General features: G+C 68.1%; 52 protein-coding genes, 1 tRNA gene and 3 pseudogenes (1 of these 56 only partly in view). 41 read left to right on the forward strand and 15 right to left on the reverse strand.

Going from position 1 to position 57671, the window contains the following annotated elements:
* Positions 1 to 753 carry the 3' portion of an anthranilate phosphoribosyltransferase gene (gene trpD / locus LMQ14_RS10970; protein ID WP_267734762.1) on the forward strand. Its footprint begins 351 nt before the window's first position, so the window shows 753 of its 1104 coding nt (coding positions 352-1104); its start codon lies beyond the left edge, outside the window; it ends in the stop codon at positions 751 to 753.
* On the opposite strand, the pseudogene LMQ14_RS10975 reads toward trpD, so the two are convergent.
* A pseudogene (locus LMQ14_RS10975) lies at positions 691 to 2556 on the reverse strand (DEDD exonuclease domain-containing protein); the annotation flags it as partial. The gene trpD and the pseudogene LMQ14_RS10975 sit on opposite strands and share 63 nt — an antisense overlap.
* Before the next feature lie 132 nt (positions 2557 to 2688).
* Between LMQ14_RS10975 and LMQ14_RS10980 the strand changes: the two are divergent.
* From LMQ14_RS10980 to pimB, 4 genes are all read left to right on the forward strand, one after another.
* Positions 2689 to 2943, forward strand: a complete 255-nt coding sequence (locus LMQ14_RS10980; RefSeq protein WP_267734763.1) for a hypothetical protein — start codon at positions 2689 to 2691, stop codon at positions 2941 to 2943.
* Between the two features lie 184 nt (positions 2944 to 3127).
* Positions 3128 to 4306 carry a peptidoglycan hydrolase RipC gene (gene ripC, locus LMQ14_RS10985; protein ID WP_267734764.1) on the forward strand — a complete coding sequence of 393 codons (1179 nt, stop codon included), beginning with the start codon at positions 3128 to 3130 and terminating at the stop codon, positions 4304 to 4306.
* Positions 4307 to 4355: 49 nt separating this feature from the next.
* Entirely contained in the window at positions 4356 to 5198 is an 843-nt protein-coding gene (locus tag LMQ14_RS10990) for a hypothetical protein (RefSeq protein ID WP_267735446.1), read from the forward strand.
* Positions 5199 to 5208: 10 nt separating this feature from the next.
* Entirely contained in the window at positions 5209 to 6369 is a 1161-nt protein-coding gene (pimB, locus tag LMQ14_RS10995; RefSeq protein ID WP_267734765.1) for a GDP-mannose-dependent alpha-(1-6)-phosphatidylinositol monomannoside mannosyltransferase, read from the forward strand.
* Positions 6370 to 6379: 10 nt separating this feature from the next.
* On the opposite strand, the gene LMQ14_RS11000 is transcribed toward pimB, so the two are convergent.
* The gene (locus LMQ14_RS11000) at positions 6380 to 8179 is read right to left on the reverse strand and encodes an AMP-dependent synthetase/ligase (protein ID WP_267734766.1); all 1800 of its coding nucleotides are present in this window, start codon (positions 8177 to 8179) and stop codon (positions 6380 to 6382) included.
* 180 nt (positions 8180 to 8359) lie between these two features.
* On the opposite strand from LMQ14_RS11000, the gene LMQ14_RS11005 reads away from it, so the two are divergent.
* From LMQ14_RS11005 to LMQ14_RS11025, 5 genes are all read left to right on the forward strand, one after another.
* Positions 8360 to 8758 carry a polyketide cyclase / dehydrase and lipid transport gene (locus LMQ14_RS11005; protein ID WP_267734767.1) on the forward strand — a complete coding sequence of 133 codons (399 nt, stop codon included), beginning with the start codon at positions 8360 to 8362 and terminating at the stop codon, positions 8756 to 8758.
* Positions 8759 to 8863: 105 nt separating this feature from the next.
* Positions 8864 to 9301 (forward strand): SRPBCC family protein, encoded by a 438-nt coding sequence (locus LMQ14_RS11010; protein ID WP_267734768.1) that lies wholly within the window; start codon positions 8864 to 8866, stop codon positions 9299 to 9301.
* Complete coding sequence (locus LMQ14_RS11015; protein WP_267735447.1) at positions 9294 to 10571, forward strand: ArsA family ATPase; 1278 nt, start codon at positions 9294 to 9296, stop codon at positions 10569 to 10571. Before LMQ14_RS11010 ends, LMQ14_RS11015 begins: the two co-directional genes overlap by 8 nt.
* A complete protein-coding gene (locus tag LMQ14_RS11020) occupies positions 10568 to 10954 on the forward strand; it encodes a hypothetical protein (RefSeq protein WP_267734769.1) in 387 nt (128 codons plus the stop codon). The genes LMQ14_RS11015 and LMQ14_RS11020 overlap by 4 nt, the downstream gene beginning before the upstream one ends.
* Before the next feature lie 87 nt (positions 10955 to 11041).
* Entirely contained in the window at positions 11042 to 11779 is a 738-nt protein-coding gene (locus LMQ14_RS11025) for a lysophospholipid acyltransferase family protein (RefSeq protein WP_267734770.1), read from the forward strand.
* Positions 11780 to 11789: 10 nt separating this feature from the next.
* Here LMQ14_RS11025 and LMQ14_RS11030 read toward each other — a convergent pair whose 3' ends face one another.
* Entirely contained in the window at positions 11790 to 13091 is a 1302-nt protein-coding gene (locus LMQ14_RS11030; RefSeq protein ID WP_267734771.1) for a glycosyltransferase 87 family protein, read from the reverse strand.
* Between the two features lie 114 nt (positions 13092 to 13205).
* On the opposite strand from LMQ14_RS11030, the gene LMQ14_RS11035 reads away from it, so the two are divergent.
* The 3 genes from LMQ14_RS11035 (at position 13206) to LMQ14_RS11045 (ending at position 16075) form a co-directional block, all read left to right on the forward strand.
* Positions 13206 to 14072, forward strand: coding sequence for a hypothetical protein (locus tag LMQ14_RS11035; RefSeq protein WP_267735448.1), 867 nt, complete (start codon positions 13206 to 13208; stop codon positions 14070 to 14072).
* A gap of 14 nt (positions 14073 to 14086) precedes the next feature.
* A complete protein-coding gene (locus LMQ14_RS11040) occupies positions 14087 to 14602 on the forward strand; it encodes a polyadenylate-specific 3'-exoribonuclease AS (RefSeq protein ID WP_267734772.1) in 516 nt (171 codons plus the stop codon).
* A gap of 84 nt (positions 14603 to 14686) precedes the next feature.
* On the forward strand, positions 14687 to 16075 hold the full coding sequence (locus LMQ14_RS11045; RefSeq protein WP_267734773.1) for a class II 3-deoxy-7-phosphoheptulonate synthase: 1389 nt from the start codon (positions 14687 to 14689) through the stop codon (positions 16073 to 16075).
* Here the strand turns inward: LMQ14_RS11045 and LMQ14_RS11050 are convergent.
* Positions 16072 to 17514, reverse strand: coding sequence for an FAD-dependent oxidoreductase (locus LMQ14_RS11050; RefSeq protein WP_267734774.1), 1443 nt, complete (start codon positions 17512 to 17514; stop codon positions 16072 to 16074). The two genes, LMQ14_RS11045 and LMQ14_RS11050, sit on opposite strands and share 4 nt — an antisense overlap.
* A gap of 307 nt (positions 17515 to 17821) precedes the next feature.
* Between LMQ14_RS11050 and LMQ14_RS28160 the strand changes: the two genes are divergently transcribed.
* Positions 17822 to 19039 carry a PPE family protein gene (locus LMQ14_RS28160; protein ID WP_324291115.1) on the forward strand — a complete coding sequence of 406 codons (1218 nt, stop codon included), beginning with the start codon at positions 17822 to 17824 and terminating at the stop codon, positions 19037 to 19039.
* Positions 19040 to 19432: 393 nt separating this feature from the next.
* Positions 19433 to 20548 (forward strand): methyltransferase, encoded by a 1116-nt coding sequence (locus tag LMQ14_RS11060; protein ID WP_420714634.1) that lies wholly within the window; start codon positions 19433 to 19435, stop codon positions 20546 to 20548.
* A gap of 27 nt (positions 20549 to 20575) precedes the next feature.
* Here LMQ14_RS11060 and LMQ14_RS11065 read toward each other — a convergent pair whose 3' ends face one another.
* Together LMQ14_RS11065 and LMQ14_RS11070 are read right to left on the reverse strand one after the other, a co-directional pair.
* Entirely contained in the window at positions 20576 to 21211 is a 636-nt protein-coding gene (locus tag LMQ14_RS11065) for a TetR family transcriptional regulator (protein ID WP_267734776.1), read from the reverse strand.
* A 66-nt stretch (positions 21212 to 21277) separates the two neighbouring features.
* Entirely contained in the window at positions 21278 to 22516 is a 1239-nt protein-coding gene (locus LMQ14_RS11070) for a protein kinase domain-containing protein (RefSeq protein WP_267734777.1), read from the reverse strand.
* A gap of 91 nt (positions 22517 to 22607) precedes the next feature.
* Between LMQ14_RS11070 and LMQ14_RS11075 the strand changes: the two genes are divergently transcribed.
* The gene (locus tag LMQ14_RS11075; protein WP_267734778.1) at positions 22608 to 23012 is read left to right on the forward strand and encodes an Rv2175c family DNA-binding protein; all 405 of its coding nucleotides are present in this window, start codon (positions 22608 to 22610) and stop codon (positions 23010 to 23012) included.
* On the opposite strand, the gene LMQ14_RS11080 is transcribed toward LMQ14_RS11075, so the two are convergent.
* On the reverse strand, positions 23009 to 24544 hold the full coding sequence (locus LMQ14_RS11080) for an alpha-(1->6)-mannopyranosyltransferase A (RefSeq protein WP_267734779.1): 1536 nt from the start codon (positions 24542 to 24544) through the stop codon (positions 23009 to 23011). The two genes, LMQ14_RS11075 and LMQ14_RS11080, sit on opposite strands and share 4 nt — an antisense overlap.
* Positions 24545 to 24548: 4 nt before the next feature.
* Positions 24549 to 25598: a bifunctional (2E,6E)-farnesyl/geranyl diphosphate synthase gene (gene idsA2, locus LMQ14_RS11085; protein ID WP_267735449.1), complete on the reverse strand. Its 1050-nt coding sequence runs from the start codon at positions 25596 to 25598 to the stop codon at positions 24549 to 24551.
* A 193-nt stretch (positions 25599 to 25791) separates the two neighbouring features.
* Here idsA2 and LMQ14_RS11090 point away from each other — a divergent pair, with 193 nt between their 5' ends.
* Positions 25792 to 26688, forward strand: a complete 897-nt coding sequence (locus tag LMQ14_RS11090) for a mycobacterial-type methylenetetrahydrofolate reductase (protein WP_267734780.1) — start codon at positions 25792 to 25794, stop codon at positions 26686 to 26688.
* On the opposite strand, the gene LMQ14_RS11095 is transcribed toward LMQ14_RS11090, so the two are convergent.
* Entirely contained in the window at positions 26685 to 27332 is a 648-nt protein-coding gene (locus tag LMQ14_RS11095) for an LppM family (lipo)protein (protein WP_267735450.1), read from the reverse strand. The two genes, LMQ14_RS11090 and LMQ14_RS11095, sit on opposite strands and share 4 nt — an antisense overlap.
* A 141-nt stretch (positions 27333 to 27473) precedes the next feature.
* Positions 27474 to 28076 (reverse strand): GNAT family N-acetyltransferase, encoded by a 603-nt coding sequence (locus LMQ14_RS11100; protein ID WP_267734781.1) that lies wholly within the window; start codon positions 28074 to 28076, stop codon positions 27474 to 27476.
* 338 nt (positions 28077 to 28414) lie between these two features.
* On the opposite strand from LMQ14_RS11100, the gene LMQ14_RS11105 reads away from it, so the two are divergent.
* The 5 genes from LMQ14_RS11105 to LMQ14_RS11125 all read left to right on the forward strand — a co-directional run bounded on the left by LMQ14_RS11105 (position 28415) and on the right by LMQ14_RS11125 (position 34148).
* A complete protein-coding gene (locus LMQ14_RS11105) occupies positions 28415 to 28816 on the forward strand; it encodes a DUF3040 domain-containing protein (protein ID WP_267734782.1) in 402 nt (133 codons plus the stop codon).
* Between the two features lie 353 nt (positions 28817 to 29169).
* Positions 29170 to 29601, forward strand: coding sequence for a division/cell wall cluster transcriptional repressor MraZ (gene mraZ, locus LMQ14_RS11110; RefSeq protein ID WP_267734783.1), 432 nt, complete (start codon positions 29170 to 29172; stop codon positions 29599 to 29601).
* Positions 29576 to 30802, forward strand: coding sequence for a 16S rRNA (cytosine(1402)-N(4))-methyltransferase RsmH (gene rsmH, locus LMQ14_RS11115; protein ID WP_267734784.1), 1227 nt, complete (start codon positions 29576 to 29578; stop codon positions 30800 to 30802). Before mraZ ends, rsmH begins: the two co-directional genes overlap by 26 nt.
* Positions 30799 to 32112 (forward strand): hypothetical protein, encoded by a 1314-nt coding sequence (locus LMQ14_RS11120; protein ID WP_267734785.1) that lies wholly within the window; start codon positions 30799 to 30801, stop codon positions 32110 to 32112. Before rsmH ends, LMQ14_RS11120 begins: the two co-directional genes overlap by 4 nt.
* Entirely contained in the window at positions 32109 to 34148 is a 2040-nt protein-coding gene (locus LMQ14_RS11125; protein WP_267734786.1) for a peptidoglycan D,D-transpeptidase FtsI family protein, read from the forward strand. Before LMQ14_RS11120 ends, LMQ14_RS11125 begins: the two co-directional genes overlap by 4 nt.
* 32 nt (positions 34149 to 34180) lie before the next feature.
* On the opposite strand, the gene LMQ14_RS11130 is transcribed toward LMQ14_RS11125, so the two are convergent.
* The 3 genes from LMQ14_RS11130 to LMQ14_RS11140 form a co-directional block, all read right to left on the reverse strand.
* Entirely contained in the window at positions 34181 to 35014 is an 834-nt protein-coding gene (locus LMQ14_RS11130) for a MerR family transcriptional regulator (protein ID WP_267734787.1), read from the reverse strand.
* A gap of 4 nt (positions 35015 to 35018) precedes the next feature.
* Positions 35019 to 35384 carry a nuclear transport factor 2 family protein gene (locus LMQ14_RS11135; protein ID WP_267734788.1) on the reverse strand — a complete coding sequence of 122 codons (366 nt, stop codon included), beginning with the start codon at positions 35382 to 35384 and terminating at the stop codon, positions 35019 to 35021.
* Positions 35385 to 35457: 73 nt separating this feature from the next.
* Positions 35458 to 36555, reverse strand: a complete 1098-nt coding sequence (locus tag LMQ14_RS11140; protein ID WP_267734789.1) for an FAD-dependent monooxygenase — start codon at positions 36553 to 36555, stop codon at positions 35458 to 35460.
* Positions 36556 to 36627: 72 nt separating this feature from the next.
* On the opposite strand from LMQ14_RS11140, the gene LMQ14_RS11145 reads away from it, so the two are divergent.
* From LMQ14_RS11145 to LMQ14_RS11220, 16 genes are all read left to right on the forward strand, one after another.
* Positions 36628 to 37242: a TetR/AcrR family transcriptional regulator gene (locus tag LMQ14_RS11145; protein WP_267734790.1), complete on the forward strand. Its 615-nt coding sequence runs from the start codon at positions 36628 to 36630 to the stop codon at positions 37240 to 37242.
* A gap of 109 nt (positions 37243 to 37351) precedes the next feature.
* Positions 37352 to 38896 carry a UDP-N-acetylmuramoyl-L-alanyl-D-glutamate--2,6-diaminopimelate ligase gene (locus LMQ14_RS11150; protein WP_267734791.1) on the forward strand — a complete coding sequence of 515 codons (1545 nt, stop codon included), beginning with the start codon at positions 37352 to 37354 and terminating at the stop codon, positions 38894 to 38896.
* Positions 38893 to 40428, forward strand: coding sequence for a UDP-N-acetylmuramoyl-tripeptide--D-alanyl-D-alanine ligase (locus LMQ14_RS11155; protein ID WP_267734792.1), 1536 nt, complete (start codon positions 38893 to 38895; stop codon positions 40426 to 40428). Before LMQ14_RS11150 ends, LMQ14_RS11155 begins: the two co-directional genes overlap by 4 nt.
* A complete protein-coding gene (gene mraY / locus LMQ14_RS11160; protein ID WP_267734793.1) occupies positions 40425 to 41504 on the forward strand; it encodes a phospho-N-acetylmuramoyl-pentapeptide-transferase in 1080 nt (359 codons plus the stop codon). Before LMQ14_RS11155 ends, mraY begins: the two co-directional genes overlap by 4 nt.
* 1 nt (position 41505) lies before the next feature.
* Complete coding sequence (murD, locus tag LMQ14_RS11165) at positions 41506 to 42954, forward strand: UDP-N-acetylmuramoyl-L-alanine--D-glutamate ligase (RefSeq protein WP_267734794.1); 1449 nt, start codon at positions 41506 to 41508, stop codon at positions 42952 to 42954.
* A gap of 6 nt (positions 42955 to 42960) precedes the next feature.
* On the forward strand, positions 42961 to 44673 hold the full coding sequence (gene ftsW / locus LMQ14_RS11170) for a putative lipid II flippase FtsW (RefSeq protein WP_420714635.1): 1713 nt from the start codon (positions 42961 to 42963) through the stop codon (positions 44671 to 44673).
* A complete protein-coding gene (gene murG / locus LMQ14_RS11175; protein ID WP_267734795.1) occupies positions 44670 to 45899 on the forward strand; it encodes an undecaprenyldiphospho-muramoylpentapeptide beta-N-acetylglucosaminyltransferase in 1230 nt (409 codons plus the stop codon). The genes ftsW and murG overlap by 4 nt, the downstream gene beginning before the upstream one ends.
* Positions 45896 to 47365, forward strand: coding sequence for a UDP-N-acetylmuramate--L-alanine ligase (gene murC / locus LMQ14_RS11180; protein WP_267734796.1), 1470 nt, complete (start codon positions 45896 to 45898; stop codon positions 47363 to 47365). The genes murG and murC overlap by 4 nt, the downstream gene beginning before the upstream one ends.
* Positions 47362 to 48366: a cell division protein FtsQ/DivIB gene (locus LMQ14_RS11185; RefSeq protein ID WP_267734797.1), complete on the forward strand. Its 1005-nt coding sequence runs from the start codon at positions 47362 to 47364 to the stop codon at positions 48364 to 48366. Before murC ends, LMQ14_RS11185 begins: the two co-directional genes overlap by 4 nt.
* A 221-nt stretch (positions 48367 to 48587) precedes the next feature.
* Complete coding sequence (gene ftsZ, locus LMQ14_RS11190) at positions 48588 to 49748, forward strand: cell division protein FtsZ (RefSeq protein WP_267735451.1); 1161 nt, start codon at positions 48588 to 48590, stop codon at positions 49746 to 49748.
* 71 nt (positions 49749 to 49819) lie between these two features.
* Positions 49820 to 50527 carry a peptidoglycan editing factor PgeF gene (gene pgeF, locus LMQ14_RS11195; RefSeq protein WP_267734798.1) on the forward strand — a complete coding sequence of 236 codons (708 nt, stop codon included), beginning with the start codon at positions 49820 to 49822 and terminating at the stop codon, positions 50525 to 50527.
* A gap of 17 nt (positions 50528 to 50544) precedes the next feature.
* The gene (locus LMQ14_RS11200) at positions 50545 to 51321 is read left to right on the forward strand and encodes a YggS family pyridoxal phosphate-dependent enzyme (protein ID WP_267735452.1); all 777 of its coding nucleotides are present in this window, start codon (positions 50545 to 50547) and stop codon (positions 51319 to 51321) included.
* A gap of 68 nt (positions 51322 to 51389) precedes the next feature.
* The gene (locus tag LMQ14_RS11205) at positions 51390 to 52031 is read left to right on the forward strand and encodes a cell division protein SepF (RefSeq protein WP_267734799.1); all 642 of its coding nucleotides are present in this window, start codon (positions 51390 to 51392) and stop codon (positions 52029 to 52031) included.
* 155 nt (positions 52032 to 52186) lie between these two features.
* Entirely contained in the window at positions 52187 to 52477 is a 291-nt protein-coding gene (locus LMQ14_RS11210) for a YggT family protein (RefSeq protein ID WP_007170773.1), read from the forward strand.
* 248 nt (positions 52478 to 52725) lie between these two features.
* Positions 52726 to 53529, forward strand: a complete 804-nt coding sequence (locus LMQ14_RS11215; RefSeq protein ID WP_267734800.1) for a DivIVA domain-containing protein — start codon at positions 52726 to 52728, stop codon at positions 53527 to 53529.
* Positions 53530 to 53612: 83 nt separating this feature from the next.
* Positions 53613 to 53918, forward strand: a complete 306-nt coding sequence (locus tag LMQ14_RS11220) for a hypothetical protein (protein ID WP_267734801.1) — start codon at positions 53613 to 53615, stop codon at positions 53916 to 53918.
* Between the two features lie 2 nt (positions 53919 to 53920).
* Here LMQ14_RS11220 and LMQ14_RS11225 read toward each other — a convergent pair.
* Positions 53921 to 54601, reverse strand: a pseudogene (locus LMQ14_RS11225) (phosphoribosyltransferase); the annotation flags it as partial.
* An 81-nt stretch (positions 54602 to 54682) separates the two neighbouring features.
* On the opposite strand from LMQ14_RS11225, the pseudogene LMQ14_RS11230 reads away from it, so the two are divergent.
* Positions 54683 to 55600 (forward strand): annotated as a pseudogene (locus tag LMQ14_RS11230) (FAD-dependent oxidoreductase); the annotation flags it as partial.
* Between the two features lie 289 nt (positions 55601 to 55889).
* On the forward strand, positions 55890 to 56081 hold the full coding sequence (locus tag LMQ14_RS11235; RefSeq protein WP_267735453.1) for a hypothetical protein: 192 nt from the start codon (positions 55890 to 55892) through the stop codon (positions 56079 to 56081).
* Positions 56082 to 56088: 7 nt separating this feature from the next.
* On the opposite strand, the gene LMQ14_RS11240 is transcribed toward LMQ14_RS11235, so the two are convergent.
* A tRNA-Leu gene (locus LMQ14_RS11240) sits at positions 56089 to 56174 on the reverse strand.
* 130 nt (positions 56175 to 56304) lie between these two features.
* On the opposite strand from LMQ14_RS11240, the gene LMQ14_RS11245 reads away from it, so the two are divergent.
* Positions 56305 to 57651 carry a M20/M25/M40 family metallo-hydrolase gene (locus tag LMQ14_RS11245; protein ID WP_267734802.1) on the forward strand — a complete coding sequence of 449 codons (1347 nt, stop codon included), beginning with the start codon at positions 56305 to 56307 and terminating at the stop codon, positions 57649 to 57651.
* The last annotated feature ends 20 nt before the right edge of the window (positions 57652 to 57671 follow it).

The following is a 57671-nucleotide window of genomic DNA, read 5'->3' on the forward strand; positions in this document are numbered from 1 at the left end:
ATGGCCGCGATCGTGGTCGCGGCCGCGGGGATCCCGGTGGTCAAACACGGCAACCGCGCGGCGTCCTCGCTGTCCGGCGGCGCCGACACGCTCGAGGCCCTCGGCGTGCGCATCGATCTGGGACCCGACCAGGTCGCGCGCAGCCTCGCCGAGGTCGGGATCGGGTTCTGCTTCGCGCCGGCGTTCCATCCGTCCTACCGGCACGCGTCGGCGGTGCGCCGCGAGATCGGAATACCGACGGTCTTCAATCTCCTTGGGCCGCTGACTAATCCGGCGTTGCCGCGAGCCGGGCTGATCGGTTGCGCGTTCGCCAACCTCGCCGAGGTGATGGCCGGGGTGTTCGCCGCACGGCGCGCCAGCGTGCTAGTGGTGCACGGCGACGACGGCCTGGACGAATTGACCACGACCACCACCAGCACGATCTGGCGCGTGCAGGCGGGCACGGTGGACAAGCTGACGTTCGATCCCGCGGGGTTCGGATTCGCCCGCGCCGACCTGGACCAGCTGCTGGGCGGCGACGCGTACGCCAACGCCGAGGAGGTGCGTGCGGTGCTGGGCGGTGTCAAGGGCGCGGTCCGCGACGCCGTCGTGCTCAACGCCGCCGGCGCGATCGTCGCGCATGCGGGCCTATCCAGCCGCGCTGAATGGTTGCCGGCGTGGGAGGACGGGCTGGCGCGCGCCAGCGCGGCCATCGACTCCGGGGCCGCCGAACAGCTGCTCGCGCGTTGGGTGCGGTTCAGCCAGGAGCTCTGACTCTCCGCCCCGCACCGGCTCTTGCTGCGAGGCCAGCCGCGCTGAGCGCGCCGCCGCCGCCCACCCTGCCCAGGCGCCGGCCGAGCGCAGCGGCGAGGCCCACCCGATGTCGCCGGCGACCCGCACGATGCGCACGCCGGGGGCGACCAGCCAGCGCGCGATCAGCGCGGTCTCTTCGACCAGCGCACCGCCGAGCGGGGCCGAGGCCGTCAAGATCGCTTGTGCGCCAGCGTGAATGGCGTCAATGACCGGCATCGGCGGCACCCCGCGCCGGGCGGATCCGGCCGCGGCGAGCCGGCCGTAGCGGATGACACAGAGGTGATAACCCCCGCTGCCGTCTGGGGCCGCGGCGATCAACTCGGGCAGCGCGGCCAGCGCCCGCAGCCGCTGACCCCGCCACAGCACCTCGACGGCGGTGGCGGTGCGGTCGCGCAGCCGCGCCGCACTCTCGAAGTGGCGATGCTCGGCCAGCGCGGTGAGCTGACCAACGGCCGCGTCCAACGCGCTGTTGTCGGCGCCGTCGATCAGGGCCGCGGCGCGGTGTGTGGCCTCGGCGTACTGCGCGGCGGTCAGGTCGCGAGCCGCGGGGCAGGGCGACACTTCGACTTCGGAACAGGACGGACCGTGGCGGGCCGAACGGCCGAGTCGCGTTGTGCAGGTGCGGATTCCGGTGAATCGAGCCAGCAGCCGCGCGGTGTCGGCGGCATCGGCGCGGGACCGAAACGGCCCGATGGCACGGTCGTGTCGCGGGGCCCGCACCACCGACAGCCGCGGGAACGCCTCGTCGCTCAGTGCCACCCACCACCAACGCTGCGGGAACCTCGAGCGGCGATTGTACGGCGGAGCGTGTGCGGCCAGCAGCCGCAGCTCCCGCACACCGGCCTCCAGCGCGTGGGCGCACTCGACGTGGTCGACCGCGCCGGCCAGTGTGACCATCTCCTTCATCCGGCCGCGCGGGTCGGCGCCGGTGAAGTACTGGCTCACCCGGCGGCGCAGGTCGACGGCGGTGCCGACATAGAGCACCTCGCCGGAGGGCCCGCGGAACAGGTACACCCCGGGCCGGTGCGGCAGGTGTTCGGCGAGCACGCGCTTGCGACGTTGGGTCGGTGTCACGTTGGGCAGATATGAGCGCAGGTCGGCGTAGGTGTGCACGCCCTGGTTGCCCACCCGCTCGATCAGCGCGTGCAGCACGTCGACGGTGGCACGGGCGTCGTCGAGGGCGCGGTGGGTGGGTTGGGCGGCCCCCCCAATCTGGTGGGCGAACAGCCGTGCCAGGGCGGCCAGCCGCACGCTGGGTGCCTCCTCGCGGCTCAGCACGCGGCGCGCCAGCCGGACCGTACAAAGCACTTGCGCTCGGGGCCAACGGATTTCGCAGTGCTCGGCGGCGGCCCGCAAAAACCCGACGTCGAATCCGGCATTGTGGGCGACGAGCACGGCTCCGTGCTCTAAGCCGGCGAACTCCAAGAACGTCGGCAAGACGGCGTCGATGGTCGGGGCGTCACACACCATCGCCGTCGTGATGCCGGTGAGTTGCACGATCTGGGGCGGAATGCTGCGCTGCGGGTCCACCAGGGTGCCGAACTCACCGAGCACGACGCCGCCGCGGACCTTGACCGCCCCGATCTCGGTGATGGCGTCGGCGGGTGCACCGTCTTTTGCGCGGTTGCGTCCGCCGGTCGTCTCCAGGTCCACCACGACGAAGGTGAGCTCACGCAGCAGGATTTCGTCGATGGGCGCCCAGTTCGATTCCCCGCTCGAATCCAAGTCGGCGAAACTCAGTTGAGTCCCACCAGTCACACCCATGGGCGTGACGTTAAGCAACGGGACCGACACCCACGGCGTTCCCACGCCGGGCGCGCGGTCGGCAAAACGTGTCGGTGCCCGCGGTTAGCGTTCGGGTCAGCACGACCAAACCGGATGAGAGGACCGATTCCGATGGCCTACCGCAGCGGACCCGACAGCAAAGGCGTCTCGGCGTCAGAACCGGGCGCACCGGTGGTGATCGACTGCGACGACTGCGCGGCGCGCGGCCCGGGATGCCGGGATTGCGTGATCAGCGTGCTACTCGGGGTACCGGAAACTTTGTTGCAGGACGAGCGGGCCGCACTCGAGGTGCTCGCGGAGGTCGGGTTGGCGCCGCGGTTGCGCTTAGTGCCGATTCATCGAAATCGCGGGTACGGTGTCGCTTAATGACCCTGAGTGCCAAAACGCCTGGCTGCCCCGCTTACCTGTCTCGTTCACATACTTATGACAGAAATCTATCCATTTTCTTAACGATCTTGTTTGGACAAACGCCTTTATCGTTTCGTAACCTGTTTGAGACCTAAACCCAGCTCGACCTCGAACGTCGATGGCAGTTTAAGGAAGCAATACTTTGAGTTTCGGCTCCGTGCATTCGATCTCGCGTGTCATCACGCGGTCAGTCATCGGGACGCTGGCAGGCCTAACGGTCTTCTCGGGGGTCTGTGCTGCCAATGTGGCGGCCGATCCGGCCGACGACGCCCTGGCAAAGCTCAGCGAGCTATCCCGGCAGGCCGAGCAGACCACCGAGGCCATGCACAGTGCGCAGCTCGACCTCAACGAGAAGCTCGCCGCCCAGCAGGCCGCCGACAAGAAGCACTCTGATGACCAGGCCGCGGTGGATGGGGCGAGGGCCCGGCTGGCCACCTTCCAGACCGCCGTCAACAGGCTTGCCGCCGCGACCTACATGGGCGGCCGCATCGACGGCATGGAAGCCATGCTGACCGCGCAATCGCCGCAGGGGCTGATCGACAAGATGGCCGTCCAGCGCGTGATGGCCACGCAAATGTCTACACAGATGGCGAGTTTCCGGGTTGCCGGTGACCAGGCCGCCAAGGCAGAGCAGGCATCGGCCAAGTCCGCCGCCGACGCCAAGAGCGCGGCCGAGCAGGCCGCCGCGGTGCGGGCCAGCCTGCAGTCCAAGCAGAGCCAGCTGCAGGTTCAGATCGCCGTCGTGAAATCGCAGTACGTTTCCCTGACACCACAGCAGCGCACCGCGCTGGCCGACCCCGGGCAGCTGCCCGCCGCGGCCCCTGCTCCTGGCGCGCCGGCACCGGACGCGATGCTGCCCGGTGCCCCGCCGGCGCCCGGCGCCCTACCGCCGGGTGAGGCTCCGCCGCCGGGCGGAATGCCCGGGATCCCCGGATTTCCCGGAATGCCCGAAATGATTCCCGGTGGCCCCGGTGGTGACCGCGCCAACGTCGTGCAGGCCGCGCTGACCCAGGTCGGAACGCCGTACTCGTGGGGCGGTGCCGCGCCAGGCGGGTTCGACTGCTCCGGATTGGTGATGTGGGCGTTCCAGCAGGCCGGCATCTCGCTGCCGCACTCCAGCCAGGCGCAGGCCCACGGCGGTCAGCCGGTGGCGCTGTCGGACCTGCAGCCCGGCGACGTGCTGACCTTCTATTCGGACGCGTCACACAGCGGCATCTACGTCGGTGACGGCATGATGATTCACTCGTCGACCTATGGCGTGCCGGTGCGGGTGGTGCCGATGAACTCGTCCGGCCCGATCTACGACGCCCGCCGTTACTGATCGCTCCGCGCAGGAGCACTACCGTCGGCCGCGCCGGTGGCTTCCGATTCTGCTGGCCTGGGTCTTCATCGTTGAGTTCGTTGTGGCGGCGGCAGTGCCGCTCGACGCACGCGATGCCCGGATAAGACCCGCGCAGCTCGTCACGCCCGCTCTCAGCCACCCGATCGCCGCCCGGGCACCCCTGACCGTCGGCGACCGTGAGGTCCGCTTGATCGGCTTCGGCAGCCCGGCCGCCGACCGCCTGCTGGCCCGTATCGCAGCGGAGATGCGCACCGCGATCGACAAAGTGGCGGCCTTCTGGGGGGTCGACTGGTCGCGCGACATCTCGGTGGTGGTCGCCGGCTCCGACGATGAGTTCCGCGCCGCCGCCGGTGGCGGGCCGCCGCAACAGTGGGCCGACATCGCCGCGGTCACCGTCGCCGATCGCATCGATCCCGCGCACCGGGTGGCGGCCGGCCAGCGCATCGTGTTCGCGCCGGGCGCTGCTGCGATGAGCGACTCGGCGTTGCGAATTGTGTTGACCCACGAGCTTTTTCACTATGCGTCGCGCGCGGACACCGCTCTCGACGCGCCGAGGTGGCTGGCCGAAGGCGTCGCCGATTTCATCGCCCGGCCCAATACCCTGATCCCGGCCGAGGCGGCCTCGTCGCACATGTCGCTGCCGTCCGACTTCGACCTGGACGCCCCCGGGCCGCAGCGCTCGCTGGCCTACGACCGCGCCTGGTGGTTCGCCCGCTTCGTCGCCGATACCTTCGGAGCGCCGAAGTTGCGCGCCTACTATCTCGCCGTCTGCGGCGTCGCGCACGCCGACCCGTTCAACGCCGCCCGTGACGTACTGGGCATCGACTCGACAGGCCTGCTCGCGCGCTGGCAGCAATGGATGGTCGGATAGCCTGACCCAAGTGAGCCGGGTCCTGCTGGTAACCAACGACTTTCCGCCGCGGCGCGGCGGCATCCAGTCCTACCTGGGCGAGTTCGTCGGGCGGCTGGTGAACACCGGGTCGCATGCGGTGCTGGTGTACGCGCCGCAATGGAAGGGCGCCGACGCCTTCGACGCGGACGCGGCCGGCTACCGGGTGGTGCGCCATCCGGGCACGCTGATGCTGCCCGGCCCGGTGGTCGATGCCCGGATGCGCCGGCTGATCGGTGACCACGGCATCGACACCGTATGGTTCGGCGCGGCCGCACCGCTGGCGCTGCTGGCGGCCCGGGCCCGGCAGGCCGGGGCGACCCGGGTGCTGGCCAGCACGCACGGCCATGAGGTGGGTTGGTCGATGCTTCCGGTGGCGCGCTCGGTGCTGCGGCGCATCGGCAACGACACCGACGTCGTGACGTTCGTCAGCCGCTACACCCGGTCCCGGTTCGCGACGGCGTTCGGGCCCGCGGCGTCGCTGGAATACCTGCCGTCGGGGGTCGACACCGACCGGTTCCGGCCCGACCCGGCCGGCCGCGCGGAGTTGCGCAACCGCTATGGGCTGGGGGAGCGGCCCACGGTCGTGTGCCTATCCCGGCTGGTGCCGCGCAAGGGCCAGGACATGCTGATCAAGGCGCTGCCGTCGATCCGCCAACGCGTCGACGGCGCCGCCCTGGTGATCGTCGGCAGCGGCCCGTACCTCGACACGCTGCGCAAGCTGGCCCAGGACTGCGGCGTGGTCGACCACGTGACGTTCACCGGTCCGGTGCCGTCGGCCGAGCTGCCCGCCCACTACGCGCTGGCCGACGTGTTCGCGATGCCGTGCCGCACCCGCGGCGCGGGCATGGACGTCGAGGGCTTGGGCATCGTCTTCCTGGAGGCCTCGGCGACCGGCGTGCCGGTAGTCGCCGGCGATTCGGGCGGTGCTCCGGAAGCCGTGCAGCACAACAAGACCGGGCTCGTCGTCGACGGGAACTCGGTGCAAGAGGTCGGCGACGCCGTCACCGAGTTGCTGGCCGACCCGGATCGGGCCGCCGCGATGGGCGCGGCCGGACGCGACTGGGTGACGTCGCAGTGGCGCTGGGACATGCTGGCCGCCCGGCTGGCCGACCTGCTGCGCGGTCAGCCCTCGCCGGCCACGCTGGCGTGACGCCCGGTTATTACTTCTCGTAGAGCGCTTCGATGTCGGAGGCGAACTTCTCGGCCACCACGTTGCGCTTGAGCTTCATCGTCGGGGTCAGCTCGCCGGTGTCCTCGGTGAAGTCGACCGGAAGGATGCGGAACTTGCGGATCGACTCGGCATGCGACACCGACAGGTTGGCCTGCTTGACCGCGGAGTCGACCTCGGCGACCAGATCCGGATCGGTGGCCAGATCGCCCACGGAGGAGCCCTCGGCCTTGCTGTTGCGTTGTTTCCAGCTGCCGAAGGCCTCCGGGTCGATCGTGATCAGCGCGCCGACAAACGGTTTGGCGTCCCCGACCACCATCGCCTGACTGATCAGCGGGTGTGCCCGCAGCTGGTCTTCCAGCAAGGCGGGGGCGACGTTCTTGCCGCCGGCGGTGACGATGATCTCCTTCTTACGGCCGGTGATCTTCAGGAAGCCGTCCTCGTCGAGTGCGCCGAGGTCACCGGTCTTGAACCAGCCGTCGGCGAACGCATCGGCGGAGGCCTGCTCGTTGCGCCAGTAGCCGCTGAACACCACGCCGCCGCGCACCAACAGCTCACCGTCGTCGGCGATGCGCATGCTGTTGCCCGGCAACAACGTTCCGACCGTTCCGATCTTGACCCTGCCGACCTGGTTGACGGTGATGGCCGAGCTGGTCTCGGTCAGGCCGTAGCCCTCGTGGATGGTCAGGCCCACGCCCCGGTAGAAGTGGCCGAGCCGGGCGCCCAGCGGTGCGCCGCCGGACACCGACGCGTGGCAGTCGCCGCCCAGCGCCGCGCGCAGCTTGTGGTAGACCAGCCGGTCGAACAACGCGTGCTTGGCGCGCAGCAGCAGCCCCGGACCACCGTTGTCGTGGGCCTCGCTCCAGTCGACCGCGGTCTGCACGGCCCGCGCGAAGATCGGCCCCTTGCCGTCGCTGGCGGCGTTTTGCTCGGCGGTGTTGTAAACCTTCTCGAACACCCGCGGCACCGACACCACGACCGTCGGCTTGAATACCGCAAGCATCGGCAGCAGGTTCTTGATGTCGCTGGTGAAGCCGCAGGTCACCTTGTTGGCGAACGCGGACAGCGTCAGCGACCGGGCCAGCACATGCGCCAGCGGCAGGAAGATCAGCAGCCGCTGCCCCTCGTCGAGCAGAGTCGGGAGGCACTCCTTGGCGCCCCGGGTTTCGTACAGCAGGTTGGAATGCGTGAGCTGGCAGCCCTTGGGACGGCCGGTGGTCCCCGACGTGTAGATCAGCGTCGCGGGATCGTCGGGGCGCAGCGCCGCGAGGCGGGCCTCCAACTCCGACGGATCGACCGATGCGCCGGCCTCGACGAGCTGGTCGAGCGCCTTGGGGCCCGCGCCGTCGATATGCAGCACCCGGCGCAGGGCCGGAAGCTCGCCGGTGAGCTCGGTGACCGTCGCGGCGTGGGCGTCGGTTTCGGCGAACGCCACGACGGCTTCCGAATCCTGCAGCACCCAGCGCACCTGCTCGGCCGACGAGGTCTCGTAGATCGGGACGGTGACGGCGCCGATGGACAGGATGGCCAGGTCGAGGATCGCCCACTCGTAGCGGGTGGCCGAGAAAATCGACACCCGGTCGCCGGCTTGCACGCCCAGCGAGATCAGGCCCAACGCCGACGATCGGATCTGCTGGGCGGCCTCGGCGCAGGTGACGTCGGTCCACACCCCGTCGACCTGACGTTGATAGATGACAAAGCTGGGGTCGTCGCGCTCGTGCTCGAAGACCATGGCCGCGATGTTGTCGTGCTCGCCGAGAGTGAAGCGGGCAGGAACGCTGTACTCACGCACTGTTGACCTCAATTGATCTGGTGGTCGGTTGCTGCAACCCAGACTAATCGCGGCATTCGCGCAGCAACCAAGCAGTCGGTTGGGAAGTGTCGCGATTGCGGCTACGGGCGCGCGGCGCCGAGTTCGCGTCCGGCGCGGCCTCGGCGGCGTGCGGCGGAATTGATATGTGAAGCTGACACGATGCACAGCATCCAGATCGCGGACCAGACGTATGTCGCCGCTGACGGCGCACTCGTCGGCGCCGCGGTCGGCGATCAGTTGAGTTGGCAACGGTGGTGGCCAGACCTGCGGCTACAGGTCGTGGAGGACCGCGCCGAAAAGGGAATCCGCTGGGCGGTCACCGGCGCGCTGACCGGCACCATGGAGATCTGGCTGGAGCCTCAGACGGGCGGGGTGGACGGCGTGGTGCTGCACTACTTCCTGCACGCCGAACCGAGTGGTGTGGCTGCCTGGGAGCTGGCCAAACTGAACCTGGCGAAAATGACACACCGCCGCCGGGTGGCGGGCAAGAAAATGGCTTTCGAGGTCAAGACGACACTGGAACGGTCACGTCCGGTCGGTGTTTCTCCGGTAGTTTAACTCCGGTCAAGGTTCGCCCGGAGAGTACCGTTTCGGTCCGAAGGCGGGGGTACTACCGGAGATGACCGGGGGTGGACCCCTTGCGGGAGAGAAGGTAGCGGCCAGGTGGCGGATAAGACGACGCAGACCATTCACATCGAGGCAGATCCCGGCACGGTGCTGGAGGTGATCGCCGACATCGATTCGTACCCGGACTGGATCTCGGAGTACAAGGAAGCCGAAGTGCAGGAGCGCGGCGCCGACGGCTACCCGAAGACCGTGCGATTCGTGATGGACGCCGGCATCATCAAGGACACCATGGTGATGGCCTACCAATGGCCGGCCGACCACAAGTCCCTGAGCTGGACCCTGGTTTCCAGTTCGTTGCTGCGTTCCCTTGAAGGGTCATACCGGTTGGCGGCCAAGGATTCTGGGACCGATGTCACCTACGAACTCTCGGTCGACCTGGCCCTCCCGATGATCGGGTTGCTCAAGCGCAAGGCCGAGCGCAGGCTGACCGATACCGCACTAAAGGATCTGAAGAAACGAGTCGAGGCTGAGTGAGTCCGCTTCACCCGCTTCTTCCTTTTCGAAGGCCCGGATCAGTCTCTTCGTTGGTAAGGGCGGGGTAGGAAAGTCCACCCTCGCTTCTGCCACCGCGGTCTGTGACGCGATCGAGGGGCAGCGCGTGCTGGTGGTGTCAACCGACCAGGCGCACTCGCTGGGCGACGTGCTCGGCATCCCCGTGCCGCCGAGCGGCCGGGGCGAACCGGTGCGGGTGCTCGCCGGTGAGGCCGCCGAGACGGGCAGTGGCTGGCTCGACGCGATGGCGCTGGACACCCTGGCCCTGCTCGAGGCCCGCTGGCACGAGGTGGTCACGGCACTGGATCGGCGGTTTCCCGATTCCGAGCTGAGCAGCATTGCCCCGGAAGAACTTTCGGCGTTGCCGGGCATTCAGGAAGTGCTCGGCCTGCACGCGGTCGGTGAGCTCGCGGCGTCCGGACGATGGGATCGCGTCGTCGTCGACTGCGCCTCGACCGCGGACGCGCTGCGCATGCTCACCCTGCCCGCCACGTTCGGGCTCTACGTCGAGCGCGCGTGGCCGCGCCATCGCCGGCTGTCCATCACTTCCGACGACGCCCGCTCGGCCGCGGTGGTGGAGCTGATCGAACGCATCAGCTCCAGCGTCGAGCGGCTCAGCGCACTGCTCACCGACGGGGAGCTGGTCAGCGCGCACCTGGTGCTGACGCCCGAGCGAGTGGTGGCCGCCGAGGCGGTCCGCACGCTGGGCTCGCTGTCGCTGATGGGGGTGCGCGTCGAGGAGCTGATCATGAATCAGGTTCTGGTGGAAGACGAGTCGTACGAGTACCGGAACCTGCCCGAGCACCCGGCGTTCTACTGGTATGGCGAGCGCATCTCCGAACAGCGCGCGGTGCTCGAGGAGCTCGATGCCACGATCGGTGACGTGGCGCTCGTCATGACCCCGCACTTGGCGGGCGAGCCGATCGGCCCCAAGGCGCTGGGCGGATTGCTCGACAGCGCACGTCTTCGGCGTGGAGCGGCGCCACCAGGACCGCTGCGTCCTATTGTGGATCTCGAATCGGGGTCGGGACTTGGGTCGATATACCGTATGCGGCTAACGTTGCCCCAGCTCGACCCCGGATCGCTGTCGCTGGGCCGGGTGGACGACGACCTGATCATCAGCGCCGGCGGGTTGCGGCGCAGGGTTCGGTTGGCGTCCGTACTTCGACGGTGCTCGGTGCTCGACGCGCATCTGCGAGGCGGTGAGCTGACAGTTCGTTTTCGACCAGATCCGGAGGTGTGGCCTAAGTGAGTAAGGCACACCCCGACATCGGTCCGGAACTGCGCAAGCTTGCCGAGGCGATTCTGAACGGGATCGACCCCGCGGTGCGCATGGCGGCCGCGATGACGGCGGGCAACGGCGTCGGGACCGGCAAGTGTCAGCAGATCTGGTGTCCGGTGTGCGCGCTGGCCGCGCTGGCGACCGGCGATCAGCACCCGCTGCTGACCGTGATCGCGGATCACAGCATCGCGCTGCTGGAGGTGATTCGCGCGATCGTCGACGACATCGACCGATCGGCGCAACCGCCTCCCGACGGTCCGCCCGGCGGCGGGGCGCAGGCCGACGACGCCCCCGCGGGCGATGCCGACGTGCGCACTCGGTACCAGCCGATCGCGGTCACGATCGAAGATTGACCCGCGCGGTTTGAAAGTGGTCCCCTCCGTCGCGGATGGGTACAGTTGTCGCAGAACATCGGCGGGTTTCGGGCGAGAGGGAGGGCCATGGCGTACTGGCTATTCAAGTACATCCTCCTCGGCCCGCTGCTGCAATTGCTGGGACGGCCGAAAGTCGAAGGCCTGCACTATGTTCCGAGTTCGGGGCCGGCGATCCTGGCCAGTAACCACCTGGCGGTGATGGACAGCTTCTTTCTGCCGCTGGTGGTGCGGCGGCGCATCACCTTCCTGGCGAAGTCCGAATATTTCACCGGCACCGGAATCAAGGGCTGGTGGAGTCGGTGGTTCTTCACCGCCGTCGGCCAGGTCCCGATCGACCGCAGTAACGCCGACTCCGCGCAGGCCGCACTGGACACCGCACAGCGAGTGCTGACCGCCGGCAAGTTACTCGGCATGTACCCCGAGGGCACCCGTTCGCCCGACGGCCGGCTGTACAAGGGCAAGACCGGCCTGGCCCGGCTGGCGCTGGAGACCGGGGTGCCGGTGATTCCGGTCGCAATGATCGGTACCGACGTCGTCAACCCGCCGGGGACCACGATGCTGCGCTTCGGCAAAGTGACCATCCGGTTCGGCAAGCCGATGGACTTCTCCCGATTCGAGGGCCTGGCCGGCAACCGGTTCATCGAGCGGGCCGTCGCCGACGAGGTCATCTACGAGCTGATGGGCCTGTCCGGTCAGGAGTACGTCGACGTCTACGCCGCGACCCTCAAGAATCGCGGCAACAGCTCGAATGGCGAGGGGCCCGACGACGAGGCGACGCGTATCCCCGAGACCGCTGCCGGCTAGGCCGCGACGTTCAGGTCGCTGACGAGCTGACGGCCGGCGCCGGAAGCAGTGCACGCCCCTGCGCATCCCGCGTCGCGACCCGCGCGGTGACGGTAAGTCCGGCCGTGACGATCACGGCCAGCGCCCACCACACGTAAGACATCCCGAGAAGTTGATGCCACCAGTTGGCGGTCTCCTCGTGGTGCTGGGGCATCAGCTCGAGCGGTGTCCAGTCGATCTCCAGCAGCGCCACCCCGGCGACGGTGAGCACGGCCAGCGCTATGTTGCGGCGCCGCCAGCCCAGGATCGCCGTCACCAGCAGCGTCGGCAGCACCCACACCCAATGGTGTGACCACGACACCGGCGACACCATCAATCCGAACAAGGCCACACAGATGATGGCCAGCGTCGGCTCGCCGGCCTGCAACACCCGCCGCATCGCCCAGACGGTCAGGGCGAGCACCGCCAGGCACAGGCCGACCCAGAGCAGGAAACGCAGCTGCTCGGAAAGCCCGATCCGGGCCAGCGCACCCGCGATGTTCTGGTCGGTGTTCAGCGCCGCGGAGCCGATCCGATCGGTGTGGTGCACGGTGTGCGTCCAGTACTCCCACGAGTCGCTCCAGGCCAGGATGAACCCGACCAGCGTCGCCGAGGCAAACGACGTCAGGGCCGTCAGCGTGGAACGGAAGTCGCGACGCACCAGGAAATACAGCAGGAACACCGCGGGGGTGAGCTTGAGCGCGATGCCCAGCCCCAGCAGCAGCCCGCGCGGCCAGGGCGTGCGGCGCGGGACGCAGTCGGCGATCACCAACGTCATCAGCACGACGTTGATCTGGCCGAAGGCGAAGTTCGAGGCGATCGGTTCCAGCCAGATCGAGGCGGGCGCCACGACGACCACCGCCAACCACCACCGGCGCAGCCAGGCCGGTCCGGGCACCAGCGCCGAGCTGTTCCACACGTCGAGGCGGGTCAGCACGATCACCGTCGAGACGATCAGCAATCCCAGGGTCAACACCGTGATCGCGACACTGGCCGCCGGCATGTGCAGCCAGGCGAACGGGCAGAACAGGATCGCGGCCAACGGGGGATAGGTGAACGGCAGATTCAGCCCGATGGGTGTGTGGAACAACACGTCACCGCGGTACAGCGGACGTCCGTCCAGCCAGGTCTGCCCGCCCATTTGATAGATGTCGATATCGATGCGGTACGGCGTGTGCGCGAACAAGCCCCAGGCCGTGTAGCCCAGCGCCGCCGCGGCCACCAGCCACAACAAACACCACAACAACGCCCGCCCCGGTCGGCTGCCCACGAGGGGCGCCTGCGAAATAGTCATGTCGCAGAACAGCGTAATCGGTGTTCATGGCCGCATCTCCCAGCAGCGCGGCTCCCGCGTCGCGGGGAGGTGCGGGCGTAGGTTGCAAGCGTGTTGCACTGGTTTGCGCCCAGAGTGGCCCACTGGTTCTCGCATGACATCGTCCACGGCGGCCGGCTTCCCCTGCTGTGCTGCCTGGTCGCCTTCATCCTGACCTTTTTCGTTACCCGAACCTGCGTGCGCTTCATCCGGCACCGCGTCGCCTCCGGACGCCCGGCCAGGTGGTGGCAACCGCGCAACGTCCACGTCGGAGGAGTGCACATCCACCACGTGACGTTCGGAGTGGTGCTGGTGATGGTTTCCGGGCTGACGCTGGTGACGCTGTCGGTCAACGGCGAAGAGCCCGAAAATACAGTTGCTGCAATACTTTTCGGCATCGGTGCGGCGTTGGTGCTCGACGAGTACGCGCTGATCCTGCACCTGTCCGACGTCTACTGGGAAGAGGACGGCCGCACCTCGGTGGACGCGGTCTTCGCCGCCGTGGCGGTCGCCGGCTTGCTGATCATGGGGCTGCACCCGTTGACGTTCTTCTTCCCGTTCGCCCACGGCACGGATTCCTTCGCCTGGCACACCGCGGTCCTCGGCACGATGGTGATGACGCTGCCGCTGGCGGTGGTGGTGGTGCTCAAGGGCAAGGTGTGGACCGGCCTGCTCGGCATGTTCCTCGTCGTCTTGCTGGTCATCGGGGCGATCCGGCTGTCCCGCCCGCATGCCCCGTGGGCGCGCTGGCGATACACCGGCCAGCCGGACAAGATGCGGCGCGCCCTGGAGCGGGAACGCAAATGGCGCCGGCCCGTCGTGCAGGCCAAGCTGTGGCTGCAGTGCGCGATCGCCGGCACGCCGCGGGTCCCCGACGAACGCCTGGTCGACGCCCAGCTTGACCACGACGTCCATCCCGCACCGCCGCCCGAGGGAACCGAGCCCATCCTGATCGGCAGCTAGCCTAGGCTTTCTCAGTGCGGTACTTCTACGACACCGAATTCATCGAGGACGGCCGCACCATCGAGCTGGTCTCGATCGGGGTGGTCGCCGAGGACGGTCGCGAGTACTACGCCGTATCCACCGAATTCGATCCCGAGCGCGCCGGGGCCTGGGTGCGCGCCAACGTGCTGCCCAAGCTGCCGCCGCCCGCCTCCCAGCTGTGGCGCTCGCGCAAGCAGATTCGCCACGACCTGGAGGAGTTTTTCGGCATCGCCGGCGGCCAGGCCGCCGAACCGATCGAGCTCTGGGCCTGGGTGGCGGCCTACGACCATGTCGCCTTGTGCCAACTGTGGGGCACGATGCCGGGACTGCCCAAGGCGATACCGCGCTTCACCCGTGAGCTGCGCCAACTGTGGGAGGACCGGGGCTCGCCGCGGTTGCCACCGCGGCACCGCGACGTCCACGATGCGCTGGTCGATGCCCGCGATCAGATGCGCCGATACAGGCTGATAGTGTCCGGCGACGATGCGGGCGCGCAAGCGACCCGCTAAGCAGCCCCAGCCCGAGCTGGGGGTACCGGTCTGGGCGTGCGAAGAATGGCGTTAGCCCAGGCTGGCCACGGATATCATGGACCGATGAACTGGACCGTCGACATACCGATCGACCAGCTGCCGGCGCTGCCGCCGCTGCCCGCCGACCTGCGGACCCGGCTGGACGCTGCGCTGGCTAAGCCGGCCGCTCAGCAACCGTCCTGGCCCGAGGAACAGGCCGCGGCGATGCGCACGGTCCTGGAAAGCGTCCCGCCGGTGACGGTGCCGTCCGAAATCGCCCGGCTGCAGGACCAACTCGCTCAGGTCGCCAAGGGCGAGGCATTCCTGCTGCAGGGCGGCGACTGCGCCGAGACGTTCGTCGACAACACCGAACCGCACATCCGCGGCAACGTCCGCACCCTGCTGCAGATGGCCGTGGTGCTGACCTACGGCGCCAGCCTGCCGGTGGTCAAGGTGGCCCGCATCGCCGGCCAGTACGCCAAGCCCCGATCGGCCGACATCGACGCGCTGGGCCTGAAGTCCTACCGCGGCGACATGATCAACGGCTTCGCCCCGGATGGTGCCGCGCGCGAGCACGACCCGTCGCGGCTGGTGCGCGCCTACGCGAACGCCAGCGCGGCGATGAACCTGATGCGGGCGCTGACCTCGTCGGGCCTGGCGTCGCTGCACGGGGTGCACGACTGGAACCGGGAGTTCGTCCGGACTTCGCCCGCCGGCGCCCGTTACGAGGCATTGGCGGCCGAGATCGATCGCGCGCTGAGCTTCATGAGCGCATGTGGGGTGGCCGACCGCAATCTGCAAACCGCCGAGATCTACGCCAGCCATGAGGCGCTGGTGCTCGACTACGAGCGCGCGATGCTGCGGTTGTCGGAGAGCGAAGACGGCCAGCCGCAGCTGTACGACCTGTCGGCGCACACCGTGTGGATCGGGGAGCGGACCCGCCAGCTCGACGGCGCGCACGTTGCGTTCGCCGAGGTGATCGCGAACCCGATCGGCGTCAAGCTCGGCCCGACGATGACGCCCGAGCTGGCGATGGAGTACGTCGAGCGCCTCGACCCGCACAACAAGCCGGGCCGGCTCACGCTGGTCAGCCGGATGGGCAACAACAAGGTCCGCGACCTGCTGCCGCCGATCATCGAGAAGGTGCAGGCCACCGGTCACCAGGTGATCTGGCAGTGCGACCCGATGCACGGCAACACCCACGAGTCGTCCACCGGCTACAAGACCCGCCACTTCGACCGCATCGTCGACGAGGTGCAGGGCTTCTTCGAGGTGCACCGCGCGCTGGGCACGCATCCGGGCGGCATCCACGTCGAGATCACCGGCGAGGACGTCACCGAGTGTTTGGGTGGTGCACAAGACATTTCGGACCACGACCTGGGTGGCCGTTACGAGACGGCGTGCGACCCGCGGCTGAACACCCAGCAGTCGCTGGAGCTGGCGTTCCTGGTCGCCGAGATGTTGCGCGACTAGCTCCGCACGGTAAGCCGCTCGCATTGCGGGGTGGCCGCAGCTGCGGCTGCGCGCTGTGGCGACCGCGTGAACAGCGCCCGCAGATTGGCCAGCACGATGCGCGGTATCAGGGCGGGATCCCGCAGCCGCGAGGGCGGGTCGACGAAGTTGGAGACCCGAAAGAAGCGCTCGGTCAGCACAACGTCATGGGCGGCGGCATTGAGGGCTGCCCGCGACATCGAGCGGGATAGCCGCTGCCGCATGGAATTCCGGTCGTGAGTCGGGGAAGTGACCCGCGACCTGGCTTGATTGGCGGCCCATGTCTGGCCGATGTAGTGCGACGTCGCGCGGAAATAGCGTTGCGCCAGGCCGGTTCGGCCCGCGCTGAGGCAATCGCGCAGGATAAGTGCTTCCAGCGCGGCGATCGTCATGCCCTGGCCGTAGGTCGGGTCGAGGCTGCACAGCGCGTCGCCGATCACCAGCAGCCCCGCGGGGAATCGGGGCATCTGGTCATAGCGCCGCCAGATCGCCGCGGTGTGCCGATAGGTGACGGCCTCACCGAGGGGCTGGGCATTGCGCAGCCCCTCGGTGATCGCCGGGGGAAGACACTGCTCGGCTATCGCGAGCATCGAGGCGAAATCGGTTGGCGGATCACCGGCTTCGCAGGGCTGGCCGATCGCCAGCATCCACATGTCGTGCTCGCAGGCGAGCAACAGGCCACCGGGCCCGCCGCCACCCGGGTTGAACAGCACCAGCCGCTGGGCGATGGATCCGTCGGGGATGCTCAACTGTTGGGTCGAGTAGCCCAACCTGGCCTCCGCCCGGTCCTCGGCCGGCCGTTCGAAACCCAGCCGCTCCAGTAACGCCGGGGTGCGGGCCGCGCGACCCGTGGCGTCCACCACCAGATCGGCGTCCAGCGTCGTGAGAAACCCGTTGTAGCGCCTGATGATTCGCACGCCGTTGACGATGTCCGCGGTGGTGACGAGTTCGGCCACGTCGTGCCCGTCGAGGAAAGTCACGTTGGGCAGCGCCTTGACGCGCCGGCGCAGGTGAAACTCCATGAACGGCCGGCTCGCCAGATGAATCGCCAGCGCGGCCGGATCGGCGAATCTGCCCGACGTTTTCATCTCATAGCGCCCGAAGCGCACGTAGAAATTCGACAGCTCACCGTCGTCGACGACGACCGCCCCGGCGCGGGCCAGGTCCTGCAACAGCCCGGGAAATAATTCGTCGAGCACCTGCAGGCCGCGGCTGTGGAAATTATGCACGTGGCGGCCCTGAGGGATGCCCCTGCGATGGCACGGGTAGTCGGGCAACCTGTCCCGCTCGACCACACTGACTAAGTCGTAGAACTCCGAAAGTACGCGCGCGGCAAGCAAACCCGCCATTCCGGCGCCCAATACGACCGCGTGCTCGCCGAGCCGGTTCGGCGAGTCGGTGCCGAGCATTGTCGAACCCATGCAGCCGTACGCTACACGAAAATTAAGAAAAATAAGAGAGTCTTGAGGAAACTTTAAGAAACGTGTCGCGAGCGTGACCTCGCATCCGCGGCTTGGCCCGGGGGAGTCATGCGGTGGTGACGCCGGTCCGCCAAACGGGCGCGAAGCCGGGTCGTGGCCTGGTGCCCTTCTGCCGGCGCGTGCTGTCACGGAGCGTTTACGTCGATTTGCTGGTGTCTGAACACCGTCGGCGCTATTCTCTCGCTGTTGAAAAAATATTAAATGGTGGTTGAAATAACCACCGCCGTCCGCGGAGAGGACTGACGACATGGACTTTGCGTTGCTACCTCCAGAGGTCAACTCCGGCCTGATGTATGTCGGCCCCGGGTCGGGGCCGATGCTGGCGGCCGCCGCGGGTTGGGACGCGTTGGCCGCCCAGCTGGAGTCCACCGCCAGCGGCTACGCCGCCGAGCTGGCCGGATTGACCGGCCACGCATGGTCCGGCCCTTCCTCGCTGTTGATGATGGCCGCGGCCACACCATATTTGGAGTGGCTGTCTACTGCCGCTGCGCAGGCCGCGCAGACCGGCGTCCAGGCATACGCAGCGGCCGCGGCCTATGAGACGGCGTTCGCGATGACGGTGCCCCCGCCGGTGATCGCGACCAACCGGGCGCAGTTAATCGCGCTGATCGCAACCAATTTCTTTGGGCAGAACACGCCGGCGATCGCGGCCACTGAAGCCGAATACATGCAGATGTGGCTGCAGGACGCCACTGCGATGTATGGCTATGCCGCCGCGTGCGAGCCCGCCAGCACCCTGACCCCCTTTGACGAGCCGCCGCAGACCACCAACTCGACAGGGCAGAACGCCCAGGCTCAGATGGTGGCGCAGGCCACCGACAACGCCACCAGCGCCACACAGCAGCTGTCCTCGGCCAATGCCGCGATGCAAAACCTCAGCGCCGACACCGTCGGGCCCGTCGCTCCGGGTCAAACTGTGACCGTCGCGCCGGGCGGCGCCATCGACATCGGCACCGACACGGGCATGTACGTCAACAGCGGCTCGATCACGATCACAGGGCCCGGCACCAACCTCATCAGCTTTGGCAGCGTAATTGTCAACCCCGGCAGCACAATTCACACACTCATCGACTGTTCCGAGGGTGGTGTGCTGATCCCTGGCGGCGTCGACGTCACCGCCGACTCCAGCCCCGTCATCCTCACCCCTGGATCCTTCCAAGAGGTTCTGGTCACCCTCGTCAATGGCTCCGCCACACTCCCGGTTGTCGGCGCGGAACAGGTCGCCATCCAAACACTCGGGAACACCGCCACCGCGATCGCCGGCCCCGCCGGCGCGTCCATCACGAATGTCTTCGGCTCCGTCGCCGTCGCTTCGGTGACCCCGATCCCCGGCTCGTCGAGCACGTTGGCGGCCCCGTTAGGCGGGCTGGCTGCACCAGGCCTGGCGGGTACCGCGGGAATTCAGCCTCAGCTCAACGCGGATGAGCTGTTGGAATGGGCTCAAACCGTTTCCGGTGCCGGTTAACAACGCCGCCGCCCGGACGGGCATCCCAGAACTGTTGCCAGGAAGCAGGTTTCGCCGGTGCTGATGGCGGACTGGCTGGCGCCCGGGATCGTTGACCGACGCGATGTTGCCGACAAGCGAAGTGCCGCTTAGGATTTCGGCGCGATGCAGCGCCTAACCCGCGGCTACCCCGAGGGGTGGTTCCACGCTGGCCGCGGGAACGCATCCGGTCGCGGCGACGGCGGTGAAGGCGAGGATCGCCGCAACGACGACCTTCGTGGCTAGACGTGACATGACGACTCCGTTCATCCGGCCCCCTGTCAGCACAGTAGCTGACGCAAAGAATTAATTCAATGACAATTGAAATATTGTAAGTTTGCGGGCATAGTTCCAATTCGGACAGGTCGATCGGTCATGCGGCGGGAGCGGTTATTGAGCAAGTTCTTGACGTCTAAGGTTCCGCCGGCGAAGGTCGCGCGCGCCGTTGAGCGGGCCCGCCAGCACCTGTCGCGGCTGCGCCAACGCTTCGCTCCGCCCCCGGCGGTGATGATGGAATTGATCCTGAATGCCTGGGTGGCTCAGGCGATCGCGACAGCTGCGGATCTTGGCGTGGCGGACGCTCTGGAAAACGGCCCGCTGTCCGGCGATCAGTTGGCAGACCGGGTCGGTGCCGACCCCGACGCGCTGCGGCGACTCATGCGCGCGTTGATCGGCATCGGGATTTTCCGCCAGCGCAGCGACGGGCGCTACGCACTCACCCCGCTCGCGGACACGCTGCGCACCGACGCGCCCGTGTCAATGGCCGGGTTGGCGCGATGGGTCGGGTCGCCACAGCATCGCGAGCACTGGAGCCACCTGACCGACGCGATCCGGACCGGGGATCCGGTGGTTCCACAGCTTCGTGGCAAACCAGCCTTCGAGTATCTGGCTGACGAGGCGGAGCTGGGTGGGATTTTCAACTCCGCCATGACCAGTGTGTCCGAGTTCGCGACCGTGCCCCTGACCGCGGCCTACGACTTCAGTGCGTTCGGCACGATCGTCGATGTCGGTGGGGGACACGGTCGGCTGTTGGCGGCGATCCTGGACACGGCTCCGAATTCGCGCGGCGTGCTGTTCGATCTTCCTGAGGTCGTGGCGGGCGCACCGGAGTTGTTGCGCAAGTACGCGGTCGACGACCGCGTCCGGATCGAGGAGGGCTCGTTCTTCGATTCCGCCCCGGAGGGCGGCGACGCGTATGTGCTCAAGAACGTCATCCACGACTGGCCCGAGGAAGACGCGGTCCGCATCCTGACGAACATCCGCACCGCAGCCCGCACCGGCGCGCGACTATTGTTGTGCGAGTTCGTCATTCCCGACCACGACCGCGACTTCCACGGCAAGTGGGTGGACCTCGAGATGCTGGTCGTCGCGGGCGCGCGCGAACGCACCGCGGACGAGTATGGCGAGTTGTTCGACCAAGCCGGTTTTCGGTTGAACCGCGTCGTCGACACCGTGTCGCCGCTCAGCGTCATCGAGGCGACCGCGGTGTAGCCGAGGCTATTTCGTTGTCTTGCAGGGTTATTGCGACGGCAGGTCCAGCCCCAACTCCTCGGCGGGGGCAGTCAGGAACCGGTGCACTGCCGGCCCCACCAACCTGACCACCTCGTCGACCGTGAGCGACGACAGCGGCGGCACACCCATGATGTACCGCAGCATCGCGATGCCGACGAGGTTGGTCGCGGCCAGCATCGCGCGTAGTCGCGCTTCCTCCCCGCCACCCAGAACGCTGGATACCGCCGCGAGGAGGTAGTCATGCACGAAACCGCGAAACGCGTCCTTGGCATCGCTGTTCGACGTCGCCGACTGCACCATCGAGGTCATGCTTGCTGCCGTATCGGGGTGCTCCCAGATCCCGAGGTAGGCCCGCACGATGCGGCAGCCCAAGTCATCGTCCTTCTCGGCGAGCGCTGTTGTCAGCAACTCGGACGGCAGCACCAACTTCATCGATTCGCGAAACAGTGCCGCCTTCGAGCCGAAGAGATAGAGGATCATCGACGGATCTACTCGCGCATCATCGGCAATCGCCCGCAGCGGCGTCTTGTCATAGCCGTGCATAGCGAACTGCCGCTTTGCCGCGCGCAGGACCGCGTCGCGCGATACCGGCTCGCCTTGGCGTCTGCCCCGCCGCTTTATCGTTTTCCCAGGTGACGGCACGGGCGAACCATATCATTTCAACCAGTATTGAAAAGGGATCTGGCGGCTGGCGGAGTCGCCGGTCCGTTACAGCAGGCCGGTCAGATTACTGCCGATCGTCCAGCCCGCCGTCGCGGCCAGGCCGGCCAGCGCCAGCACCAGCGCCACCCAGATCAGCACCATGCGCCGGCTTTGTTGACGCGCGAGGGCGAATTCGCTGATCGCGATACCGGCGAATTCGCCTGAGTCAGGCTGGTATTCGAATTCCTCGTCGGGTTCGGGGCCGGCCTGGGCGTTCGGTTCGGGCTCCGGCCAGTCGCCGGGGTCGCGCGTCAACTCACGGGTGGGCTGATGCACCGGAGGCCGGGCCGGCGGTGGCGGCGCCGCGGGCCGCCGCTCACTGATCCGGCTGTGGTGCAGCGCCGCCGACCGGTGCTGGGCCGAGTTGCTCGGCGCCGGCACCCGGAAGTCGGGCAGGTTCAGCTCCTCGGCGATCGCCTCCACGTCGGCGAGCATCTCGATCGCGTCGGCGTACCGCTCGGCGGGATCGCGGGCCGTCGCGCACGCCACGAAATCGTCGAATTGGCTGGGCACACCCTCGATCACGCCGCCGGGACGCGGCACGTCGTGGTCCAGGCGCTGGTAGGCGACCGACAGCGGGGAGTCGCCGGTGAACGGTGCTACGCCGGTGAGCAGCTCGTAGGTGAGGATCCCGGCGGAGTAGACGTCGCTGCGCGGGCCGGCGTTGCCGTCGCGCACCTGCTCGGGCGACAGATAGGCCGCGGTGCCCAAAATGACACTGGTCGAGGTGATTCCGGCGGCCGCAACCGCACGCACCAACCCGAAATCGGCGATTTTGACGTCGCCGTCATCGGAGATCAGCACGTTCTCGGGTTTGACGTCGCGATGCACCAGCCCGGCACGATGTGCGGCGGCCAGGCCACCCAGCAGCGGGCGCAGCACCGCGACCACGGCATGGGGCGGCATCGGGCCGCGTTCGGCCAGCAGCTCACGCAGGGTGCCGCCCTCGATGAGCTCCATCACCAGAAACGGGTGCCGCGCGTCCATGCCCTGGTCGTAGACGGCGACCAGCCCCGGGTGCTTCAGCCGGGCCACCGTGCGGGCCTCGAGCTGAAAGCGGGTCAGGAACTGGCTGTCGCCGGCATAGCGCGAATCCATCACCTTCAATGCGACCGGGCGGTCGAGCCGGAGATCGAGGCCGCGGTACACCGTCGAAGTGCCGCCGCTGGCGATCTTGCCCTGGACCAGGTAGCGGCCATCCAGCAACGTGCTGTCCAACGGGTCGCCGGTGCCGGGTCTGGTCACCGGGCCATCGTAGGTGCGGGTCGGCGATTGGCGAGGAGAACATCCGCTCAACGCGCCTCCGCACCCGGCTACCACCGCCTACACTTGCGCCGTGGGCAGTATTCCGGCCGGCGACGATGTTTTGGATCCCGACGAGCCAACCTACGACCTGCCCCGGGTCGCCGAGTTGCTCGGCGTGCCGGTGAGCAAGGTGCAGCAGCAGCTGCGAGAGGGTCACCTACTTGCGGTGCGTCGCGCCGGGGGTGTGGTGATACCGCAGGTCTTCTTCACCAATACCGGTGAGGTCGTCAAAAGTCTGCCGGGGTTGCTGACCATCCTGCACGACGGCGGCTATCACGAAACCGAGATCGTGCGCTGGCTGTTCACCCCCGATGCGTCGCTGACGGTGACGCGCGACGGTAGCCGTGATGCGCTCAACAACGCTCGTCCGGTCGACGCGTTGCACGCCCACCAGGCCCGCGAGGTGGTACGCCGGGCCCAGGCCATGGCGTACTAAGCGGCGAGCGGTTCTTCGGTCTGCTCGGCCCGCGCTTCCGGGGTCCGGTACAGCACCCGCCAGGCGATCAGCGCGGCCACGGTGGCCATCGAAAAGTGCAGCCAGGAATACATGCCGTGCGATCCATCGGGCTTGAAGATCACCATGGCCCAGGTCGAGAGCCCGCCGATCACGGCGATCGCCCGTCGCGACTGGGCCAGCGGCGAAGCCACCGCCAGCGGCCAGGAGTAGTACCACGGCAGGGCGGCCGGCACGAACAGCACCACGATCAGCATCGACCACGCCAAGCCGGTCAGCGCGCCCCGATCGTCGCGCCGGTACCGCCACCACAACAGCGGCAGTGACACCGCGATGATCGCGATGCCGATCAAGCGGGTGATCCGCAGCGTGGCGTAGAAGTTAACGGGGACAAAGCCGTTGAATACCCAGTGGATGACGTTCGCGGCCGCGGTCGGCACGGTCAGCCAGTTGATGATCTTCACCGATCCGGCCAGCGCGGTCAGCCACCCCAGGCCGACGCCGGCCGCCACGGACAAGACGCCGAACACCGCGACGAAGATCAGCAGGCCCATCGCGGTGGCCGCCGCGAATGCCCGCAACGGCCGCCATCCGCGCTGGTCACGCAGATGGCGCATCCACACCCAGACCAGAAACGGCAACGCGAGTGCGGCGGTGGCTTTGACCGCGACCGCGATCGTCACCAGGGTGATGCCCAGGGCATGGCGGCGTGCGAAGGTCAGTGCGATCCCGGCGGTCATCAGACCCACCATCAGCATCTCGTTGTGCACCCCGCCCATCAGGTGGATCAGCACCAGCGGGTTGAGCACACAGATCCACAACGCGGTCGCGCCGCTGGTGCCGATGTGGTGGGCCAGTCGGGGAGCGGCCCAGATCAACAGCGCCAGCCCGGGCAGCATGCACAACCGCAGCAGCATGGTCCCGGCGATCACATGATTGCCGACCAGCACCGTGACGAGCTTGGCGATGAGAATGAACACCGGACCATATGGCGCGGTGGTGATCGTCCAAATGGGGCTTACGTTGTCCAGCAACACATTCGGGTTCGCCACCGGGCCGACCGCGTAGGGGTCGAAGCCGTCGCGCAGCAGCGCGCCCTGGGCCAGATAGGAATACGTGTCGCGGCTGAACACCGGCACCGACAGCAGCAGCGGCGCCAACCAAAAGCCGGTGGTGGCGCGCATCATGAACTCGGTGGTTTCACCGGCAATGACGCGGCGGCCCAGCCCCAGCCACGCGATCAGCATCAGCGCGACGCCCGTCCACAACAGAATCGACGACAGCACCAGCCCGTGGCCAAAACGCAGCCAGGACATGTCGATCGACTCCAGCAAGGGGTCGTGCGGCTTGGTGCTTCCCGCCCCCAGGCCGCCGGCGGTGATCAGCACCGAACCCAGGAAGCCCAACTTCGCGGGGCGGGCCTGCGGCGCGGCGGCGAACGCCTTTAGCTCCGAAAATCGCTGGCCAACAGATCGTTTCGCTGTCGGCAGGCCGGTTTCGATCGACGCGTTCATCGACTCAGGCGGACCTGTCGGTGGCCACCCTGGCCAGTTCTGCGAGTCCGGCCTTGGCCGGCGCGCTGATGGGTGCGGCGGCGAGCGCGGCCAGCGCTCGCTGGGTCAACGTGGCAATGCGTTGCTCGGCCGCGGCCAACGCGCCCACCGACTCGATGACGTCGCGCAGCTCGGCTACTTGCGCATCGGTCAACGGCACACCGATCGAGGTCCGTAAGAGGTTGGCCGCCAAGGGATTTGACTTATCCGCCAACTCCAAAGCCTCGGCCAGCAGCACGGTGCGCTTGCCGGAGCGTAAATCGTCACCGGACGGCTTGCCCGTCACCACCGGATCCCCGAACACGCCCAGCACGTCGTCACGAAGTTGGAACGCCACGCCGAGGTCGGTCCCGAACTGCTGAAACACGGCTTGCACATCCGGGCGGTCGGCGGCGGCCGCCGCGCCGAGCTGCAACGGTCGCGTCACCGTGTAGCAGGCGGTCTTGAACGTGTCGACGTTCATCGCCGACGCGATCGACTCGGCGGCGCTGGCCTCGGCGACGATGTCGAGGTATTGCCCGCTCAGCACTTCGGTGCGGATGTCGGCCCAGACGCGCTGGACTCGTCGCTGCGTGTCGGGGGGCAGGTCCGCGCCGAACACGATGTCGTCGGCCCAGGCCAGGGCCAGGTCGCCGAGCAGAATGGCCGCCGAAATCCCGAAGCGGTCCGCGGAGCCCCGCCACTTGCGGTCGCGGTGCAGCGCCGCGAACCGGACGTGCACCGTCGGCTTGCCGCGTCGCGTCGAGGAGTCGTCGATGACGTCGTCGTGCACCAGCGCGCAGGCGTGCAGCAGCTCCAGCGCGGAAAACAGCAGCAGCACTTGCGGATCGGGCTCCGCGTCGGCCACCGCGCGCCACCCCCAATAGGCGAAGGCGGGCCGCAGCCGTTTGCCCCCGTTGAGCACAAAGTCTTCGAGGGCGGAGATCAACGTGGCGTAGTCGCCACCGATGTAAGCGGTCTCGCCACGCCGCGCATGCAAGTACTGGCGAAGTTGCTCGGCAATCGCGCCGGTCAATTCGACGGTTGCCGCTGCTCCTGCGGACTTCAGGCTCAGCGCGACGCCCCTTTCTGCTCGCTGTTCTCTGGGCCCGACCAGTGTATTCGGCGTCACAGCGGTTGCCATTTCCACGTGGTCCCCCGCCAAGCTGGGCGGTAACTTCGCGCCCCTATGCTGGCGAGGTGCCATTCGTCCGAGGGAGAGGAGCCGCGTGACGCTCAACACCGTCGCGCTCGAGCTGGTGCCGCCGAATGTGGACGAGGGTCGGGAGCGGGCGCTTGACGAGGCGCGCAAGGTATTGCAGTACTCCGCGGAATCCGGCCTCGCCGGCCGCATCCGCCACGTGATGATTCCCGGCATCATCGCCGAGGACGACGACCGACCCATCGCTATGAAGCCCAAGTTCGACGTGCTGGACTTCTGGTCCGTCATCAAGCCCGAATTGCCCGGGATCAGCGGTCTGTGCACACAGGTCACCGCGTTCATGGACGAGTCGACGCTGCGTGGACGGCTCAACGAGCTGACCGATGCGGGCATGGAAGGCGTGGTGTTCGTAGGCGTCCCGCGCACAATGAACGACGGCGAGGGCTCCGGCGTCGCGCCGACCGACGCCCTGTCGATCTATCGCGACCTGGTGGTTAATCGCGGAGTGATTCTGATCCCCACCCGCGAGGGTGAACACGGCCGGTTCAACTTCAAATGCGACCAGGGCGCCACCTATGGCATGACCCAGTTGCTGTATTCCGACGCGATCGTGGGCTTTCTGACCGACTTCGCCAAGACCACCGACCATCGGCCCGAGATCCTGCTGTCGTTCGGCTTCGTACCGAAGATGGAGAGCAAGACCGGCCTGATCAACTGGCTCATTCAGGACCCGGGCAACGCCGCGGTGGCCGCCGAGCAGGAGTTCGTCGAGGAGCTGTCCGGCTGCGAACCTCCCCGGAAGCGCCAGCTGATGCTTGACCTGTACAAGCGGGTGGTGGACGGCGTCGCCGAGCTGGGCTTTCCGCTGAGCATCCACCTCGAGGCGACGTACGGGCTGTCCGGCCCGGCGTTTGCGACGTTCGCCGAGATGATCGACTACTGGTCGCCTGCCCAGCGCGTTTAGCTCGGCGGCTGATTGCCCGGTGTGGTGAACCGCTCGGAGCGATCCCGGCTCATCCAGGCCAGTAGCGCGACCACACCCGCCGCCGCGAACGACGCGATACCCAGCCATACCCCCGCGCCGGTGAAGGACCGGGTGTTCGGATCGGTGTAGCGGGCCTGGGCGGTCATCGTGCTCACCACGCCCGGCTTGAGCTTCCACGACACCGCATCGGGATCGACGCGGTCACCGTTGGTCGACGTCACGACGCCGGGAAAGGCGACCGTCAGCTCGACGTCGGCGTCCGGATCGGTCAGCGACGTCAGGTCCGCGCGGCCTTCCAGGATCACCACGTTGCCGTTGCGGCGCAGCGAGACGTTCACGCCGGCGGCGTCGGAATTCATGTTGGCCAGCTGCGGCAGCTCGCCGAACGTCAAATCGGAGAACACCGCCTGCGACCCCACGTAGCCGTCGCTGTCATAGTTCGACACCGCGACCTTCTGGCTGAACGGCAAGTTGTTGCTGTCGAGCTGCGGACCGGTGTCCTTGGGAGTTTTCGGCTTGGCGGCCGCGATGATCTCCCCGGACACCAGGTCGTCGGGCGAGATGGTCAGCGAGGCCCGGGCCCGCAGGCATCCGGTCGCCAGGGGCACCAGCAGCATCAGCATGGCGATGGCCAGCACGCGAGTGGTTGCTCGGGTTCGGCGTGGGGGAGAGCTGGCGCGCACCAGGTCATCGTGCCAGATTCGCTGTCTCGGTTGCCCGCGTCGTCGGTTTGCGAGTCGGTCGGGCGCCGGTGTGGCCACGTGTTAGAGCGGCAGCGGGCGGCCCAGGATCGCGAATGCCCGTGGGTCACCGGCGAAGTGGTAGCGCCGGATGATGTCGTTGAAGCCCAGCCGCCGATACAACCGCCAGGCGCGATTGGCCTCGCCGTTGGTTTCCGGCGTCGAGAGCAGGACGTTGCGCTCGCAGCGGCCGGCGAGCAGCCGGCGGGCCAGTGCCTCGCCGATGCCGCGGCCCTGGGCGTGCGGATGAATGTGCAGTTCGGTCAGCTCGAAATAGCTGTTCATCAGCTGCGCGATCTCCTGGGCCGGCAGGCCGCCGCGTTGCATCCCCAAGACAACCTGTTGCTGCCACCATTGTCCGGGTGCTCCCGGGTAGCCATAGGCGACCCCGAGCAACGGCGCATCGCAGAGTTCCGACGCCGGCGGCACATCGCCGCCCGCCGGCGCGTCCGCCTCGACCGCGGCGGCCGCCTGCCACCCATGTCGGCGGATGTGTTCGAGCCACATGGCGGCGCGTTGGTTCTCGGTGCCGCGCGGGTACCGCATCGCGTCGACGTAGACCCCCAGCGCGTCGCTGAGACGGCGCTCCATATCGCTCGGCGGCAGATCGATGAGGAATATCGCCAACTCGCGCTGTCCTCCTCGTCGCAGTGATCGGGCCTCATGCGTCTACTCCGTCAGGCGGGGCATCGGCCCCGTGCCCGTATCGCCATTATCGGGTCCGAGGCCGATCGGCTGACGGGCGGTGGCGGCAACCAACCGACGACTCCGCGCGTTTCGGCAAGGGTGTTGTAACGCATCGCCGTTGCGGTCCGATGATCGTCGGGAAGCAACGGAGATAGAATCGCGGTCGAACCAGTGGTACGGGTCAGATTGACCTCGTATCATTTGACTTAGTTGCCTTTACAATGGGCATCCGCGTGCTATCGGTAGTTACGTGTCAGACTGTCGGCAAGGAGGGACGCATGCCACTCTCCGATCATGAGCAGCGGATGCTCGATCAGATCGAGAGCGCGCTCTACGCCGAGGATCCCAAGTTCGCTTCGAGCGTACGTGGTGGGGGGTTCCGCGCACCGACCGCGCGACGCCGTCTGCAGGGTGCGGCTCTCTTCGTTATCGGTCTGGCGATGCTGGTTTCCGGCGTGGCGTTCAAGGCCACGATGATTGGCAGCTTCCCGATTCTCAGCGTCGTGGGCTTCATTGTGATGTTCGGTGGTGTGGTGTTCGCCATCACCGGTCCGCGGATGTCGAGCCGCCCCAACCAGTCCGGGCCGGTGCAGGGCTCTCGCCAACGTCGCAACAAGGGTGGCGGGGGCTCGTTCACCAGCCGCATGGAAGATCGCTTCCGCCGGCGCTTCGACGAGTAGCCGAACCAGTTAACAACGCACGACCTTAAGGGGTAGCCGACACGGCTGCCCCTTAGTTTTTGGGCTGGAGCCGGATTCGAGTCCCAATCGAGGCCAATCCGAGCCCCACTCCGCCCCACCCGGGCGCCCCACTTCGCCCCACCGACCGACTTTGGGGTCCTGAAATGCGATTTCCCAACGCTGCATGCGGGCCCCGCGACGGCGGTTTGCGGCCGCCGCGCGGTGTGGTGTGGCAAATGATTAGCGAAACACTCCGACGGCACCCGTTTTATGGGGCAAAGTGGGGGACTGTGGGGTATGGTGGCTGAAGTGTTAGGGCGCGGCGCGAGCCGGTCTCCGCAGGAGGTGAGCAGGTGTTTCTCGGCACCTACACGCCCAAGCTCGACGACAAGGGGCGACTGACGTTGCCCGCCAAGTTCCGCGACGCGCTGGCAGGGGGGTTGATGGTCACCAAGAGCCAAGATCACAGCCTCGCCGTCTACCCGCGGGCGGAATTCGAGGAGCTGGCCCGCCGGGCGAGCAAGACATCTCGAAGCAACCCGGAAGCCAGGGCGTTCCTGCGCAATCTGGCCGCCGGCACCGACGAGCAGCATCCCGATGCCCAGGGCCGCATCACCTTGTCGGCCGACCACCGCCGCTACGCGAACCTGTCCAAGGACTGCGTGGTGATCGGGGCGGTCGACTACCTGGAGATCTGGGATGCCCAGGCCTGGCAGGACTACCAGCAAACGCACGAAGAGAACTTCTCCGCTGCCAGCGATGAAGCACTCGGTGACATCATCTGAGGCGCATGCCCGTGCATCGTGGCCTCTGCCCGAACCGACCCTGGCGTACTTCCCCAACGCCAGGTTCGTAACTTCGGACAGGGACCCCGGTGCAGGGGCGGCCTTCCTCAGGGCCGTTCCTCATTCTGACGTGATCCTCTGGACCCGGGGAGGTGTTGCGGTGGCCGACAAGCCAAATGATCTCGGGCCGAACGACTTCGGGCATGTACCTGTGTTGCTGGAGCGCTGCGTCGAACTGCTCACCCCGGCGTTGACCCGCCACCACCCCGATGGATCCGGCGCGGTGCTCGTCGATGCGACGCTTGGCGCGGGCGGGCACGCCGAACGATTCCTGACCGAACTTCCGGGCCTGCGTTTGATCGGGCTCGACCGTGATCCCAGCGCCCTGGACATCGCCGGCGCCCGGCTGGCGCCGTTCGCCGACCGGGTCACGCTGGTGCACACGCGCTATGACGGCATCGACGAGGCCCTGTCCGAATCCGGTTATGCTGCAACCGAATCGATCGACGGGGTGTTGTTCGATCTGGGCGTCTCCTCGATGCAACTCGACCGCGCCGAGCGGGGCTTCGCGTATGCCCAGGACGCGCCGCTGGACATGCGGATGGATCCGTCGTCGCCGCTGACGGCGGCCGACATCGTCAACACCTACGACGAGGCCGAGCTGGCCAACATCCTGCACCGCTACGGCGAGGAGCGGTTCGCGCGCCGGATCGCCACCCACATCGTCCGGCAGCGAGCCCGCACCCCGCTGCGCTCGACGGCCGAGCTGGTCGCCCTGCTGTACCAGGCGATTCCGGCTGCGGCGCGGCGCACCGGCGGGCATCCGGCCAAGCGCACCTTCCAGGCGCTGCGGATCGCGGTCAACGACGAGCTGGACACGCTGCGCAGGGCCATTCCGGCCGCACTGGACGCGCTCACCGTCGCCGGACGCATCGTGGTGATGGCCTACCAGTCGCTGGAAGACCGGATCGTCAAACGCGAGTTCGCCGACGCGGTCGCCTCCCGCACGCCGGTGGACCTCCCGTTCGAGCTGCCCGGCCGCGGCCCGCGATTCCGTTCGCTGACCCGCGGTGCCGAACGCGCCGACGCCGAAGAAATCGAACGCAACCCTCGCAGTGCCGCCGTGCGACTACGGGCCTTGCAACGGCTGGAACACGAGGGACAACCACAGCACCGGGTGACCAAGAAGGGCGACTCATGAGAGCGAAGGCCAAGCGCGAGACGCCGAAACGCCGCGGCGACCGTCGCGGTGGGCGTGACGTTGCTGCCCGTAAGACCAGGCGCAACGCGGTGGACTCGACGGCGCGGCGGACTCGGCCTGCGCAGGGTTCGACGGCGCGCGAGGCGCGGGCATCCAAATCCGGCCCGCAAACCAGCCCCAATGCCCGGCCGGTCGAGCGGCCGGGTCGTCCCAAAAGTAGTGGGCAAGCCAGGGCGCGCGCCAAGGCGCGGAAGGCTAAGGCGCCCAAGGTTATTCGGCCCCGCCTCGCCGAGCGGCTAGCGATCCGGCTGTCCGCGATCGACCTGCGGCCGCAAACACTGCTGGCCAAGGTTCCGTTCGTGGTGCTGATCATCGGTGCACTCGGGCTCGGGCTGGCGCTGACGCTGTGGCTGTCCACCGATTCCGCCGAACGCTCCTATCAGTTGAGCCACGCTCGCGAGAAGACCCGGATGCTGCAGCAGCAGAAGGAGGCGCTGGAACGCGATGTGCGCGAGGCCGAGGCCGCACCGGCGCTGGCCGAGGCGGCCCGCAAGCAGGGCATGATCCCGACGCGCGACACCGCTCACCTGGTCCAGGATCCGTCCGGCAGCTGGGTGGTGGTCGGCACACCCAAGCCCGCTGACGGCGTCCCGCCGCCGCCGCTGAACACCAAGCTGCCCGACGAAGGCGCGCAGCTGCCCGCGAAACCGGCGGCGGTGCCGCCGGAAGTCTCGGTTCGCGTGCAGCCGGATCCCGGTGCTGCTCTGGTGCCGGGCAGGCTCGGCGGGCCCGAAGCGCTGCTGCGCGCTCCGGACGGCTCGACGACGGTGGGTGGCCAGCATCTGCCGCCGGCCGCGCCGCTGGTGCCCGGCGCGCCGGGTGCGCCCGGTGGCCCGATTAGCGGGCAATTCCCCGGTATGCTGCCGACGCCGGGGTTGCCGGCACAAGGACTGCCGACACAAGGACTTCCCACGCAAGGACTTACGACGCAAGGACTTCCGGCACAAGCGCTGCCGGCCCAGGGGCTGCCCACGCCGGGCCTGCCGATGCCGGGGCTGCCCGCGCCGGTCGGCCCAGCGGCCGCTCCGGTGCCCGCCGAAGTGCCGATACCGGTTGGCGGACTGCCGCTTACGGTACCGGCGCCTGCGCCGCTGCCTGCCGAAGTGCCGGTTCCCGTGCAGCGCGCGCCGCAGGGCGGTGTCCCGGTCCTGCCGGGCCTGCCGGGGCCGCAGGCCGCACCGGGGTTCGCACCGAATAACGGCGCGCAGTTCGCGCCGCCGGGCGCCGCGTTGCCAGGGCCCGCCCGGTGAGTCGCGGCGAGGACGGCCGGACACGGCGGTCGCGACCGACGCGCGGCCCGCGGAAACCGCAGGGAGCCAAGGACGTCCGGCAACCGAGCCGCACACGCAAGCCGGAGAAAGCGCAAAAGGGCCGAGATGCGGAGGAAACCAAGGGATTCCGCAAGGCCAAGAAATCCGGGGATGCCGCGCTTGGTCATTCGGCACGCGAACGGCGCACCCGGCAGGCCGTCGAGGCGGGCACCCGCGGCGCCTCGTTCGTCTTCCGGCATCGCGCCGGCAACCTGGTGATCTTGGCGCTGACGCTGGTGGCAGCCGCACAGCTGTTCGTCCTGCAGGTGACCAACGCGCCGAAGCTGCGGGCTCAGGCCGCCGGCCAGCTCAAGGTCACCGACGTCTCGAAAGCCGTCCGCGGCAGCATCGTTGACCGCAACAACCAGCAGCTGGCGTTCACCATCGAGTCGCGTGCCCTGACGTTTCAGCCGAAGAGGATCCGCCAGCAATTGGAAGAGGCCAAGAAGAAGAACCCGGCCGCTCCCGATCCGCAGGCTCGGCTGCGGGATATCGCCAAAGAGGTTTCCAGCCGGCTGAACAACAGGCCGGACTACGCGACGGTGCTGAAGAAGCTGCAAACCGAGGACAATTTCACCTATTTGGCGCGTGCCGTCGACCCGGCCGTCGCCAGCGCGATCTCGGACAAGTACCCCGAGGTCGGCTCCGAGCGGCAGGATCTGCGCCAATATCCGGGCGGATCGCTGGCGGCCAACATCGTCGGCGGTATCGACTGGGACGGTCACGGCCTGCTCGGACTCGAGGACAGCATGGACTCCGTGCTGTCCGGAACCGACGGTTCGGTCACCTACGACCGCGGCTCGGACGGCGTGGTCATTCCGGGCAGCTACCGCAACCGGCACAAGGCGGTCAACGGCTCGACCGTCCAGCTCACCATCGACGACGACATCCAGTTCTACGTGCAGCAGCAGGTCCAGCAGGCCAAGAATATGTCTGGGGCGCACAATGTTTCGGCCGTCGTCCTGGATGCCAAGACCGGTGATGTGCTGGCCATGGCCAACGACAACACCTTCGACCCGTCCCAGGACATCGGACGTCAGGGAGACCGGCAACTGGGCAACCTCTCGGTCTCCTCGCCGTTCGAGCCGGGCTCGGTGAACAAGATCGTCACCGCTTCCTCGGTCATCGAATACGGCCTGTCGAATCCCGACGAGGTGCTCCAGGTCCCGGGCTCCATCAACATGGGCGGTGTCAACATCCACGACGCGTGGGACCACGGCGTGATGCCGTACACCACCACCGGCGTGTTCGGGAAGTCGTCCAACGTCGGAACGCTGATGCTGGCCCAACGTGTTGGCCCGGAACGCTATTACGACATGGTCCGCAAGTTCGGGCTGGGGCAGCGCACCAACGTCGGACTGCCCGGTGAGAGCGCCGGGCTGGTGCCGCCGATCGACCAGTGGTCGGGCAGCACGTTCTCCAACCTGCCTATCGGCCAAGGTCTTTCGATGACCCTGCTGCAGATGACGGACATGTACCAGACGATCGCCAACGACGGGGTGCGGATACCGCCGCGAATCATCAAGGCCACCATCGCTTCCGACGGCACCCGGACCGAAGAAGCGCGCCCGGAAGGTGTTCGGGTGGTTTCGCCGCAGACCGCGCAGACCGTGCGGCAGATGCTGCGCGCTGTCGTGCAACACGACCCGATGGGTTACCAGCAGGGCACCGGACCCGCGGCCGCGGTGCCCGGCTACCAGATGGCCGGCAAGACCGGTACCGCTCAGCAAATCAACCCGGGCTGCGGCTGCTACTTCGACAACGTGTACTGGATCACCTTCGCCGGGATGGCCACGGTCGACAACCCGCGCTACGTGATCGGGATCATGATGGACAACCCGGAGCGCAACGCGGACGGAACGCCCGGCCACTCGGCGGCCCCGCTGTTCCACAACATCGCCGGCTGGCTGATGCAGCGGGAGAACGTCCCGCTGTCACCCGACCCGGGGCCGCCGCTGCTCCTGCAGGCGACCTAGCCGCGGCGACATGACACCAGACGCTCGTCTGCTCAGCGTGACGGGTGTTTTCCCGGCGCGTCGATGATCGGCCAGGCGATTTCGGTGCGCCATTCGGTGGCGTCGGTGCTGTGGCTGTGGTCTCGGTGGTAGTACTCGCGTAGTTGCCAGCCGACGGTGAGTTCGTGCTCGGCGATGTAGGAACCCAACTGCGCATAGGCCAGGTCGATATCGTCGTGCGATCCGTGATGCGTGGTCACCGCCACCTCGGCCGCGGGGATAACCAGGGGTTTGATCTTGCCCAGTTCGCGCGGTGTGGTGACTGGGAGGTAGACGATGGCTTCGCCGGGTTCGTGCTGAAACAGGCATTCGTCATAAAGGCCGCCGGCCGGCCCGGTGACGTGGATGCGGTTCTCATCGACCGCGGCACGCAATTCGTAAAGGGCGTCGCGCCACCAGCTTTCGATATCCGAAGGGTCGCGGATGTCGGCGGTGATGGCCAGCGCTGGGTAACTTGATTCGGCCCGCCGACGCACCGGGTCTGGGCCGGGCGCGCTGTCGAGCAAGGTGCGCAGCGAATGCACGGCGGCCTGCGTCTTGACGAGCTCGGCCTCGAGCCGATCGATGTGAGCGGCGATCAAGGAGTCGCGCTCGCTTGTGGCGCGCGCGGCGATGACGGCGCGGACGTCGGCGACGGGCATTTGCAGATCGCGCAGCCGACGAATCAGCTGCGCGGTCGGGAGTTGTTCCAGGGCGTAATACCGATAGCCGGTGTGCGGGTCGACCTCGGCCGGTTCCAGCAGTCCGACCTGGTGGTAGTGCCGGAGCGTCTTGACACTCAGGTGGGTCATCGTGGCGAAGCGTCCGACGCTGACGGTTCCGGTCATGACGTCAGTACTGGGGCGCGGTGTTATTCACGATGAACAAAGTAGCGATCTTGCCGTCGCGGACCCTGATGTAGTTGGTCATGATCAGCGGGTCGGGTAGCCCCGTTTTGTCGTAGTCACCTTCGTAGCGGCACCGCACGCACCACATGCCGGCATTGTCGACCGCCTCCACGGGCTCCACTGTGACGTGGGCGCCGGTCAACTCTTTGGCCACGAAAGCCCGGATGCGCTGGCGTCCCCAGAACTCCCGCGCATCGTCATTGACGAGGGCATCGTCGGCGAAGGTTTCCATAATGGCGTCCACGTCGAAGCTGTTGATCGCTGCGATATGCGAGGCGATCACCGGGTCTAGCGCCGGCTGTGTAGTCATGATGCTCTCCTAGATCGTTGTCGATTTCGAATGACTGACAGCGACAACCGTCTGCTCTCCCCCCACGGGAGGGTCAAGCCGGGCGCAAGCCGCGGTTGCGCGCGTCGATCTGTTCCTGCGTGGCCGGCACCAGGCGGTCACCGCCGGGCGCCGCCGTCGCCTGGGAGCGGACCGCGTGGGGCCGCTGCTCGTGCTCGTATTGCTGGAATGCCGCGGGGATGTCGCCGGGATGGTCACGCAGGGCCTGGGCGAGAAACCATGCGCCGGTCAGGGCCAGCGCGGTGCCGCGGCCGGAAAGCGGTGAGGCGCAGTGCGCGGCGTCGCCGACGAGGACGACGCGGCCGCGGTGCCAGTTGGGCATGTGAATCTGGCTCACCGAGTCGAAGTAGAGCTCCGGATCGCGCTGGGCGGCGTCGACCAGTTCGGGGACCCGCCACTCGTGGTGGCCGGCGAAGGCGGCGGTGAGAATGCGCTTCTGCGCGGTGAGGTCGTGGTAGTCGTACTCGATCCAGGGCGACCGAAACAGCAAGACCGCCAACGCTTTATCGGCATAGGCGGCGATGCCGGCCAGGTGATCGGGGAAGTTGTACATCGGGTTGATGCGCCCGGATGGAACGTAATCGGGCAGGTCGGCCAGTGCGGTGTAGAACCCGAGGTGGTGCAGAAACTGTTGCTCGGGCCCGAACGTGAGCCGCCGGGCGGCCGAATGCATGCCGTCGGCTCCCACGAGCAGGTCGTAGCGGTCGGCGCCACCCGAGTTGAAGCGGACGTCGACGCCGCGATCGTCGTCGTCGATCGCCGCGACGGACTCGCCGAACCGCAGCTCGACGGATGGCCCGAGGTGGTTGTGCAGGATGTTGGTGAGGTCTTCGCGGGGGATCTCGATGTCGTCGGGGGAGTCACCGAAGTCTTCGGGCATTTCGGCGACCACGGCACCGGATGCGTCGACGAACTGCACGCGTTCGGTCATGTCGATGCGGCGGTCGCGGATCTGGCCCAGCACGCCCATCTTGTCGGCCACGGCGATCGAGTCACCGCGAATGTCGATGGGCGAGCCGTTGACCCGCAGATGGTCGGCGCGTTCGACGATGGTCACATCGTGGCCGTCGGCACCGAGATCGATCCCCACGCTGAGACCCGCGACACCGCCGCCGGAGACGAGAATGCGCATCGGAATAGCTCCTCCCAAATTTAAGATACGGTCTGTATCCTAGAAACATAGGTCTCAGCGTTAGGAAACGCAATGTCTCTTAACCGCGGTGTTGCGCCGCAGCGTCGGCGCGGGCGGGCATTGGAAGAGGCGCTGCTGGCCGCCGCGTGGGAGGAGCTGACCGAACGCGGCTACGACGACTTCACCATCGACGCCGCGGCCGCGCGGGCCGGCACCAGTCGTGCGGTCCTGTACCGGCGGTGGTCCAGCAAGCAGGAGCTGGTGCTGGCCACCTTGGCCCACGCGGCGGGCAAAGATGTGGTGGTCGCCCCCGACACCGGGAGCCTGCGTGGCGACGTGATCGGCCTGCTGCAGCAGGCCAACAAGGTCAGGATCGGATTGGCCGCCCAGGTGTTCATCCAGCTCGGTAGCCTCTACCGCGAAACCGGCACCAGCCTGGCCGATCTCAGTGCCTACGTCCAGGGTGGCCGGGACACCGCGATGGAGCAGGCCATCCAGCGCGCCGTCGATCGCGGCGAGATCGAGCGCGAACGCGTGACCGAACGTATCGGACGTCTACCCGCGGACCTGTGGCGTCACGAAATCCTGACGACGCTGCAACCGCTGCGCGACGATGCCATCGAAGAGATCGTCGACACCATCTTTTTGCCCCTGCTGGGCGTGCGGACGCCCAAATCGCAGCCTTGACGTAACGCGCCTGTGCAGCGCGTGCGTGCCTCCGGCCCGGGTGCGTCTCGATAGGGTGTCATGGCTGATCATGGCGATCGCGCGGCGTCCCAGGGAGGTGTGACCGGAAGTGCAGGAGTCCACTGAGCTGCGCCCCCGCCGGGGTGCGGGTGTGCGACTGCCGGCGCTGGCGGCTCAGGTGGGCGCGGTGCTGGCCGATGGCGGCGCCGTTCCGGACGTGCCGATCACCGGCGTGACGTTGCGTGCCCAGGACGTGTTGCCCGGTGACCTGTTTGCCGGACTGCCCGGTTCGGCGACGCACGGCGCCCGCTACGCCGGCGACGCGATCGGGCGTGGCGCCGTTGCGGTGCTCACCGATGCCGCCGGGGTTGCCGAGATCGGCGCCCCCGCCGTGCCGACTCTGGTGCACCCCGCGCCGCGCGGCGTGCTCGGCGGGCTGGCGGCCACGGTGTACGGAAACCCGTCCGACCGCGTGACGGTGATCGGCATCACCGGCACCTCCGGAAAAACCACCACCACCTATCTGGTCGAGTCGGGTCTGCGCGCCGGCGGCCACACCGCGGGGCTGATCGGCACGATCGGCATCCGCATCGACGGCGCCGACATCCCCAGCGCCCTGACCACTCCCGAGGCCCCGGCGCTGCAAGCGATGCTGGCCGCGATGGCCGAGCGTGGGGTGGACACCGTCGTGATGGAGGTGTCCAGTCACGCGCTGACGCTGGGTCGCGTCGACGGAACCCGTTTCGCCGTAGGCGGATTCACCAACCTGTCCCGCGACCACCTGGACTTTCACCCCACCATGGCCGACTACTTCGACGCCAAAGCGCTGCTGTTCGACCCGGCCTCGCCGCTGCGCGCGGATAAGGCCGTGGTGTGCGTCGACGACGACGCCGGGCGCGCGATGGCCGACCGGGCCACGGACCCGATCACGGTCAGCGCCACCGGCCAACCGGCGCACTGGCGCGCGACCGACATCGGGCCGCTCGGGTCCGGGCTGGGGGCCGGGCAAGAGTTCACCGCCGTGGACCCCGCCGGGGGGCGACACCGGATCGGCATTCGGCTGACGGGTGCCTACAACATCGCGAATTGCCTTGTGGCACTGGCGATTCTCGACGCCGTTGGCGTCTCCCCGGAGCAGGCGGCAGCCGGGCTGCGCGACACCCGTGTTCCGGGCCGGTTGGAAGAAATCGACCGCGGCCAGGATTTCCTCGCCCTCGTCGACTACGCGCACAAGCCCGGCGCATTGCGCGCGGTGTTGACCACCCTGCTGCAGCCGGGTCGGCGGCTGGCGGTGGTATTCGGCGCCGGCGGCGACCGCGACCCGGGCAAGCGGCGGCCGATGGGCGCCGTCGCCGCCGAGCTGGCCGACGTGGTCGTCGTCACCGACGACAACCCGCGCAGCGAGGACCCCGCGGCGATCCGCCGCGAGATCATGGCAGGCGCAGCCGAAGCCGGGTCCACGGCGCAGCTGGTCGAGATCGGCGACCGGCGCGAGGCGATCAGGCATGCCGTCGACTGGGCCGGTCCCGGCGACGTGGTGCTGATCGCCGGCAAGGGCCACGAAACCGGGCAGCGCACCGGCGATGTGGTCCGCCCGTTCGACGACCGGGTGGAGCTGGCCGCCGCTCTGGATGACCTCAAGGCACGCCGATGATCGACCTGACCGTCGCGCAGATCGCCGAGATCGTCGGCGGCACCCTGGCCGACATCTCGCCGCAGGACGCCGCCGAGCTCCGCGTCACGGGGACAGTCGAATTCGACTCCCGGGCCGTCGGCCCCGGCGGGCTGTTCCTGGCGTTGCCGGGCGCGCGCTCGGACGGACACGACCACGCGGCCTCGGCGGCCGAGGCCGGTGCGGTGGCGGTGCTGGCCGCGCGGCCGGTCGGGGTACCCGCCATCGTCGTCACGCCCGAAGGTGCTTCCGGATCGCGGGCCGGGGTGCTCGAGCACGACCCCGACGGCTCGGGTGCGGCGGTGCTGAACGCGCTGGCCAAACTGGCGAAGGTGGTGGCCGAGGAGCTGGTGGCCGGCGGGCTGACCATCATCGGGATCACCGGCTCGTCGGGGAAGACGTCGACCAAGGACCTGGTGGCCGCGGTGCTCGAACCACTCGGCGAGGTGGTCGCCCCGCCGGGATCGTTCAACAACGAGCTGGGTCATCCCTGGACGGTGCTGCGCGCGACGCGGCACACCGACTACCTGGTTTTGGAGATGTCGGCACGCCATCCGGGCAATATCGCGGCGCTGGCGCAGATCGCCCCGCCCGCGATCGGCGTGGTGCTCAACGTGGGCACCGCGCACCTTGGTGAGTTCGGCTCGCGAGAGGCGATTGCACGCACCAAATCAGAACTGCCACAAGCTGTTCCGTCGTCCGGGGTGGTCATCCTCAACGTCGACGACGCGTCCGTGGCGGCGATGGCGCACGTCAGCTCGGGATGGGTGGTTCGGGTCAGCCGGGACAGCCACACCGATTCGGGCCCCAGCGACGTCTGGGCCGAGGGCGTGTCGCTGGACGAATTGGCCAGGCCGCGCTTTACCCTGCACGCGATGGACGCGCGCGGCGCTCTGGAGGTCGAGGTGCAACTCGGCGTATACGGCGAACACCAGGTCACCAACGCGCTGTGCGCCAGCGCGGTCGCGCTGCAGTGCGGCGCGAGTGCCGAGCAGATCGCCACATCGCTGGCCGCGGCCGGCCCGGTGTCGCGGCACCGCATGCAGGTGACCACCCGCGCCGACGGGGTGACCGTCATCGACGACGCCTACAACGCCAACCCCGACTCGATGCGGGCGGGACTGCAGGCGCTGGCTCAGATCGCGCGCGGCGGCCAGACACCACGGCGCAGCTGGGCGGTGCTGGGCGAGATGGCGGAGCTGGGTGAGGACGCGATAACCGAGCACGATGGCATCGGCCGGCTGGCGGTGCGCTTAGATGTGTCTCGACTTGTTGTCGTGGGAACTGGGAGGTCGGTAACCGCCATGCACCACGCTGCGGTCATGGAGGGCTCGTGGGATGCCGAGGCCGTGCAGGTGGCCGACGCCGACGCCGCCCTGGAGTTGCTGCGGGCCCAACTGGAACCCGACGACGTGGTGCTGGTGAAGGCGTCGAACGCCGCCGGACTCGGTGCGCTGGCCGAGGCGCTGGCCACTGCGGGTCCAGCAGGCACTGCGGGCGAGGCTCGCCCGTGAGACAGATTCTGGTCGCCGTCGCGATCGCCCTGACCGTGTCGATTCTGCTGACCCCGGCGCTGATCCGGCTGTTCACCAAGCAGGGATTCGGTCACCAGATTCGTGAGGACGGCCCGCCGAGCCACCACACCAAACGCGGCACCCCGTCGATGGGGGGCGTGGCGATCGTGGCGGGTATCTGGGCCGGCTACCTGGGCACCCACCTCGCCGGGCTGGCTTTCGACGGCGAGGGGGTCTCCGCGTCGGGTCTGCTGGTGCTGGGCCTGGCGACCGTGCTGGGCGGCGTCGGCTTCCTGGACGACCTGATCAAGATCCGCAGGTCACGCAACCTGGGGCTGAACAAGACGGCCAAGACGGTCGGGCAGATCCTGGCCGCGGTGCTGTTCGGGGTGCTGGTCCTGCAATTCCACAATGCCAACGGCTTGACGCCGGCCAGCGCGGACCTGTCGTACGTGCGTGAAATCGCCACCGTCACACTGGCTCCCGGGCTGTTCGTGTTGTTCTGCGTGCTCGTCGTCAGCGCCTGGTCCAACGCCGTCAACTTCACCGACGGTCTCGACGGGCTGGCCGCGGGCTGCATGGCTATGGTCACCGGTGCCTACGTGTTGATCACCTTCTGGCAGTACCGCAACGCGTGCGCCACCGCGCCGGGCCTGGGCTGCTACAACGTGCGCGACCCGCTGGACCTGGCCCTGGTCGCCGCCGCGACCGCGGGCGCGTGCATCGGCTTTTTATGGTGGAATGCCGCGCCCGCCAAGATCTTCATGGGCGACACCGGTTCGTTGGCGCTGGGTGGCATCATCGCGGGGCTGTCCGTCGCCAGCCGCACCGAGTTGCTCGCGGTGGTGCTGGGTTCGCTGTTCGTCGCCGAGGTCGTCTCGGTGGTGCTGCAGATCCTGACCTTCCGGACCACCGGGCGCCGGGTGTTCCGGATGGCGCCTTTCCACCACCATTTCGAGTTGAGCGGCTGGGCCGAAACGACGGTGATCATCCGCTTCTGGCTGCTCACCGCGATCGCGTGCGGCCTGGGCGTGGCGCTGTTCTACGGTGAATGGCTCGCCACGGTCGGCGCGTGACATGCCCGGGCTCGAACCACTCGCGGCGGGTGCGCCCGTCCTGATCGCCGGTGCCCGGGTGACCGGCCGGGCAATCCTGGGTGCGCTGAACCGGTTCGGCGCCGCGGCCACGCTGTGCGACGACGATCCGGCGATGCTGCGCCCGTACGCCGAAAGCGGTGTTCCGACAGTCGATCCCGCGACGGCGGTTGCGCAGATCGCGGAGTACGCGCTGGTGGTCACCAGCCCCGGGTTCCAGCCGTCGGCGCCGGTGCTGGCCGCCGCCGCGACGGCGGGCGTGCCGATCTGGGGTGACGTGGAGTTGGCCTGGCGCCTCGACGCCGCGGGCTGTTATGGGACGCCGCGCCGCTGGCTGGTCGTCACCGGCACCAACGGAAAAACCACGACGACGTCGATGCTGCATGCCATGTTGATCGCCGGGGGACGGCGCAGCCTGCTCTGCGGCAACATCGGTGACCCCGTGCTTGACGTGCTCGACCAGCCGGCCGACCTGCTGGCCGTCGAACTGTCGAGTTTCCAACTGTTTTGGGCACCGTCGCTGCGGCCCGAGGCGGGGGTGGTGCTCAACATCGCCGAGGATCACCTGGACTGGCATGCGTCGATGGCCGAGTACACCGCGGCCAAGGCCCGGGTGCTCAACGGCCGGGTCGCGGTGGTCGGGCTGGACGACAGCCGCGCCGCCGCGCTGCTGGGCACCGCGGCGGCGCCGGTACGGGCGGGTTTCCGGCTGGGCGAGCCGGCCACCGGCGAGCTCGGGGTGCGCGACGGTCGGCTGGTCGACCGCGCGTTCGCCGCCGACCTGGCCCTGCTGCCGGCGGCGTCCATCCCGGTGCCGGGCCCGGTCGGCGTGCTCGACACCCTGGCCGCGGCGGCGCTGGCCCGCAGCGTCGGCGTGCCCGCCGAGGCGATCGCGGAGGCCGTCTCAACGTTTCAGCTGGGCCGGCATCGCAGCGAGGTCGTCGCGGTGGCCGACGGGATCCGGTACGTCGACGACTCGAAGGCGACCAACCCGCACGCCGCCGAGGCGTCGGTGATGGCCTACCCGCGGGTGATCTGGGTGGCCGGTGGTTTGCTCAAGGGCGCGTCGCTGGACGCGGAGGTCGCCAGAATTGCGTCTCGGCTGGTCGGCGCGGTGCTCATCGGCCGTGACCGCCAAGAGGTTGCCGAGGCGTTATCGCGACACGCGCCCGATGTACCCGTGGTCCAGGTTGTGACAGGCGAGGATGCTGGTATGCATGCGACTGCTGATACTGATGTGACAAAAGTTGACAGTGTGGGGGACAGTCTCGGCGCTCGCGTAATGACCGCAGCTGTGGCGGCGGCTCGTGATTTGGCAAAGGCGGGCGACACGGTGTTGCTGGCGCCGGCGGGGGCGTCGTTCGACCAGTTCAGCAGTTACGCCGACCGCGGTGACGCATTCGCGGCCGCCGTACGCGCGGCGCTGCGGTAGGCGGGTGTGGGTAACGCGCTGACCCGGCGCCTACGCCGGGGCGAGAAGAAGATCGAGGCCCCGCCGGGCGAGCCGGTCGCGGCGGCGGACTCCGCCTCGGAAAACACCGCAACCGACTCGGATGCCGAAGCTCCGACGGACGCGACGGAATCCGCCGAGGCATCCGAGGCCCCCGAGTCCGACGAGACACCCGAAGCCGAGGCCCCGGCGACGGCAAAAGCGCAGGTCAAAGATTCGCAGCACAGTCCGCGCGCCCGGTTCGGCGCCTGGCTGGGCCGGCCGATGACGTCGTTTCACCTGATCGTCGCGATCACCGGGTTGCTGACCACGCTGGGCCTGACCATGGTGCTGTCGGCGTCGGGGGTGCGGTCCTACGGCGACGACGGGTCGGCCTGGGTGATCTTCGGCAAACAGGTGTTGTGGACGGTCATCGGCGTCTTCGGGGCCTATGTCTCGATGCGGCTGCCGGTGCGCTTTATCCGGCGGGTGGCGTTTCCGGGCTACGTCGTCACCATCATCTTGCTGGTCCTGGTGCTCGTGCCCGGCATCGGAAACCTCGCCAACGGCTCGCGGAAGTGGTTCGTCGTCGCCGGCTTCTCGATGCAGCCCTCTGAGCTGGCCAAAATCGCGTTCGCCATCTGGGGCGCGCACCTACTGGCGTCCCGGCGCATGGAGCGGGCCTCGCTGCGCGAGATGCTGATTCCACTGGTGCCGGCCGCCGTCATCGCGCTGGGGCTGATCGTGGCCCAGCCCGACCTCGGGCAGACGGTGTCGATGGGCATCATCCTGCTGGCCCTGCTGTGGTACGCCGGGTTGCCGCTGCGAGTCTTCGGGACGTCGCTGGTCGCGGTGTTCATGGCCGGCGCGGTGCTGGCGATGTCCGCCGGATACCGGTCGGACCGGGTGCGCTCGTGGATCAACCCCGAGAACGACCCGCAGGACACCGGCTACCAGGCCCGTCAGGCGAAGTTCGCGCTGGCGCACGGCGGCATCTTCGGCGACGGACTCGGCCAGGGCACCGCCAAATGGAACTACCTGCCCAACGCGCACAACGACTTCATCTTCGCGATCATCGGCGAGGAGCTGGGCTTCATCGGTGCCTTCGGGCTGCTGGCGCTGTTCGGGTTGTTCGCCTACACCGGTATGCGGATCGCGCGCCGGTCGGCCGACCCGTTCCTGCGGCTGCTGACCGCCACCACCACGATGTGGATCCTCGGGCAGGCGTTCATCAACATCGGCTACGTGATCGGCGTGCTGCCGGTTACCGGCCTGCAGCTGCCGCTGATATCTGCCGGCGGAACATCCACCGCTGCAACGCTTTTCATGATCGGCATCATGTGCAATGCGGCACGGCATGAGCCCGAGGCGGTGGCCGCGCTACGCGCCGGGCGCGACGACAAGATGAACCGGCTGCTGCGGCTGCCGCTGCCCGAGCCGTATTCGCCCACCCGTCTCGAGTCCTTTCGCGACCGCAAGCAATCGCAGCCGCGACCGCCGCGGCCGCCCGCCCCGGGACGTGGCCGCAAGGCCCAGCAACCACCCGTCCGGAAGGGCGCCCGCAAGCCCGAGCCGCCACTGCGGCCGGCTTTTCCGCGGACAGCTGCCCGCGCGGAACCCCAGTCAAGGCATCATGGATCCGACCAGCGCTACCCGAGACAGGCAGCCGGTCAGCGTCAAACACGGCGCGCTCGCGCATTGGAAGGTCAGCGTTACGGGTGAACCACACGATCAAGGAGTCGACCGGCGGGCAGGGGGCAAGTCCCTCGCCCGCCGGTGCCGCTTCGTCGTCGCTTGATTCCCTGTCGGTCGTGCTGGCCGGCGGCGGCACCGCCGGCCATGTGGAGCCGGCGATGGCCGTCGCCGACGCCTTGAGCGCGCTGGATCCGCACGTCCGGATCACCGCACTGGGCACCGCGCGCGGACTCGAGACCAGGCTGGTGCCCGAACGCGGCTACCACCTCGAGCTGATCACGCCGGTGCCGCTGCCGCGCAAACCCAGCGGTGACCTGGCCCGGCTGCCACCGCGGGTGTGGCGCGCCGTGCGCGAGACCCGCGCGGTGCTCGACGAAGTCGACGCCGACGTGGTGGTGGGCTTCGGCGGCTACGTGGCCCTGCCCGCCTACCTCGCGGCCCGCGGGTTTCCGGGTCTGCGTCGTCGTATCCCGGTGGTCATTCACGAGGCCAACGCCCGCGCCGGGCTGGCGAATCGGGTCGGTGCCCGGTCCGCGGACCGGGTGTTGTCCGCGGTGCCGGATTCGGGGCTGCCGCACGCCGAGGTGGTCGGGGTGCCGGTTCGGGCGGCCATCACCAGGTTGGACCGCGCGGCGCTGCGGGCGCAGGCGCGTCAGCACTTCGGGTTCGCCGACGACGCGCGGGTGTTGCTGGTGTTCGGCGGCTCGCAGGGCGCGGTCTCGCTCAACCGCGCGGTCTCGGCGGCCGCCGCCGACCTGGCCGCCGCGGGCGTGTCCGTCCTGCACGCGCACGGGCCGAAGAACACCCTCGAGCTGCGCGAACCCCAAGACGGCGATCCGCCGTACCGGGCGGTGCCGTATCTCGACCGGATGGACCTGGCCTATGCGGCCGCCGACCTGGCCATCTGCCGCTCCGGGGCGATGACGGTCGCCGAGGTGTCGGCCGTCGGCCTGCCGGCCATCTACGTTCCGCTCCCGATCGGCAACGGCGAGCAGCGACTCAACGCGCTGCCGGTGGTCAACGCCGGCGGTGGCGTGGTCGTCCCCGACGCCGTCCTGACGCCGGACCTGGTGGCCCGGGAGGTCAGCGGGCTGCTCACCGACCCGCCGCGGCTGGCGGCGATGACCGCGGCCGCCGCCCGGGTGGGGCATCGGGACGCGGCGCGCCAGGTCGCCGAGGCGGCGCTGGACGTCGCGCGACAAGCACGTGCCAGGGGGCCGCGGTCCGGCCGGAGGGCCGGGAAAACGCCGTGAGCGCCGACCAGTTGCCGCCCGAGCTGCACCGGGTGCACATGGTGGGCATCGGGGGAGCCGGAATGTCGGGCATCGCCCGCATCCTGCTGGACCGCGGTGCGCAGGTATCGGGGTCCGATGCCAAAGAGTCCCGTGGCGTGCACGCGCTGCGGGCGCGGGGCGCGCTGATCCGCATCGGACACGACCCGTCGGCGCTGGACCTGCTGCCCGGCGGCCCGACCGCGGTCATCACCACCCACGCCGCCATCCCGAAGACCAACCCCGAGTTGGTCGAGGCCCGCCGCCGCGGCATTCCGGTGGTGTTGCGGCCGACCGTGCTGGCCAAGCTGATGAACGGGCGTACCACGCTGATGGTCACCGGCACCCACGGCAAGACCACAACGACGTCGATGCTGATCGTGGCCCTGCAGCACTGCGGGCGCGACCCGTCGTTCGCGGTGGGCGGCGATCTCGGCGAGGCCGGCACCAACGCCCACCACGGCAGCGGTGACTGCTTCGTCGCCGAGGCCGACGAAAGCGACGGCTCGCTGCTCGAGTACACGCCCGACGTCGCGGTGGTCACCAATATCGAGACCGATCACCTGGATTTCTACGGCAGCGCCGACGCCTACGTCGCGGTCTTCGACTCGTTCGTCGAGCGGCTGGCCCCGGGCGGCGCGCTGGTGGTGTGCACCGACGACCCGGGGTCGGCAGCGCTGGCGCAGCGCAGCAGCGAACTGGGAATCCGGGTGTTGCGCTACGGATCCGGCGCGCCGGGGGAGCCCGGCCAGGAGTTGTCGGGCACGCTGCTCTCCTGGGAGCAGCAGGGCACCGGAGCCGTCGCCCACATCCAGTTGGGCGACGGGCCAGTGCGCGCGATGCGGCTGTCGGTGCCCGGCCGGCACATGGCACTCAACGCGCTGGGCGCGTTGCTGGCCGCGATCGAGGTCGGCGCCCCGACCGACGAGGTGCTCGACGGGCTGGCCGGTTTCGAGGGTGTGCGTCGACGCTTCGAACTGGTCGGAACGGTGGGATCGGTGCGGGTGTTCGACGACTACGCCCACCACCCGACCGAGATCAGCGCGACGCTGGCGGCGGTCCGCACGGTCGTCGAGCAGGGCGGCGAGGGCCGCTCGCTGGTGGTGTTCCAGCCCCATTTGTATTCGCGGACAAAGGCTTTCGCTGCTGAGTTCGGTCACGCGCTGGACGCCGCCGACGAGGTGTTCGTGCTCGACGTGTACGGCGCCCGGGAACAACCGCTGGCCGGTATCAGTGGGGCCAGCGTCGCCGAGCACGTCAGTGTGCCGGCGCGCTACCTGCCGGACTTCTCCGCGGTCGCCGAGCAGGTCGCCGCGTCCACCGGTCCCGGGGACGTGATCGTGACGATGGGCGCCGGCGACGTGACGCTGCTGGGCGCCGAGATCGTGACCGCGCTGCGAGTGCGCGCCAATCGCAGTGCGCCCGGTGCGCCCGGGGTATTGCGATGACCGAGCCCAACGACACCACTCCCACCGACCTGGTCGCCGACTCGGCGGCCTCGCCGCGCGACCCGGAGCCGCCGGTCGAGCCGGACCCGCCCGTCGACTCCGCGGCCGAGAACGCGATCACCGAACCGATCCCCGTCGAAGAACCCCAACCGGAAAGCGGCCAATCCGAGGACGAGCAAGCCGAATTCGAGGGGCCACGCCGCCGGGCCCGCCGCGAACGGGCCGAGCGCCGCGCGGCCCAGGAGCGGGCGACCGCGATCGAGGAAGCACGCCGCGACGCCAAGCGCCGGGCCAGCGGGCGCGTCGCCGACCAGCCCAAATCCGCTGCGCGCGGCGTCGTTCGGGGCCTGAAGATGTTGCTCGCGACGGTGATGTTGGTCATCGTCGGGGTCGGACTGGCGCTGATTCTCTACTTCACGCCGGTGATGTCGGCGCGCAACATCGTGGTCACCGGCACCGGCGCGGTATCCCGCGAAGAGGTCCTCGATGCGGCACAGGTGCGGGTCGGCACACCGCTGCTGCAGATCAACACCAACCTGGTCGCCGACCGGGTGGCGGCGATTCGCCGGGTGGCGAGCGCCCGGGTGCAGCGCCAGTATCCGTCGGCGCTGCGGATCACGATCGTCGAGCGAGTTCCGGTGGTGGTGAAGGACTTTCCCGACGGGCCGCACCTGTTCGACCGCGACGGCGTCGACTTCGCGACCGGCCCGCCGCCACCGGCGCTGCCGTATATCGACGTCGCCAACCCCGGGCCGACCGACCCGACGACCAAGGCCGCATTGCAGGTGCTGCTGGCGCTGCGGCCCGAGGTCGCGAGTCAGGTGGGCCGGATCGCGGCGCCGTCGCTGGCCTCGATCACCCTCACGCTTGGCGATGGGCGCGTGGTGATTTGGGGCACCACCGACCGGACCGATGAGAAGGCCGAAAAGCTCGCCGCCCTGCTCACGCAGCCGGGCAGGACCTACGACGTGTCCAGCCCCGATTTGCCCACCGTCAAGTAGCGACCCCCGCTCCGGGCACGGTAAACGCGAAAAAATTGACCAAAATTTGCGCGCGGCGCGTCGGCGCGCCTGCGAGGTTCGTGCGCGTCGTGCCCATACCGTTCTGGTTGCGCGGAACTACTTGACATAACTCTAACTCTATGGTTGAGGTTGAGAGTTTGCCAGGGGAACCGCCACCGTCCGGAAGGAACCGAATCCCCACCAGGGAGGAAGACGAGATGATGACCCCCCCGCATAACTACCTGGCCGTCATCAAGGTTGTGGGTATCGGTGGCGGCGGCGTCAACGCCGTCAACCGGATGATCGAACAGGGCCTCAAGGGCGTTGAGTTCATCGCGATCAACACCGACGCACAGGCCTTGTTGATGAGCGATGCCGACGTCAAGCTCGACGTGGGCCGCGACTCCACCCGCGGATTGGGCGCCGGCGCCGACCCCGAGGTCGGGCGCAAGGCCGCCGAGGACGCCAAGGACGAGATCGAAGAGCTGCTGCGCGGTGCCGACATGGTGTTCGTCACCGCCGGTGAAGGCGGCGGAACCGGTACCGGCGGGGCACCCGTCGTCGCCAGCATCGCGCGCAAGCTGGGCGCGCTGACCGTCGGCGTGGTCACGCGGCCGTTCTCATTCGAAGGCAAGCGCCGCAGCAACCAGGCCGAAAACGGCATCGGCTCATTGCGGGAGAGCTGCGACACGCTGATCGTGATCCCCAACGACCGGCTGCTGCAGATGGGCGATGCCGCGGTGTCGCTGATGGACGCGTTCCGCAGCGCCGACGAGGTGCTGCTCAACGGCGTTCAGGGCATCACGGACCTGATCACCACGCCCGGCCTGATCAACGTGGACTTCGCCGACGTCAAGGGCATCATGTCCGGCGCGGGCACCGCGCTGATGGGCATCGGTTCGGCCCGCGGTGAAGGCCGGTCACTCAAGGCCGCCGAGATCGCGATCAACTCGCCGCTGCTGGAAGCATCGATGGAGGGCGCCCAGGGCGTGCTGATGTCGATCGCCGGCGGTAGCGACCTCGGCCTCTTCGAGATCAACGAGGCGGCTTCGCTGGTGCAGGACGCCGCCCACCAGGACGCCAACATCATCTTCGGCACCGTGATCGACGACTCGCTGGGCGACGAGGTGCGCGTCACCGTGATCGCGGCGGGCTTCGACGCGGCCGGGCCCGGACGCAAACCCGTGGTCGGCGGTACCGCCGACCAGGGGGAGAAGGTCGGCGGTGCGCACCGGATCGAGTCGGCCAAGGCGGGCAAGCTCACCTCGACGCTGTTCGAGCCGGTCGACGCGGTCAGCGTGCCGGTGCACACCAACGGCGCGACGCTGAGTATCGGTGGCGATGACGACGACGTCGATGTGCCGCCATTCATGCGTCGCTGAAAACGGACATGCGCACCCGGCCGCCCGACGGGGACGGCCGGCGGGCAACGAAATCTCCGGATACTGGTCATGTGAGCGTTCGCATCCGGCGAGTGACGACCACCCGCGCGGGCGGCGTCTCGAAGCCGCCCTTCGACACCTTCAACCTCGGCGACCATGTCGGTGACGACCCCGCCGCGGTGGCCGCCAACCGTGCCCGGCTCGCCCGCGCCATTGGCCTGGGCGCCGACCGGGTGGTGTGGATGAACCAGGTCCACGGCGATCGGGTCGAAGTCGTCGACGGGCCGCGCGATACCGCCTTCGATGACACCGATGCCTTGGTGACCCGCACGGCGCGACTGGCGCTGGCGGTGGTGACCGCCGACTGTGTGCCGGTGCTGCTCGCCGATGCGCGCGCGGGTGTGGCCGCGGCGATCCACGCCGGGCGCGTCGGTGCGCAGCGCGGAGTGGTGGTGCGCACGGTGGAGGCGATGCGCAAGCTGGGCGCGCAGGCCGGCGACATTTCGGCGCTGCTGGGCCCGGCGGTCAGCGGGCGCAATTACGAAGTACCCGCTCAGATGGCCGACGAGGTCGAGACGGCCCTGCCCGGCAGCCGCGCCACCACCGCGAACGGAAAGCCAGGTCTCGACCTTCGATCCGGAATCGCCTGCCAGCTAAAGGATTTGGGTGTCACGTCGATCGACATCGATCCGCGGTGCACGGTTGCCGACCGTGCTCTGTTCAGTCATCGCCGCGACGCGCCGACCGGGCGGCTGGCGTCGCTCGTCTGGATGGAGTGACCGTCGTGGCGGTTGGAATGTCGGACTGGGGATCGACTCAGGGCAACCGCGAAACTGAATTGACTCACGCGTTGGCGGCAGTGCGTTCGCGACTAGCGGCGGCTGCGGAAGCCGCGGGTCGCAATGTCAGCGAAATTGAACTTCTCCCAATTACCAAATTCTTTCCGGCATCCGATGTCGCGATTTTGTCTCGATTGGGTTGTCGGTCGGTAGGTGAATCGCGGGAACAAGAAGCGGCGGCAAAGGTGGCGGAACTCACTCACTTGGCGGAGTCTTCCGGGCGGTCGGATTGGCGAGAGTTGCACTGGCACATGGTGGGACAGATTCAGCGCAAGAAGGCGCGTTCGCTGGCCCGCTGGGCGCACACCGCCCATTCGGTCGACAGCGCGCAACTGGTAACAGCGCTGGAACGGGCGGTAGCGGCGACGTTGGCCGAAGGTGGACGGCAGCACCCGCTGCGCGTCTACGTTCAGGTCAGCCTGGATGGCGACGTCTCGCGCGGCGGCATCGACATCACGACGCCGGGGACCCTCGACGAGGTCTGTGCGCAGGTGCAGGAGTCGCAAGGCCTGGAGCTGGTCGGGCTGATGGGCATTCCGCCGGTGGGCGCCGACCCCGAAGCGGCCTTCGACCGGCTGCAATCCGAACACCGCCGGGTGCTCGACGCGCACCCGAATGCGGTCGGTTTGTCCGCCGGGATGTCCAACGATTTCGAAATCGCCGTAAAACACGGTTCGACGTGTGTGCGTGTCGGTACCGCGCTATTGGGCCCGCGGCGGCTACCGTCACCGTGAGTAGTCACTGTAGTCACACCTTCATCACAGACAACAGAAATCCCAGGGGCTAGAAGGGGTCGCAAGCAATGAGCACACTGCACAAGGTCAAGGCCTATTTCGGTATGGCCCCAATGGACGACTACGAAGACGAGTATTACGACGACCGCGCACCGTCGCGTGGATTCCCTCGTGCTCGCTTCGACGAGGGTTATGGCCGCGGTTATGACGGCCCCGAATACGACGACCCGCGAGGTGAGCCGGGCGACTACCCGCCTGCCGGCTACCGCGGCGGTTACGCGGACGAGCCGCCTCCGTTCCGCGGCCGCGAATTCGACCGCCCGGACATGGGCCGCCCGCGCCTCGGGTCGTGGCTGCGCAGCGGTTCCACCCGCGGTGCGCTGGCCATGGACCCGCGCCGGATGGCGATGATGTTCGAGGAGGGCCATCCGCTGTCGAAGATCACGACACTGCGGCCCAAGGACTACAGCGAGGCCCGCACCATCGGTGAGCGGTTCCGCGACGGTACCCCGGTGATCATGGACCTGGTGTCGATGGACAACGCCGACGCCAAGCGGCTCGTCGACTTCGCGGCCGGATTGGCGTTTGCCCTGCGTGGCTCGTTCGACAAGGTCGCGACCAAGGTGTTCCTGCTGTCGCCCGCCGACGTCGACGTCTCGCCGGAGGAGCGCCGCCGGATCGCCGAAACCGGCTTCTACGCTTACCAATAGCCACATCCGCCCCGCCAGCGTGCGGGGACGGGCGTCGGGCCCCCGCCTGCCGATGCGGCACATCTGAGATGTCCGCTCAATAGTGAGTCGGTACTCTTGCGATTGCCGCGCTATCGCGCGGGGATTGTCGTCTCCTCGGTAAGGTCGGGCTCTCGTTGGTGCTGTTCTTTCAGATCCTTGGGTTTGCGCTGTTCATCTTTTGGCTGCTGCTCATCGCTCGGGTCGTCGTCGAGTTCATTCGCTCGTTCAGCCGGGACTGGCATCCCACCGGCATCACTGTGGTGATCCTGGAGATCATCATGTCGATCACTGATCCGCCGGTGAAACTGCTGCGCCGGCTGATCCCTCAACTCACCATCGGTGCGGTCCGCTTCGACCTTTCCATCATGGTGCTTCTACTGGTCGCATTCATCGGCATGCAGCTCGCTTTCGGCGCCGCGGCGTGAGTCGCCTTATGTGTCGGCGGCTCTAAGCGACGGTTTGGCCACAGATCGGCCTCGGTTTGATGGGCGCGATTTGCAAATTCTAAGGATTGGGATTTTATGGCTCTTAGTGTTTGAAATTGGTTCTTAATTATTGGGCTAATCGGCAACCGCCGGGTCTGGTGTGACAGGATGGGCGGCAGTTGCACAACCGCCGCCACTCCGTTCTACACTTTCGAGAACGTTTGACGGGAACTTGAGGGGACGAAACAATGCCGCTTACACCAGCCGACGTCCACAATGTGGCGTTCAGTAAGCCGCCTATTGGCAAGCGCGGTTACAACGAGGACGAGGTCGACGCGTTCCTCGACCTAGTGGAAAACGAGCTGACCCGGCTGATTGAAGAGAACTCCGATCTGCGCCAGCGGGTCGAGGAACTCGACCGCGAATTGGCCGCCGGTGGCGGCGCCGCCGCTGCCGCCCCCGCTGCTCAGCCCGCCCCCGCTGCACCCGTTTTCGAGCCCGAGCCCGAGCCGGAACCCGTCAAGGCGGCGCCCGCGCCTGTTGCCGCGACCGGCACCAACGAGGAGCAAGCCTTGAAGGCGGCCCGGGTGCTGAGCCTGGCCCAGGACACCGCCGACCGGCTGACCAGCAGCGCGCAGGCCGAATCGGACAAGCTGCTGTCCGACGCCCGCGCCAACGCCGACCAGATTCTCACCGAGGCCCGCCAGACCGCCGACGCCCAGGTCGCCGACGCCAAGCAGCGTTCCGAAGCGATGCTGGCCGACGCGCAGACCCGCTCCGAGACGCAGTTGCGGCAGGCCCAGGAGAAGGCCGACGCCCTGCAGGCCGATGCCGAACGCAAGCACTCCGAGATCATGGGCACCATCAACCAGCAGCGCACCGTGCTGGAAGGCCGTCTCGAGCAGCTGCGCACCTTCGAACGCGAATACCGCACCCGGCTCAAGACCTACCTCGAGTCCCAGCTTGAGGAACTCGGCCAGCGCGGATCGGCGGCTCCCGTCGACTCCAGCGCCGATGCCGGTGGGTTCGATCAATTCAATCGGGGTAACTAGCCGGGAGGAGTGCCGGACGTCGTGTTCGGCACACTGGTGTGCACTGGACCTGGCGGTCCCGCCCTTTGGCTGGAGGATGACCGATGCTGATTATTGCCCTGGTACTGGCCCTAATCGGGCTTGTGGCCCTGGTGTTCGCGGTCGTGACCAGCAACGAGCTGGTGGCCTGGGTGTGTATCGGCGCCAGCGTCCTGGGTGTCGTGCTGCTGATCGTCGACGCACTGCGGGAGCGGCAGCGCCGCGACACGAGCGACGAAGCCCACGATGAGCAGCCCGCCGCGGACGAGGCGGTCGACTACCCGGAGGAAGTCCCGGACGAGAACGCCGAGAAGTCGGCCGACGACGCGACGGTCGCGGCGGAGACCCGCGGCGAGGACTCCGCCAAGTAATCTCAGCGCGTCGGCGTATTCAGTAGCTGACGTACCTCATCGTCGCTGACTTGGTGAAAGTCGCCATAGACCTGCCCGACGGCTTCGAATGCCGACGGCATCGTCGTGCACACGACGTCGTCGGCCACCTGCGCGAGTTCCCGGCAGACCGACGGCGGTCCGACCGGGACGGCGACGACGATCGACCGCGGCCCGGCCGCTCGAATCGCCCGGACGGCGGCCAGCATGCTGGCACCGGTGGCGACGCCGTCGTCGACCAGGATCACGATCTTGCCGCGCGGGTCGGCGATCGGGCGTCCGCCCCGATACGCGTGCTCGCGTCGCGCCAGCTCCGCCGTCTCGCTGTCGATGACCTCGCGGACCTGTTCGTCGGTGATCTGCAGGCTGGACACCACGTTGTCGTTCATCACCACACCGCCGCCGCTGGCCAGCGCACCCATCGCGAGCTCCGACCAGCGCGGCACCCCGAGCTTGCGAACCAGGAACACATCCAGCGCGGCGTGCAACGCCGAGGCGATCTCCCAGGCGACCGGCAGGCCGCCGCGCGCCAGTCCAAGCACCAGCACGTTGTCGTTGTCGCGGAAGGCCATTAGCTGCTCGGCCAGTGCGCGACCGGCAACTCCGCGGTCGCGGAAGGTTCGCGTAGCCGCGCGGCGCAGGAAGCCGTTCCGTGGGTTCATGGGTTCGCCCTAGTTTACGCGCCCGGGCAGTCTTGATCGAATAGCTTGTGCATCAAAGGGATTGGCCGCGAAAGACAGGCGAACATGCCCTGCCATCAATACACTGCTCTCGTGACTTCACTCGAGGTGGATCTGGCCGTCGTCGGCTTCGGCAAGGGCGGCAAAACACTGGCGGCCGCGCTGGGAAAGCGCGGCTGGCGGGTGGTGATGATCGAACAGTCGCCATTGATGTACGGCGGCACCTGCATCAACATCGGTTGTGTCCCTACGAAATCGATGGTGTTCCGGTCCGAGCACCTGGACGCGGCCACGGCCCATCCTGACCGCTACCACGAAGCCGTCACCGCCACCGCACAGTTGACCGCGTCGTTGCGCGACATCAACTACGCCACGCTCGATCGGATCGACACGGTGACAGTGCTGACCGGTCACGCGTCATTCACCGATTCACATGTGTTGAGCGTCAAAACCATTGATGGACAAGCCATTACCGTAACCGCGAAATGGATCGTGGTCGGCACCGGTTCGCGTCCGGTGTTGCCGCCCGTTCCCGGATTAGCCGACGCACCCGGTGTGTACACGAGCACAGATCTGCTCAGCACGGCGGAACTGCCGGGGCGGCTGACCGTGCTGGGCGGTGGCTATGTCGGTCTGGAATTCGCGGCCATGTACCGCGCCTATGGGTCGCAGGTCTCGATTCTCGATCGCGGTCCGCGGGTGCTGAGCCGCGAGGACGACGATGTCGCCCAGTGCGCTCACGACATCCTCGTCGGGCGCGGCATCGACATCGTCACGTCGGCAGCGGTCACGTCGGTGTCCGGTAACGGTGCCGGCGGCTCGACGGTCACTTACCAGGTCGACGGCGTCACCCACGATCTCGACACCGACGCCATCCTGGTGGCGCTGGGACGCGAGCCCGTCACCGACGGACTCGGCCTGGACGCCGCGGGCGTCGAGACGACGGCCAAGGGCGCGATTGTCGTCGACGACCACCTGCGCAGCAGCCAGCCGCACATCTTCGCAGTCGGCGATGTCAACGGTGGACCGCAGTTCACCTACATCTCGCTGGACGACTACCGGGTCGTGCTCTCGCAGCTGGACGGCGATGGCAAACGCAGCACCGCGACCCGCGCGGCCGTGCCCTATGCACTGTTCATGACGCCGCCGCTGGCCCGGGTCGGCCTCACCGAGAAGGCCGCCAGGGAGGCGCACGACGTCAAGGTCGCCACGATGCGAGTCGCCGACATGGCGACGATGCCGCGCGCGGATCGTCGGCGAGGATGCCGGCATGATGAAGGTCGTCGTCGATGCCGAGAGCGACACGATTCTCGGTGCGGCGCTGCTGTCCTACGACTCGCACGAGGTCATCAATACGGTGGCGCTGGCGATCCGGCACGGCATTACCGCCTCGGAGCTGCGGGATTCGATTTACACCCACCCGTCGATGACCGAGGGGTTCAACAGCCTGCTCGCGGCGCTCTAGATATGGGTGTCCGAGGGGGGACTTGAACCCCCACGCCCATTAGTAGGGCACTAGCACCTCAAGCTAGCGCGTCTGCCATTCCGCCACTCGGACCCGACCAACGTGAGTTGGCAGCTAAGGCTAGCGGATCGGCCCGCGCGGACCCAACTTAGCTCGCCGACCGGGTTCGGTTGAGTTCCGCCGCCCGAGCCGGGTAACAGCGGCAGTGGTAGGAAAGGTGGTTGTGACAGTTGAGAACGAAGTTCCCAACCATCCGAGCGACGATGTGGTCGAGGTCGTCAGCAGGCTGATCCGGTTCGACACCACCAACACCGGTGAACCCGAGACCACGCAGGGCGAAGCCGAATGTGCCCACTGGGTCGCCGACCAGCTCGCCGAGGTGGGCTACCACCCCGAATATCTCGAATCCGGCGCGCCCGGGCGGGGCAATGTGTTCGTCCGCCTCAAGGGCGCCGACCGCTCGCGTGGCGCACTGCTGATCCACGGGCATCTCGACGTGGTGCCGGCCGAACCGGCCGACTGGAGCGTGCACCCGTTCTCCGGCGCGGTCGAGGACGGCTATGTCTGGGGCCGCGGCGCGGTCGACATGAAGGACATGGTCGGGATGATGATCGTGGTCGCCCGACAGTTGAAACAGGCGGGCATCGTGCCGCCCCGCGACTTGGTGTTCGCATTCGTGGCCGACGAGGAGCACGGCGGCAAGTTCGGGTCGCACTGGCTGGTCGCCAACCGCCCCGACCTGTTCGCGGGTGTCACCGAGGCGATCGGCGAAGTGGGCGGGTTCTCGCTGACCGTGCCGCGCCGGGACGGCGGCGAACGCCGGCTGTATCTGATCGAGACGGCCGAGAAGGGCATGCAATGGATGCGGCTGACCGCCCGCGGTCAGGCGGGGCACGGCTCGATGGCCAACGACCGCAACGCGGTCACCCTGCTCGCCGAGGCGGTCGCCCGGATCGGCCGCCACCAGTTTCCGCTGGTGATGACCGACACCGTTGCGGAATTCCTGGCCGCGATCAGCGACGAGACCGGCCTGACCTTCGACACCGAGTCCGACGATCTGGACGGCGTGATCGAAAAACTCGGCCCGATGGCCCGCATGCTCACGGCGGTTTTGCGCGACACCGCCAACCCGACGATGCTCAAGGCCGGGTACAAGGCCAACGTGATCCCCGGGAGCGCCGAAGCGGTGGTGGATTGCCGCGTGCTGCCCGGTCGGCAGGCCGCCTTCGAGGCCGAAATCGACGAGTTGCTGGGCCCGGACGTCACCCGGGAGTGGATCAGGGACTTGCCGTCGTACGAGACCAGCTTCGATGGCGATCTGGTCGACGCGATGAACGCCGCGGTGTTGGCGGTCGATCCGGACGGACGCACGGTGCCGTATATGCTCTCGGGTGGCACCGACGCGAAAGCCTTCGCGCGCTTGGGAATTCGCTGCTTTGGCTTCGCGCCGCTGAAGCTGCCGCCGGAATTGGATTTCGCTTCGCTGTTCCACGGCGTCGACGAGCGGGTACCCATCGACGCGCTGAGGTTCGGCACCGACGTGCTGGCCCACTTCCTGACCCACTGTTAGAGATGAACGCCAAACGAGAG

Origin of the sequence: Mycobacterium sp. Aquia_213 (genome assembly GCF_026625985.1) — a bacterium.
In the GTDB taxonomy this organism is placed as follows: Bacteria; Actinomycetota; Actinomycetes; order Mycobacteriales; family Mycobacteriaceae; genus Mycobacterium.

Excerpts from the sequence above, each read along its gene's own strand:
- LMQ14_RS10980 (WP_267734763.1), top strand. The coding sequence starts at position 2,689 with ATGGCCTACCGCAGCGGACCCGACAGCAAAGGCGTCTCGGCGTCAGAA.
- LMQ14_RS11005 (WP_267734767.1), top strand. The coding sequence starts at position 8,360 with ATGCACAGCATCCAGATCGCGGACCAGACGTATGTCGCCGCTGACGGC.
- LMQ14_RS11025 (WP_267734770.1), top strand. The coding sequence starts at position 11,042 with ATGGCGTACTGGCTATTCAAGTACATCCTCCTCGGCCCGCTGCTGCAA.
- LMQ14_RS11030 (WP_267734771.1), bottom strand. The coding sequence starts at position 13,091 with ATGACTATTTCGCAGGCGCCCCTCGTGGGCAGCCGACCGGGGCGGGCG.
- LMQ14_RS11045 (WP_267734773.1), top strand. The coding sequence starts at position 14,687 with ATGAACTGGACCGTCGACATACCGATCGACCAGCTGCCGGCGCTGCCG.
- LMQ14_RS11050 (WP_267734774.1), bottom strand. The coding sequence starts at position 17,514 with ATGGGTTCGACAATGCTCGGCACCGACTCGCCGAACCGGCTCGGCGAG.
- LMQ14_RS28160 (WP_324291115.1), top strand. The coding sequence starts at position 17,822 with ATGGACTTTGCGTTGCTACCTCCAGAGGTCAACTCCGGCCTGATGTAT.
- LMQ14_RS11060 (WP_420714634.1), top strand. The coding sequence starts at position 19,433 with ATGCGGCGGGAGCGGTTATTGAGCAAGTTCTTGACGTCTAAGGTTCCG.
- LMQ14_RS11080 (WP_267734779.1), bottom strand. The coding sequence starts at position 24,544 with ATGAACGCGTCGATCGAAACCGGCCTGCCGACAGCGAAACGATCTGTT.
- LMQ14_RS11095 (WP_267735450.1), bottom strand. The coding sequence starts at position 27,332 with ATGCTGATGCTGCTGGTGCCCCTGGCGACCGGATGCCTGCGGGCCCGG.
- LMQ14_RS11105 (WP_267734782.1), top strand. The coding sequence starts at position 28,415 with ATGCCACTCTCCGATCATGAGCAGCGGATGCTCGATCAGATCGAGAGC.
- rsmH (WP_267734784.1), top strand. The coding sequence starts at position 29,576 with ATGAAGCACTCGGTGACATCATCTGAGGCGCATGCCCGTGCATCGTGG.
- LMQ14_RS11120 (WP_267734785.1), top strand. The coding sequence starts at position 30,799 with ATGAGAGCGAAGGCCAAGCGCGAGACGCCGAAACGCCGCGGCGACCGT.
- LMQ14_RS11130 (WP_267734787.1), bottom strand. The coding sequence starts at position 35,014 with ATGACCGGAACCGTCAGCGTCGGACGCTTCGCCACGATGACCCACCTG.
- LMQ14_RS11135 (WP_267734788.1), bottom strand. The coding sequence starts at position 35,384 with ATGACTACACAGCCGGCGCTAGACCCGGTGATCGCCTCGCATATCGCA.
- LMQ14_RS11140 (WP_267734789.1), bottom strand. The coding sequence starts at position 36,555 with ATGCGCATTCTCGTCTCCGGCGGCGGTGTCGCGGGTCTCAGCGTGGGG.
- LMQ14_RS11145 (WP_267734790.1), top strand. The coding sequence starts at position 36,628 with ATGTCTCTTAACCGCGGTGTTGCGCCGCAGCGTCGGCGCGGGCGGGCA.
- LMQ14_RS11155 (WP_267734792.1), top strand. The coding sequence starts at position 38,893 with ATGATCGACCTGACCGTCGCGCAGATCGCCGAGATCGTCGGCGGCACC.
- murD (WP_267734794.1), top strand. The coding sequence starts at position 41,506 with ATGCCCGGGCTCGAACCACTCGCGGCGGGTGCGCCCGTCCTGATCGCC.
- LMQ14_RS11185 (WP_267734797.1), top strand. The coding sequence starts at position 47,362 with ATGACCGAGCCCAACGACACCACTCCCACCGACCTGGTCGCCGACTCG.
- ftsZ (WP_267735451.1), top strand. The coding sequence starts at position 48,588 with ATGACCCCCCCGCATAACTACCTGGCCGTCATCAAGGTTGTGGGTATC.
- LMQ14_RS11200 (WP_267735452.1), top strand. The coding sequence starts at position 50,545 with ATGTCGGACTGGGGATCGACTCAGGGCAACCGCGAAACTGAATTGACT.
- LMQ14_RS11205 (WP_267734799.1), top strand. The coding sequence starts at position 51,390 with ATGAGCACACTGCACAAGGTCAAGGCCTATTTCGGTATGGCCCCAATG.
- LMQ14_RS11215 (WP_267734800.1), top strand. The coding sequence starts at position 52,726 with ATGCCGCTTACACCAGCCGACGTCCACAATGTGGCGTTCAGTAAGCCG.
- LMQ14_RS11220 (WP_267734801.1), top strand. The coding sequence starts at position 53,613 with ATGCTGATTATTGCCCTGGTACTGGCCCTAATCGGGCTTGTGGCCCTG.
- LMQ14_RS11235 (WP_267735453.1), top strand. The coding sequence starts at position 55,890 with ATGAAGGTCGTCGTCGATGCCGAGAGCGACACGATTCTCGGTGCGGCG.